Here is a 49,675-nt window from a genome sequence, read left to right as displayed (position 1 = left end):
AATGTCTGACATCCCGCACTAAACGTATTGTTGTGACCTCCTGCATGAAACAACATACTTTGTTGTTCACCTGCTCTAGGCTCATGGGGCTCGAAGATGCCATCGTGATCTGTATCGCGTTCAGCCATGATTTCTGCCGTTACCCGCAGAGCCCTGGGAAATAGGCTCGAACTCCATTTCCTATATTCATAATATCCAGAGGGTATTCTACCGAGATCTCTCCAGCCATCACTATTCGCATCGACGCCCTGGGGGTGCCTTCTATGTGGCAGTTTGCTTCGATGTTCATACTGACCTGATGGTTCTGTGCAGAATGAGTATTCACGGAGCTGATACTGCCCTACACCACTCTTCCAAACCATAAACAGTAGATCATCATACTCACCCCTACCACTGTTAGCGCGAGTGCTTGTCTCCTTGCGAAAGCCAATTAAGTTACGCTGGTTAGCGCTTTCTCTAAACTTGCCGCCAACCGCCAGAACAAGTTGGCGGTACTGTTCATACTTTTGCGCTTCTGACATAGACGCCGGTGCGGGACTAGCACTGATGCCGCGACTAGATGAGATTACCAGCTTACGAGAAATCCAGCCGTCTACCGGGCCAGCTAGCTGCAGCCAACCCTCTTTTTCATCAATTACTCGTATGGACGTGCCATTATCTAGCTTGTGAACCACATCGAAGTGTTGACCAGGTCCTGACCGAACGTTTGTCGGCGGATTGTCATCACTGGTCAGTCTCATCAAAAACTTGGACGTATTCTTTTCAAAGATCCATCCGTTTACCGGATGGGTAATCTGGAGCCAACCCGCATCCTCTCCGGTGACTGTGACTCGGGAGTCATTGGCTAGGGTATCGACCTTCTCAAATCTTGTCCCCGGCCCTGACCGTACGTTCAAAGGAGGGTTGGGATCGCTGACATAGCAATGTTTCAACAGCTGCGACGGCTGATGATCTTTCTCAACTAAGGCGGTGCCTTTATTGCTTAGCGCTGGCTGGCAAAACAGATCGGCTTCGGCCTGCCGCCTAGTTACCAACCCTGGCATTACCTTGCCATTGGATTTGTTATATAGTACGAAAATCTGTTTTACCTTTGCGGCATCTTCCCACCAATCAGGATGATCACATAAGTCAGTGATTGAATCGAAGTTGTGGCCTTGATAAAACCCTTTTCCTAAGTTGTAGGCAAAACTATAGAGGGCTCCCTGCTGGTTACTGTTCATGCGAGGCCAGGTAGGTATCTTTTCTAACGCCGGTTTGAAGTCATGCTCGAGTTGGTATTTCAAGCATTTTTCGGCCTTTTCGACACTGATAGTGTCACCTCTTTTTACAGGGCTACCATCTGGGGGATACTTCGTCGTGCCATACCCAATGGTTGTCAAGCTCCAACCATGCCCGGGATCGGCGTAGGCTTTTGATCTAAATCCTTCGCTGGTTTTAATGAGGCTGATAGCGCTATCCGAAATACCGGCAACGTCATAGGAAGAGATAACAGGTTGATGAGGGGTCGATTCCTCTGAAGCCTGCAAAGCAGTCACTAGCGATTGGGCACTGCCTGTCCCAATCATATCTGGAGAGTTTTGGTTAATACTCTCTTTGAAGATCTTCCAACCATCCGCTACTTTTTCAAGGGTGTCTGAGGGGTCTAAGAAACCTAGCTTAATCAGAGCAAAGTAAATCGCTTGGGTGAGTTCAAGAGACCATTTTGAAGTGTGAATACCCCCATCTACTTCGGCTTCTAAAATCTGTTCAATGGTGGTAATGTCGTAATCTACTGGTGGCTTCCTAGGGGCGATCGCCGAAGGAGCTTCCGTCGAGGTTTGGATGGTAATCTTCTCATCTTCCGCCTGAGCTAGCTGTTGCTTAAGCTGAGCATCTCCTTGTTCTAGGGTTACTGTCTTTTCAACGACGGAACTCTTTTCAATTTCAAGCTTATCAATCTTATTCAGAAATTTCTTGAGCGCCATATTCATGATGGCTCGGCCACCATAGCCGCCGATGATGCCCCGAGCAGCAACTAGCTTGAGCTGAGTCGCCGGAAGTACATCTATCGCTTGAGCAGTACTACCGGTGCTAGTAATGACTAATGTGGTAGTGAGGTACTCAAAGACGAGGGCACCAGCGACGCCAATTAGAAGGTCGCCAAAAAGGCCGGCTTTGAAGGTGTCGCCCGATCGAGAAGTGAACTTGGGCAGTTCGACAAGGCCATCAACAACAATGGTGTACAGCAAACCGCCTAAAATACCAGAGAAAATGAGAACGAATATGGACTGGTCTAAAACCCGAAACGATATTCCGAACCTTTCAATTCCATCAGGGAATATTTGTCCGCTATTCGGGCTCAACAAAAAAACAAAAAATAGGCCGATCAAGATACCTTGAAGAAAAGATCGATATACCCAAGTCATCCGTTTCATTATTTAGCGCTCCTAAATTATCTTCTAAAGACATGTTTGCGAATTTGATAATCGGAACTAAGACCTTTGATGCCTTAGTCAAATCAGTAGTTATCAGTCAAGTGAAATGTTTATGGCTTGTTTGCCGTTCCGGTCTCGTAAATCTACTTCATCGAGGTATTATGATCTTCCATTAGGGAAAGACTCTGTTCAGCCAATTTCAACCAAGATATAGTCTATGTTTTCTTGCTTTTAGTTCGTACTGTGGTTTGTGGAAAGAGATAAAATCACTACTTTCTCTCTTATCCGCCTCGACTATGTAGTTTGAGCAAAATCGTTCGCTGTCAGAATGACTTCTAAGAGCCTTTAACGTTTTCTTGCGCAGAAAGGAGATAGTCAAAGGTTTACTACCGCGCGGGCACAGAAACAAAGAGATTTTAGTCGCTAGGGTCATCTTTTTAGCCCTATCAACGAGTTCTTAGTCATTAGTCGTACTGCTAAGTGCAGATCGAAGTTTCGAAGGAACAATGATACCCATAGCTAAACACTATGGTTCTCAAGGCACTTCAGCCTTCGATCAGACTTTCTCTGATTTCATGTAGCCCCTATTTACATAGGTCATCGACTCAAACATCGGGCTAGCTTAAACATGATTCAGTTAATCAGGCACCTCTCGATAAACACCATAAATCGCTTTTCTCCTCAACCTATCAGCGCTCTCACTACCTTCTCTGCAATATTCTCTGCAATATTTAGAGCGAACGATTTAAAAACGATGAGAGACTAGGACTGGCGACCTATCAGAGCATTGTTCGCAGCACGGAGGGGATATCTAGGTAACAGCTCAGCAAGGATCGAGTTTTAGTGAAGGTGGAGCATATGCAGGAGTAGTACCAGAGATGATTGTAGGGTAAATCTTTGGCGGCGGGAAAGTAAAGTGGGTAAGCTGCTACTACCCCCTGAGAGACGGTATTATCTTCTGACTTTCTTGTAATTGTTGTAGTTAGGCTAGGCATAAGTATAGATCTCAAATAAGGTTGTACTCTGTGAACTAAGGTGCGATCGCAGCTTCATTCTTTCAGATATAACTTCGGTCACTTAGCTGGCGAGATTTGTAGCCGCTAGAACCGCTATACATAGTAGGCTAGGTGACACGCAAGCGTCGTAGGCGTAGACTTCTCGTAGAGAATTCAATCCAACGCTGGCTATACATCCATCTAAGCCAGCTAATGACTGACTTAAAGACTGAGAACGCCTGACTTATGACCGACTTTTTACCTAGGAACTTTATTAAGATCAGAACTGTACTGAGAGAGGAGTAATTTTACTTGCGGCGATCTGTTGACTAGCATAGGGTAGAGACTGAAATCCTGAGGCAGCGTTAATACAACACAGCAGCTGTGTACAGATTCTTTCGTAAGCTACCCCTATGATTGCTTTGTCTCCAAAGACATCATTACCGACAAGGTCAAAAGCTATGGGGCGGCTAAGCAGAAGACATCGAAGGGCATCGAACAGAGGTAATCAAAGGGCCTGAATAGAGAATTCACACCGGTCAGCTCGAATCAGAGAAAAGTAATCTCTTTGAAGGGAACGAGGTGTATTTTGGCTACTCAATCTCGACAAACGCGCCTACATAGCCGTTAAAGTCCTCATTGAAGCTCTTCTAGCACTTCTAGCGCAACCTCACTTTCTTTCTCTATTTGATTGTCGTCATTCCAGCCTAGGCGACGGTGGCGCAAAGCTACTTCAATTTGCTCTGATAGGTCAGAAGGCAGCTCAACGGCTTCTATATTACTGTTCATGATGATATCTGTGACGGATACGACGCTCAGTAGCCGGCCATTTTCGATCACGGGCGCTCTTTGAATGCCTGCGTCCAAAAATCTGTTGGCAACGGTAGGTAGACTCAAATTTGGTTCCACGACTATGCAAGGCGACTTCATAATCTCGCACACCATTACTTCGGTAGGATCTGTGGACTTAGCCGTTAGCCCGTATACAATATCTCGCTCGGTGATGATGCCGTAGGCCCCTCCCTGAACCGCCTTTTCAACAATGAGCGATCGCACTTTCTTCTTTTGCATAAGTGCGATCGCTTATATAACCTTTGCAGAGCTGCGAATTGTAAACACTTCATTGGTCATGATGTCAGCAACTGTTAGCATAGTAGATCTCCTTTTTGCAGCTAAACAAGGCACCTAAGCAGTAAGAGCGAAGTTTGCTACATTTGTTTTATTCCTATTACTGTCATCGTAAAAGAAGTTGAGGGACTTGTGAGGAAACCCTATTGGGGATGATGGCTAAGATGCTGCTGAAGGTAGTAGACGACATACTCAATCCTTTCCAAATTAATTCATCAATGGACTGTTTTAGGCTAAGGCTGTAGGAAGTGAACCGAGAGCAACTACATAGTACAAACCAGGGAGATGCGGTCTTACTGTACAAATCAGTTATCTTTTCTTACCTTGTTTAGGCAACTAACAATGAGCAAACACAAAAAACTGACGCTGCTGTGGATTCTAGCTAGTTTGCTTGGCGTAGCGATGAGCGCGGTCGTTGCTTTTTTACTGTTTGGCATGTTAGACATCACTCGCTTTACAGCCTCACGACAGTTCTTACAACTCATCTGGCGGCTGGCTTTGTGCGCCGTTATTCAAGGCATGATCGTGGGAGGATGGCAGGCGGCTATATTGTCTCAAGCAAGTATAAAGTTGGCTATGAGATGGGTTAAGAACATCGTTGTTGGAATGATGCTGGGCTTAATAGCGCCTATTCTTATGAGCCTTTTGACTAGCACTGAGGGTTCTTTGGATAGCAGTCTCATATCAGGCTGGTTATTCTCTTGGGTCTTGGGGGGACTCCTGAGCGGCAGTGCGATTGCGCCTAAACGTAGTAGAGGTGCTTGGGGGTTCCTCAATTCAGGGGCTTTCTCCCTATATGCCCTCGCAGTACTCGCAACATTTGTCTTTTTCGGAGCAGCTCTTGATAGTGTACCGAATACAGCTGCATTCGGTTGGATAGTAGGGCTCTTCATTTTCACGCCGTTCGTTACAGTAGCTTCTCTCATTAACAGCATCATTATGCGTCGGCTCGTTCGGTCAGCTATGCAGCGCTGAGCGCAGGATCTGAGATACTCTGGAAATAGTGCAATCGCTTGGAATTCGCACAGCCCGGGAATTCTCGCTTTGAAACACTTTTGTTCGTACTGCTCACTGGCAAAGGTGCGCAAACTGCAATAATCACAGTCGATGATTATCGTTCTTGCGTCGCTCTGGGGCCATGAGGCGCTTGAATTCGGCCACTCGGTCAAATTCATGGATGATGCCTAAATTTGATGAGCCGAGCGGTAGCGTGATGTATTGCGTGCGAAAGGAACGGTCCCGCCGGCTGAAACTGTCATTACTATTTTGAATCAGCCCACCCAGCAGTACAAGATCCATTGTTCAATACTGCGAAGCTCGAAACCGCTCCCAGCCTACCAAGCTGCTGAAGTAGTCCTGAAAACTGCCGATGTTGGTACGGGGTTGACCCAACCAGAAGGCAGGTTAAAGAACCACACCTGCCTCGGTCCGCCGATTCCATATCATCATGATAGTTAGTTGATAATGATAATTATCCTAATTTTTGATTCATCATCAGTCAATGCTCTCGTCGATAGTTCTCAATAGTTCATTCGCTAGCGGATCTAGAGCAGCTGATGTTGACATATTTGCGCAAACATGCAAATATAAGCTTATGAACAAGAATGAGGCACAAGAATTGGCAGGTTTGCTGAAGGCGTTAGGAGAGTTTAATCGGCTTTCCCTCGTCTATAAGTTGTGTCAGTGCAAAGCGCCTCAAAATGCGATGTGCTTGTGTGAATGCTGTAGTGTGGATGCTTCTGGCGTATCGCGTCATCTTAAGGTTCTGGCTCAAGAGGGTATCGTTAGCTCTGAAAGGAAGGGGCGTGAGATTCAATACTCTCTGAACAGGGGCGAGGTGTCGAAGCGGCTTCGCAAGCTCGCCGATATTATTGAAGCAGAACCCTCACCTGAAATGTAGGAGAGCCGAGGGTGAGCAAGGCAAAAGGCAACCAGCGGGAGTGGGCGAGCGATCGCCACCCATAAGAAAAATCAATTCTCCTTCACAGCTGCGGGACAGCACCGGATTCTCACCGGACTTTCCCCGTTACCTCTAGTGGCTGCTCCCCGCTAGAACCGACGTCCAGAATTATATATCACTTCAAATCAAATTAGATACCTCGCCCTCTTCGTTTTTGAACTGTTCTGCGAAGTCAATTAGCAATGCTGCCCTCGATTGAAGCAGTTGTCATTAAGATGAGCAGCTATAGTGCGACACACCACCAACGTTAGAAAACGCTTTAGGTTGTAGACGATAGTATTTATCTTCTACTTCTTGTGATTGCTCATCATATGGATAGCTGAGTACTTCTTGCAACTCTTTAACGAACGTATAGTCACCCTGCATGGCTTGTTGATAGGCAGGGACAATCAACCACTCTCGCCATGCGTATTTTGGGTTAGTCTGTTTCATCTTTGCCGATATCTCAGCCAAGTTGCCGTCGTTAATGACGAGGTCGCGCCAGCTTTTCAGCCAAGATTGCCATTGTTCTTCGAGTTGTTGCAGGGGTTTACCATAGAAGCTCTTTTTCAATGCTGAGATATCGTCTGGAATATGAGACAACTCGCGAAAGAAAATGGTGTAATCTACCTCTGATTGAGTCATTAACTGCATTAGCTTCTTAAACAGCTCGGGGTTGAATTCAGTTAAGCCAAGTTTGGCCGCCCATATTTTCTGGAATTGTTGTTGCATCGCTTCTGCAAAGCCACGACGTACTTGGTCAAACTGTTCTAAAGCTTCAGCATCTTCGAGTAGCGGTCTCACAGATTGCCAAAACATATGATAATTCGCTTCTGCTGCGCTTGGCTGATTGAAGAATGAAAAGTGTTCGCCACCGCCAGTCCAAGGTTGAAACCAAGGGTCAAAAATTTCACAAAATCCAAAGGGGCCATAGTCGAGAGTAAAGCCACCAGCGGCGCAGTTGTCACTGTTAAAATTACCCTGGCAATAACCAACACGTAGCCAATTAGCCACCAGTGACGTAAGACGCTGGCGAAATAACTTAGCTAGCTCAACCAATTGATCGGTAAAACTAAGGTTTTGATCAATATCGCTTTTGTATTCTCTCTCAATTAAATGCGACACTATCATGCGCAATTCTTCTAAGGCTTTTGGATGAGCATTGCTGCGATTCTCCTTCGGAGAGGCTTTGCCAACGCGGCGGGCAAATAGCTCGAGCTGACCAACGCGCAAAAAGGAGGGTGCCACGCGAGTTGAAATAGCCACAGGATTGTCCACCAGCACATCGGGCTCAAGGGAGTGGGAGTCTTGAGAATACCAAGGCCGGGTAACGGTTTCAGATTTAGAAACATACAGTGTCAAAGAACGCGATGTGGGCACATCTAAAGCGTGCATATATTCTTGCGCTAAAAACTCACGCACACTGGAACGGAGGACTGCGCGCCCCTCCCCGCCCCGGCAATAAGGGGTTGGGCCACCCCCTTTCAATTGCATTTCCCAACGCTGGCCATTGATGATTCCTTCGAATACAGAGATCGCCCGACCATCGCCATAGCCATTACCCGTACCGAATGGACAATTTTGGATATATTCGGTGCCATAAATTGACAGTGCATAACCCGTCGCCCAGCCAACCTGACGCATCGGCTCATGCGCAGCAGAGAGATCGCCCGAAAATACATGGCGGAATTTTTCATCAAGCGCCAGCTCATCGCTCAACCCAAGTTCCTTAAAAAAAGTGCTGCTATGGGCTACATATTCTGGTTCTGCAAGTGGCGTGGGTGTCACAGGTACGAAATGACCCGAAAAAACCTGGCGGGCACGGTGATCGTCACCATCTTCGGTGGCATCCGGATCTGCATTTAAGGTATCCATCAGCGAATAATCCGCCAATTGTACGAACTCATCGAAGGTCGTTGTGCGGGGCTCAGCAGATGGTTTGGATGGAGGATATGACATTGTTGCTAGCGCCCGTATTGTCGGGGAAAACTCATTTTTAATAGAGGCCTTGTAAGGGCTAGCCTAATTATAATGTGGAGCCTTGTCGACTAATCAACTTGTTAGTAGGCGCTTTAATCCGTCCGTTCCTGGGCAGGGTTATGTCGGTAACTACATTTGTGATAGAAGTTTGTCGTATTCTGCATGAGAGCCAATCCAAAACTAAACTACGATGTGCCCATTTAGTTGACCAACTGCTCTATAACTTTTGCTGACGCGAGCCGAGTAAATTGGCAATGTGGAGTGCACTTGTTTGAAACACAGACTTGGATGAGCAGGATCCTGCTGAAACTGACGATATGCTCGACGCGCTTGCTTTTGAACAGAATTAGGTAAGGTTGAAAATGCTTTGCGAAATTTAGCCGTCGTTCTGGCTCTCACAATGTTTCGGGATTCAGCGCTTGAGTCTGACCCGCATTGACATCATTCGTCAACAACTTCGTCAGGGCCATCGTATTGGCTTGGAATTTGCCAATGCCAAGCGATTCAAGGCGGACTCCTGGCAAACTGCTCCTGCCATTACCAGCCCTTATGAGGCTCAGGTTCTAACCCAGGTAGAACAGTTTTTGAGCCATCACCCTGATGACTATGTGCGATTGTTGAGCATCGATCCTAAAGCGAAACAGCGTAGCTAGAGCAAATCATTCAGAAGCCAGTGTGAGCCTAAAAACAAATCCTCTTCCACCCGTTCGAAATCCGCATCGTTCCCAACGTCGGGAATCATACAGAGCACTTCGGCAAAGGATTTTCTGGCAGGTTGAAGTAAGACTTGTTCTAGGATTTTACGATGCTCGGCTTCTACACTGATACCGTGACGGCTAGCCCGTTGCTTGAGGGCTTTGACAATGGCGTCATCAATGTTGCGAACAATCAAATTTGCCATGTAATTTGTCTCCGGCAGGCGGACTATAGAAGGATTTTCCAAAGCGATATCAATGCTATCACTTGAATTTCCCCACAAGTCACCACCCTCATTTTTAGGTTTGATGTCGCATGTCTACATAGCCTCGCTAATACCGCTGTAATTCCGTCTGATGCATAAGACTTCAGTTTAGAGTGACGAGGTATTAGTAAGGAAGCTGCTAGAGCGAGAGGATATAGAGATGAGTGTTTGGATCACCCTTGTAACAATCGTCTACTAACTCAAATCCGTAACGCGATAGTAAGGTAATTGAAGCTGCGTTTTCAGGGTATACGGTCGCTCGGAGTTCATTTAGTCTCAGCGTGTCTCTCGACCAGCAAACCAGGCCAGCCAACAGTTCACTCCCTAAACCCAACCGCCAGTAGGGACTATCCAATCCGTAGATAACTTCTTCTAGCCCATTATCATCAGCAGGTCTGCCGATACCAGCCCAGCCAATCAAAGCGTTCTTTTCTTTCTCAATCACTGCTCCGGTCCCATAGCCAAACTGCGCGATATTGCTTCTGGATTTGTCTATCCATGTCTGCGTTTTCTCCCGGGTGAGCGGTCGCCCATTGCCGACGTAGCGAATGACGGCCACGTCAGCAGATATCCTGGCAAGTTCATCTAAATCGCATTGCTCAAAGCGGCGAAATAGCAACCGTTCTGTTTCAAAGAAAATCATGTCAAGCTATTAGGTGAGTAATTTTTTCGTGATACGGTGTCCAGCCTTCAAATATATATCTCGCCTACTCTTCTACAGACTGTTGATGCTGCTGAGCAGTCTTCGCCGTCAGCACATCGCCTACGTTGATAGCATTTAGTTCAGTTGGCGGTATTAGCCACCCATCGCTAATCATACGTGTTGCGATCGCCATCATTACCTTTGTTCTCTGGTTTCTTTTGCTCGGCAATCTCACTCTCGCCCTTTTGACCACTGTCAGCGTCCTCATCATTGCCTGTCCCTGCGCCTTAGGATTAGCAACCCCAACCTCCATCATGGTTGGCACTAGCAAAGGAGCCGAGAACGGCATTCTCATCAAAGATGCCGAAAGCCTGGAACGCGCCTACAAGCTGTAAGTAGTTGTGGTTGATAAAACAGGCACGCTGACAAAAGGTAAGCCAACGGTTAGTGACTATCTAACCGTGCGTGGATGGCTAGCAGCAACGAAATAAAGTTGTTGCAGATGACGGCAACTGTCGAGCGCAGTTCGGAGCATCCGCTGGCCAAGGCAGTTGTAAACTACGCCGAGTCTCAGGGGATTGGAAAGTGCTAGATAACCCGCACATTACCAGGGCTTAAATTCTAGAAACTCGTAACAATGAATTTCACCGCATTGAGCAACCCGTAGCCTTAAAGGTCAGCGTCGAAGAGCGGGAGCTGGACTGGTAAGGGGAATAACCAAAGCGAAGTTACTTTCGGCAGGCTTTCATAGTACATATAAACCATACGAAAACGACTATAGAATTTAAATTTGCAGTCGGCCTTTGAGTAGTAATCTGAAGCTTTTCAACAATCGACAACTTGTCTGTTTTCTTTTTTGTTAGCGTGCGGTATTGCCTAAGAATAATTGTACTTTGAGGAAAAGTTTACATTGACTAACTGTCTTTTTACAGCTGGAGATGGCGGTGATAGGGTGATTTTCTCTCCATCAAGCCTCTCTATCCAATCTCTAAGAAAATATGACACAGTCAACTGTTGCTACCATTGAACAAGACGCTGCTAATTTAGCAACTAGCTCGGCGGAAGTATACTACTTTTGGCTTGATGCTGAAACGAATACCTATGGTGTTACTATCGCTGGCAGCGAAAGCGATGGTTTTGAGGTTGTCAAAGAATTCACAATCGATCAACTTTCAACAATTACCGCGCCTGTAGCAGAAGGTGGAAACGGTGAGGGTGCAGCCTGGGGCGATGCGCTGACAAGTAGTGATGGCAGCCGGATATTTGTGAATGCTCGCAATGCGGATAAGGTTGTTGTTATTGATACAAACAGTCGGTCTGTAGAAACCATCTTGGATGTGGGCGATCGCCCTGTCCATAGTTTTATCTACGAAGATGAGCTGTGGGTACATGTCGATGGTGACGGTGGTTTTAGCGTTATTGATCAAGAAACGCTAGAAGTCTCCGAGGTGATTGAGGCTAATACTGGGGGCACCGGACACGGTAAACTGCTGCTATCGGGGAGCCTCGGCGCGAATACCTATGTCACGAATACGGCCGAGCCGGCTCTCTTCCCAATCAATCTAGAGACTAGAGAAGTCGGCGAGCCAATCGAGATTGGCGGTGGCGATCCTGATATAGGCACTCACGATAAGGGCTATGACCCGGCGACAGGATGGGCTTTTTTTGAGCTAACAGGCGATGCTGGATTCTCGTTTGTTGATACGGCTACGGATACAATTGTGCTCGATCAGGTGCCAATTTTGGGCGGGGTCGCGCACACGCCCGATGATAGCTTTATTCTCATCCTTAATGATGACGTTGAGGAAAATGATATTGGCATTTGGAATACGCTGCTCGATACGCACACACTACCTGACTTTGATTCACAGGTGACAGTTGGCGGCGGTGTCAGCGCTAATGGAACAGAATTTTACCAGGACGGTAGCGATTGGGAGGCTTGGATTCCTCAAACGGTTGGTGACAATATCGCTGTTTTGAATCTTGCTACTAACGAAGTTGACTATGTTGAGGTCGGCAATCTGACTGTGCCAGAAGGGGCAAGACATTTTTCTCGCCGGGGTGAGCGAGATGACGATTTTTTCTTCAGCCATTCTGACGAGGGCGGTGTTCGCGTTGATTTGGATAGTTATGAGGTGTCTGAGGCAGTTCCTTTGGGAGGTGCGATCGCCCGTATGGCAGTAGTCGAAACCGCACCTGATATACCTGAGATTGCTACCTTCGCCTTTGACTGGACGGGCCAAATTGCTGGTTTTAGCGTTCAGGGTACCTTTCAGTATGACAGCAGTTTGAGCTACACAGATGGCATCGTTGAAGAAGAAGATCTGCTTGATTTTGATATCTCCTTCTTCGATCCTGATGGCAACCTACTACGCACCTACGAAGACAACCATCTCACCTTTGACGAGTTCAACTTCTCGTTTGACACCAATACTCGAGAGCTTCTTCAAGACGGGTTTTTCATGGGGCCAGGCGGTGTGAACTTTGGTGAAAAAACGTCAGTGGGCGATGGCTTCAGCGGACTCAATTTCTGGTCGCGCCCCTCGCTCAATCCCTTTGGTGAAGTCCCACCGCCGCATATTCATATTGACGACTGGGCAGATGAGTTTGATTTTCCCCTTGGCTTTGGCTCTCACGAAGATGTGTCATTCTTCACCCTGAGCACCACTGAATTGTTAGACACTGGCAGAGTAGGTGAGACCTATGTCGACAACACTCAATCTGATCTAGATGAACTCGGGCCACGCATACAGGTATTTGCCAAAGGCACGCTCAGAATCGATCAAGTAGGCACCGATGAAGCTGAAACGCTAGTTGGTAGCGATCGTATGGAGGGCATTGACGGTCGAGGCGGCGATGATACGATTGCGGGGGGCTTTAGCGATGACGTTATCCTTGGGGGCGACGGCGATGACGTGCTGCGTGGTGATCGCAACAGTCGCCGTCCTCAAAGTGGGGAACCGGGCGGTGATGACGTTATCTTTGGCGGTGAAGGTAGCGATCATATCGGCGGTAAAGCTGGAAACGATACGCTCAGCGGCGATGCGGGCGATGATTTTATCTGGGGCGATGCGGGTGACGATATTCTTATAGGTGGAGGTGGTGCTGATATGCTCAGGGGCGGCAGCGGTGCTGATTTGTTTGTCTTTGGGATAGGCGATCGCACTGATATAATCACAGACTTTGACGCTGGCGTTGATCGTATTGGCCTAATTGTTGGAGAGCTTACTTTCTCTGATCTAACGCTAGCTCAGCAAGGAGATAACACCTCGATCAGTGTTGTAGGAAGTCTGGAGCCTCTAGCCATATTGAAAAATGTGCAGGCTAGCTTCCTATCTGAAATCAGCTTCACGGCGATAGATAGCCCTGCTAGTGCAGAAGACGTTTTGCAGTTGTTCTAATGCAATAGCAGACTATTCCCAAATTCAATTAGCCCAGCGAGCGCGAGCGTTGGATGCTATCGAAGTGTGCTCTTGGTACGGGCATCTAGACTAGCTAGCCGAGTTGCCTGAACGTTGTCTACCGCTTTAGTTTGATTGTCGAGGTGGTCCAAACGGCTTGCTTGGATGTTGCTGATAGCTTTGGTTTGGTTGTTCAAGAACTCAAGCCGGCTAGCCTGCACGTTCTCTACTGCCTTAGTTCGGTTCTCTAGGAACTCTATGCGAGTGGCTTGAACGTTCTCTACCGCTTTGGTCTGGTTATTGAGGTGCCCTAATCGAACTTTTTGTATATCGTCGACGGACTTAGTTTGTGTATCGAGAAATTCTAAGCGACGTTGCTGGATAGAGGAAGAAGGGAAGGTCTCAGCGGCGTTAGCAACAGGTGTCAGCGTCAGCGTAGTGGCAGCGAGAGCGAGAGCGGAAAAGAGAATGTTTTTCATGAGTTGGCTCCTTGGGAATCAATGTGTTTGCTTCATTGATTTAAGAATGCCACGGGTGCGAAGCCGTCAGCTGAGGACGCCTTAAGGGATAACTGAGCGTTGGTGAAAAGGATACGATGAGAGTACCCAGCGAATCCTCAGGGTCCTCTCATATGCATTTCGTGAGTATGAGTCATCGCATTCAGACGGTTAGCAACCAAGCACTATATCGAGCAATCCTACGCTGACTATCACAAGTGGCAAGTCTGACCCCCTCACTAGTAGTTGAAGATATTGATGTTTCAACTGGGCATCAGTTAGCAGAAGCTTTTGTCTTTAAAGGGAATCTCTATGTAAGAGATACGGCTATCTTCGAGTTACTCAAGCACGGTCTGCGGACTGAAGAAGTCAATTCAAACGCTACCAACTATGGCGATCGCGCTGTCTATAATTAAAGATGCTATGTGGGAGAGCGATGACAGAGTGCCACTAGTGTACCCGATGCTTATCGGGCGATAGAAGCTATGTCGGCTTGAACGATTAGAGTTCGGCGGCGGCTTGTATCGGCTCGAAGGCTGACAAAAGGACCTGGTAGGGCGTCCGCAGCAAATTATACCGTTTCGTTTGAGAGGCTCATAAAGAAAGCATTTGAGCCTAGTATGATGCAATTTCTAGTGAAGGTAGGGAATTCTGTAGTATATCTCTTTCAAACTAATATACCTGTGGTTACTGCTAACAACACGTCTAAATCAAGATCAGCAGAGGCAAGCTCTGTAGCTGATGAGAGAATAAGGATGCAGGCAGTCACCGAAGACAATATCGCCGACACCCAAAATGCTCTGATTAGAATCACGAATAAAGTAAGGTGCTCACTCGATTTTTCGGTAATTTGTGAGACAGTTACACAAGAGATGCTGAGCCTATTGAAGGCTGATAGAGTCGCTATCTATCAGTTCAATCCAGACTGGAGTGGGCAATTTGTTTTTGAGTCAGCTGGTCCAGAATGGATATCACTAATCGAAGCACAGCAAAGCAATGACCTGATTGCTAAAAATGTTAGTGATTGTAGCGTAAGGTCACTCGATATCAACCCAACAGCCGACACCCACTTACAACTGACCTATGGCGGCTCTTTTGTTCAAGGAGAAATCTTCCGAGTCTGTGAGGACATTGAGAATGCTGGCTTTAGCGACTGCTATGTAGACGTTCTGAAGAGCTACCAGGCCCGCTCCTATACCATTATTGCGGTTTATCTAGACAATCATCTTTGGGGCCTGCTAGCCGCATATCAAAACACAGGCCCTAGACGGTGGAGAAAAACAGAGGTACAGCTGCTGGTTCAAGTCGGTGAACAGCTCGGGATTGCACTAAAGCAAGCAGAATACGTTCAAACTATTCAGAAGCAGACCCACGAACTTAACAAGGCGCTACAACAGGTTAAAAAGTCTCAAGCTCAGCTAGTTCAAGCTGAAAGGATGGCGAGTTTGGGACAGCTAGTGGCAGGAATTGCTCATGAGGTCAATAATCCGATTAACTTTATACACGCCAATTTGCCTCACGTCGAAAGCTACATGAATGACTTATTGACGCTGGTTCAACGAAAGTCGAAGAGCGAGCTTGCAATAGATAACGTAGCTACGTCGCCGCAGGATAGTGAACTCGACCTTGAATTTATTCTTGAGGATCTGCCGAAAACGTTAGCCTCTATGAATTCAGGCTCTGCTCGGATTCGCGATATTGTCCGGTCGTTACGCAATTTTTCCCGTCTAGATGAGTCTGGACATAAGCAAATTGATCTGCACGAAGGTATTGAAAGTACACTAGTTGTGGTTAACCATCAATTAGCGGCTAGTAGCTATCATCCTAAGATAGAAGTTATTAAAAACTATGGTGATATCTCAACGGTTAAGTGTGATCCTGCTCAAATTAATCAAGTATTCTTGAACATTCTAACTAATGCTATCGAAAGCATCAAAGAGTGTCATCGAATAGCTCGCTCTAATTCAAGTTGTTCTAACCTACAGCCTCAGATTTGGATAAGCACCCAAATGAATGAACAAAATCAGGTAAGCGTCTGCATCCGAGACAGTGGCTTAGGCATAGAGGAAAGTCATCAGCCGAAAGTCTTTGACCACTTCTTTACAACTAAATCTGTTGGACAGGGCACAGGACTGGGTTTAGCGATCGCCTATCAAATTGTAGTTGAAGCTCATGGTGGCCAGCTCACGGTAGAATCAACGCTCGGTAAAGGGGCCACGTTCTGCATCTGCCTACCCACGTAAGCGCAGGATTAAAAGGTTCCTCCGCACAGAAAGCCATAGCCCCTATAGCTGTCGGTCAACGCTATTTTCCTGTGGAGAGTACTTTGCTTTCCTGTGGAGAGTGCTTAGCCGCTTTTTTGCCTATTTAATGTTTAAGTCAGCGCCATTATTCTTACATCGCTATATGACCTAGTGGGCAGAAATGCTCAGTCGCAATCTATCCTACGTCTTAACTCAGCATTGATCTGCACACCACTTGTTGTGCTACATCAGCATGTTCCTATTTCTCGTAGTTTTACAGACGCACTTCAAAGACCTTTAAAGTGCGTCAATTGCTGCTATCGAAGTTTTCTCTTACAGCAATTTATCAACACTTTTGGCTTTCACTAATTACTCTATTCTACAGATCTTCGACGAATTATTTACTGCAATTGCTACAGCGTTGATTCTTTCTTCGTGAACGGAGCCATTGTTGGCAATATTCTCAGAATTACAATAGGGACAGGCTTAGAACACAAAGCACTTTGAAAGTACTTTGGTAGTTTGATTACAACGATTTTGATTGCAACAATTTCAACATTGCACATCTACTGAAGCGATCGCATCCCTCGATCGAAAGAGTAATTCTTTCATGTTATGAGCTACCGCGACTTAAATAACCGGCCTCACTACTGCCCATCAGTATTTGTTGATGATTGCTCACTGAATTTGAATAGGTAGCAATCATTACAAAGAACATTTTTTTTCATAGACTTCTATCTTTGTGACGAGTCATCTGTACATCTCGTACGTTCAAGTTGCTGTACATGCTCATGTTCTTACGGATATACCACTTCTATACAGTTTTTATGTGAGTACTACCACGGTAGGTGAAGCTGCTTGGGTGAACTAAATTTGACCTGTACTGGCCCCTTCACGATTCCTCCACGCAGAATCTCTTCTAAAGCTTTTTTCTCTTAGTTTTTCATTTTGGTCTAGGGCATATCTTCTGATGCCCAAACACTAGTAACAATAGGAAATCTCATCGATATGGACACTCATAACACTAACCGTTACAACGATCTGCAAACGTCGGAGCCCACCTCACTGATGAGTTTGGTCCCAGAATCTGCAGTCACCCACAAAGCAGTCAACAATGGTTCCTGGTTTAATCCCAATACCTGGGCCTCAAAGCAAGTCCCTGGCGATAACGCGAACGTTCTGATTGCAGAAGGCGTCAAAGTCAACTACAACAGAGAAAGCGATGCTCGCCTCAATACCGTCCGTATAGACGGTACGCTCGAGTTCGCGCGCAACAGAGATACCAAACTGGTTGTTGATACGCTAGTCAACACCATGAAGGGAACGCTCAACATCGGCACAAAGAACAATCCGATTGCTGCTAACAGAACGGCTTCCATCATCATCACTGGCGAAGGGAAGATTGATACCGAGTGGGATCCGACTCAGCTTAGCCGCGGCGTCATCAGCCACGGTGAAGTGAATATCTATGGTGCAGACAAAACAGACTTCATCGCTTTGAAAGGAGATGCCGAAGCGGGCGATCGCGTCCTCGAACTCGACGGGGTTCCCTCCGGTTGGCGAGTTGGCGATAAGCTGGTTCTTGGGGGTACTCGATACAATCGGTTTGGCTCTAACAAAGACAATAGCCGCTTTGGTGATGAAGAGCTGACTATTACAAAGATAGAAGGCGATCGCATCAGCTTCACTAACGACGACGTAGAGTCTGGTAGCCGTCAGACCGCGCTCAGGTTTGACCATACCCGACCAGACATCCCAGAGAGAGAGCGGCTCAAGCTTTACGTTGCCAACGTCACGCGCAACGTCTCCTTCGAGACCGAAGGAGGGGAATATATACCGGATGATCAGCGTGGACACGTTATGTTCATGCACAACCCGGACGTCAGTGTCAACAACGCTGGGTTCTACAACCTGGGACGTTCATACAAGCCTAGGATGGTAGATGATCCTGAAGAAAACATCGATGGTACACCTGGCTATGGCAAGAACCCTAGAGGGCGCTATAGCTTGCACCTGCACCGAACCGGTGCGGATGACATCAACGGCCAGGCAGCAATCGTTAGCGGCAACGCGGTGGTCGGTAGTCCTGGTTGGGGTATCGTTCATCACGATAGTCATGCGCACCTATCGGACAACGTGGTGTTCGACGTCGCTGGCGCTGGCATCGTCGCCGAATCTGGCAACGAACTAGGGTCCTGGAAGAACAACATCACTATCAAGATGACTGGCCCAGGTCGATTTATGCCAACTAGCGAGGTCCAGAGACGCGAAGACAAGTTCGATATGGGCTTCAAAGGAGAAGGGTACTGGGTGCAGGGGGCTGCGCAAGTCGTCATGGAAGACAACGTTGCCATCAGTGCTCAGGATTCGGGCATCACCCTGTTCGGTGATGGTCAGGGTAACGAAGCGCGCGATGTTAGTACAATTCTGGTTAAGAACTTACCTCAGCGTATCCAGTACCTCTTCCCTGCTGGTACCGAAGAAGTCGATATCACCGATGTGCCGTTGAACAAGTTGAGCGGCTTTGAAAGCTACAACACGGATGTCGGTATCAACGTCTGGTCTCAGATAGCTAACTTCGACGGTCAGCTAGAGCTAAACAACAGAGCGCCTGATGCTATGCACAGCGGACGTTCTACTATCGACAACTTCAGCGTTTGGCAAACCCGTAAGCAAGGCATCAACACAGACTACAGTTCAAACATCGACTTCGTAGATGGCTTGATTGTTGGCGACATCGAAGATCCTGATGGTGATGGCATTGTTCACAACCATGCTTCTAACAGCCTTCGCTATATCGACTTGACGGTTCGCGGCTTTGGCGAAGGCTATAACCCTGAGTTCCCCGATGTAGAGAAGAACGGCATCGTTGAGACCTCAATTGAAGACAGTCTGTTTGGTAACAACACATACAACATCGCAGAAGTAGGTGATTTCAAACTGAACAGGGAAGTTCTAGACGACTTTCGTACTAGTTTAGTGATAGACAATACTGAGTTTGAGATTAGCCAACAGAACAACGAACTGCCTGTTCCCAAGTTCAGCGGAACTACCGTAGGTGGGCTATCGGCAAGCTTCGATGCGAGTGAATCTTACGATCCATTCAAATTTAAATTTCCTGTACCTAGTAAGGGCATTGCTAGCTATGGATGGGACTTTGATAGCGATGGAAAGATGGACGATTTTGGCCGTATGGTCACGCATCACTTCGAGAGAGCGGGTAAGCATAACGTAACTTTGCGCGTGCTAGATAGCCAAGGGGCAGCGCAAACGCTCACCCAGACCGTTGAGATCAGTCCCAAAGCCTATACCAATCCTTTCAAAGATGGAGAGATCAGCCAGAGCACAAGACTCAATCGAATCAGACGCAGACGTTTGAGTAGTTTGGCCGCAGGAGATGGATGGAAAGGCAGCGCCTCTACTCGCATAGACGACGGCAGTATACAGCTAGCTAACAGAAGACTACGGCGAGCTGGGATAGGCCAAGTTGTTCAGAACGATAATCTTCATAAAGGAGAACAGACACTCCGCTTTGGACTGAAGAACATTGAAGGAGGCAACAGCAAGGTAAGGAGGAACAAAGTAACTGTTGAACTATGGGGTGTCGATGGACAGTTCGACGGCCTCTTGGCCGAGGGTGATGGACCGACTCAGGCCGGTACCATTCCAATGACTCGAGAATTGTTGTTTGGGAAAACTTTCGGTGGAAACGACAAGGATGGATTCTTTGACTTCAAGGACTTCACCGAAACAGTTGACTTCGGCGATGGCTATCAGCATCTGGTGGCTAGAGTCAAGACCGATAGAACCAATGACCGAGGGGATTCTGTTGCGCTGTCTTATTTTGAGCTGGGTACTGAGGGTCAGCCCCAAGGAGTACTCTCTATCTCTCCATATGATCCGACCTCAGAAGGGCCAGCTCCAGAATTAGTAGCGCTTCGCCAGTCGTCTAGTATGGTTGCCTACTTTGACTTCAATGAAGGCGAAGGGTCCTCAGCAGTTGATTCTAGTCGTTCTGGCACAAAGCACCAAGGCTCGCTCCAAGATGACTCAACTTGGGCAAGCGGACTCGAAGGGGATGGCATTGCTTTGTCAGGAGAAGGTAGCGTTAGAATCGCTAGCTCACGCAGCATCAATATAGGTATTCACCAAGAGCGTACCGTGTCTGTTTGGTTTAAGGCAGATGAAATTTCGAACACGAGCGGAAAGCAGGTTATCTATGAAGAAGGAGGTAGGACACGCGGATTAAATATATACCTCGACCAAGATCGTCTGTTTGTAGGCGGCTGGAATACCCCTCCTAACGAGAGCGGCTGGTCTGGGACATGGCTGGATACCGATAACATTTCTGAGGATACCTGGCATCATGTGTCGCTAGTACTTGACGGAGATAATAGGCTCAGACCCAACTCACTAAAAGGCTATCTAGATGGCGAACAGTTTGGTGTTGGTGCGGCCTCTCAGTTGTGGAATCACGCAAATGGTATTGGTGTCGGTGGTGTAGCTGAAAATAGTCTCTTTCACGATGGCAAACGTACAGGCGGCGGACTAACAGGTCTAATTGATGAAGTCTCTATCTTTAATAAAGCGCTCAATTCGAGTCAGATTGAAACGCTTGCAGATCAGAGCCTCTTATAAAGTTCAAACGCTGTAGAACTACCCTTCATCCTCACTGAGGCTAAATCCTGCTATTTATTGCGGGAGTGCCTTTGAGGATGAAGGGTAGTTTTCTACTTGACAATACGGGTGATGACAACCTGTAGTCAGCGGCTGTATTCAGCATGAATTAACACGATACTTTGGAGAATCGTTTGTACTACTCAACGAGCTATCAACATTTCTTATACTTTTTTCTCTCCATGCTGTCTGATAAACTGACTCTCAGGTTAAGGTGTTTTTTAGCTTTACTAAAGTTTATCCCACCCTCCCTTTGTGGCTGCGCATAGTAACGAAGCCCTGCCATGGGCGATCGCACTGCCTAAAAGATATGACTAGTAGTAGCAATTTAAGAATGCGTTGCACTTGGGTGACCTCTATCTATCCCATCATCTGACCTCGGAGTAAGCACCATGTCTCATTTTGAAAGCTGATGCTTTATGACAGTAGGTGATCCACTCGATGATGTTCCCACTATAGAGTGCCTTGAAAAAGTGCCTTGAACGCAAACATGACAGTAGACCATGCTAATCTCAGCCTCATTTGGATCATCTTGCCCCTGTTTATAGGGTTCAGCATCTATCTATTACCCAAACTAGATCGCATCCTAGCTATCACAATTTCGCTGCTTTCGTTTGGCTTTGGACTATGGCATGTGCTAAACCCGGCACCTATCAGCTTCCAGCTATTAGATAGCTTTGGCGTTAGCTTGCTTATCGACGACCTAAGTGGGTTCTTTATTCTGACCAATGCTGTCGTCACCCTGGCGGTTATTCTCTACTGCTGGCAAGGCGATAAAGGCGCTTTCTTCTACACCCAAGTCGTTATTTTGCATGGTAGCGTTAATGCTGTCTTTGTCAGCGCCGATCTAGTCAGCGTCTACGTTGCGCTAGAAGTCATTAGCGTCGCCGCATTTCTGCTAGTTGCCTATCCCCGCAGTGACCGTTCCATTTGGGTAGGGTTGCGTTACTTATTTGTTAGTAATACAGCTATGCTATTTTATCTGCTTGGGGCAGCGCTGGTGTATCAATCAAGCAACTCATTTGCCTTTGCAGGGTTAGCCAACGCGCCAACTGAGGCGATCGCTTTTATTTTTATTGGCCTTTTAACCAAAGGTGGCATTTTTGTATCAGGGCTATGGCTGCCACTTACCCACTCTGAATCGGAATCACCCATATCTGCTTTACTGTCAGGCGTTGTGGTCAAAACAGGCGTTTATCCCATGATTCGGTTTGCCCTCATGGTGCCTGCGATTGATCCAATCGTGCGTTTCTTCGGGGTGTCAACAGCTATATTAGGCGTTGGCTACGCCGTGTTTTCCAAAGACAGCAAACGCATTCTTGCCTTTCATACGGTTTCCCAGATCGGGTTTATCTTGGCAGCACCAGCTGTAGGCGGCTTTTACGCGCTTACGCACGGCCTGGTGAAGTCAGCCTTGTTTCTCATTACCGGTAACTTGCCGAGCCGTAACATTAAAGTGCTAAAAGAAAATCCTATCCCTACACCCGTTTGGATTACGCTCGCGATCGCCAGTTTTTCCATCTCCGGCTTTCCATTGCTAGCGGGATTTGGTGCTAAAATCCTCACCTCAAAGAATCTAGTCCCTTGGCAAGTCATCGGCATGAATATTGCTGCGCTAGGCACTGCTATATCATTTGCTAAGTTTATTTTTCTGCCCCATACCTCGGAGCAGTCTGAAAACAAGGTAACGCCAGGTTTCTGGCCAGCTCTAGGACTATTGCTAGGCGGATTGGTTTTGGCCAATAGCCTTTACTACGAGGCCTATAGCTTGAGCAATATCGTCAAACCCCTCATTACTATTGCTGTCGGCTGGCTAGCCTATATTCTGATTTTTCAAAAGTTATCGATTAAATTACCCCGTGTGGTTGAGCGCTTCGAGCATTTAATTGGGGCTATGAGCCTGATGTTGGTTTTCCTGTTTTGGATAGTGGGGCGCAGTTGGCTTTAAGCTCAAAGGCATCACTAAACTGATGCAGCCATAAACCGTATCTCTGGGAAAACGCAGACGGGTTGGCTTCTCTCGAGTTCAAAAAGAGATCAACTAGTCTTCCCTTGATCCTCTCGATTGAAAAATAGAGTAGGGCTATAGACAGCTTAAGCAGTCAGCTAGCTGCTATGACACAACTCATTTTCAGGAGAAAACTCATGCAACTGACTTACCGAGGTGTTTGCTACGGCGTTCGTCACCAGCCCACAAAAGTCACCGAAACGGCCCAAGAAGGACAGTTCCTCGGCGCCCGGTTTCGGATCAGATCGGCAGCAAGTATCGAACCTAAAAGATCTCATCATCAGCTAAGTTATCGCTTAGCTAAGTATACGACTTAGCCAAAAGTGCACTACCTAGACAGTGCCCTACTTAGACAGTGTCAAAGTCCCGACTGCACAAATAGTCTAGTCGGGATTTTGACGTTCGATAACGACGGTCAGATGAGCTACCATCGCCCCGATCACGCCCACAGCAGCAACTACGGGAAATAGAGCGGCGCCAATAGTGCCCCCAATGACCCCGATGGTCAGCGGAATCTCAATTAGTGTATGCCCCTCTTCATTCTGGATAATGATGCGGCGGATATTGCCTTGCTGAATCAGCGTCTTGATGCGCGAAACTAACGCATCACCCGAAATCTTAAACTCTTCTGTTGTGACTTCGTCAGAAGCCGTCTGTGCCTCTGCTGAGGCTGTCAATTCCGCACTTTCCAGTTCATCTGAGGTTAGAACAGAATCTTCTAAATTTGTCGCCATGACAACGTCCTTCATATCTTTGCCTATAGGTCAACTCTACAAATGACTTATGTGAAAAATATGAAGATAGTCGCTTTCTATACCCTCAAGCCTATAACCCCAAGCAGCGTTCCACACAGGATTTCCACAATTCAAGGATAGACTAGGAAGCTAATTAAAAGATGACTATATAAATCAAAGTTTAATCAGCGTCCCTAAGTCCAATGAAGACAGGTTCTCCTACACCACCATCTGATATACCACTATCTGACTCCACTCCAGCTTCACTAATCAGTCAGGTTGTTATCCCAGTATCGCTAACGCTAGCGCCTGAAACGCTAATCGAAGAAGCGATCGCCTATATGCATAAAGCCGATCACAGCTGTGTACTAATCACTCACCAGCAGCGTCTCGTAGGCATGTTTACAGAACGCGAGCTGATTCGGCTGATAAATACAGGACAACACGCAGCAAGCCAGCCTATCTCAGAGGTGATGGTTCGAGAGGTAGAGACCATTCGAGCCGCTGATATCAAGGATGTTCTGAGCATTCTTCAGAAAATGGAGCATGGCCAGCTACGCTACCTACCTGTTGTTGGAGAAATAGGAGAACTCGCCGGTATGATTACGCAAGATAGTCTTCTCAATGTGATTAATCCGAATGAAGTAGAGCAGATGAGCGGACTAAATGAACCGCTACAAATAGAAGCTAGGCGGACGCGAGTTCAGGCCGAACGCTGCTGGTGCACACTTTTAGATAACGTTCAACTGATGGTAATTGGCTTGGATAGCCGCGGAAAGGTGACTTATGCCAATCCCTTTTTCTTACAGCGAACTGGCTACACCACCAGTGAGGTTGTTGATGCTGACTGGTTGAGTTGCTGCTTCTCTTCTACCGAAAGTCCCGAGATTATTGGGTACTTTCATCAGCTGCAAAATCACGAAAATCATGAACAGTATCGAGAGTTACCTCTACAATACGAAAACACTATTCTGACCAAAGCGGGCGAAGAGCGCACCGTCGTTTGGAACAATACGCTTCTACATGACTATGAAGATAAGGTTGTAGGCACCATAAGCATTGGTGAAGACATCACCGATCGCTCTGCCATTGAACGGATGAAGGGTGAATTTATTGCCACGGTGAGTCATGAACTGCGTACACCTTTAACAGCAATTCATGGTGGGATAAAGCTACTTAGCCGTGGAACCATCTCAAGCCAGTCTGACCAAGGTAGAAACCTTATACAGCTTGTTGAAAGAAACTCACAGCGACTGATTAAAGTCGTCAACGACATTCTAGAACTTGAGAATTGACTTAAAGCAGTTTTTCATGCAGGCAGTTGCTAAGACAAAGAAAATAATCTATCAATTTTCAGCTTCGAAGCTATGCAGTGTTGTAAATGGATGGAATCTTGGCTCACTTCAATCTAGTGAAATAGTCCGCTTGCTAGAGATAATTTCCCAGGGAAAATGTCTACTTTGTATTAGAAAGCAACTCCTGGAAAGAAAAGTTATCTTATGAGATGTATTGTACGGCTTGCTACGGTTGGTTTATTGACCACGCTCTCAATTTCGCTGTGTGATGTGCTTGACCTAAGAGCAAAAGCTCAAACAAATCCTACGCCCATACTGACGGCTGACTTGCCGTATCTACCAGAAAATGCCTACGACGAATACATGCGGCTAGGGTTCGACGCTGAGCAAGCAGGCGATTACGCCGCCGCTGCAACCTACTTTCGCTATGCACTGTTTGCTAATCCTCAAGATAGGGAAGCAACCACTGCCTATTGGAATATGCGATCGCAATTACGAAGTGAAGATCTCAGTGCCAGGGCTATTACTTACAACACGAATATGGAAGCAGGCTACGATGCCACCGAAGCCGAAGATTACGAATTAGCGCTCCAGTATTTCAATGCAGCTTTAGCCCAAAGACCTAGCGACTACTACGCCACTCAAGCCATTCGAAACGTGCAAACATACCTCACCAGAGGCGTTCAAGCGAGTTCACCTAGCGACGTAGCTCAGACCTATACAGCGTATGTAAACGAGCCACTGTATGACCGCTACATGCGGCTTGGGTATGCCGCCGTACAAAGAGAAGACTTTCGTACAGCCCAAGAATATTTTAGAAGTGCGCTGTATGATCGCCCTAACGACCGGCAGGCCACTATTGCCTATTGGAATGTGGTTGATGCCCTAAAAGGCGGTGAACTCAGCTCAAACGAAAGTGTTGAATCTGCTTATGATCGCTACATGCGACGTGGCTATGACGCGACTGAAAGAGGTAACTACCCACAGGCTATCCAAGCATTTGAAAATGCATTGGTCGAGAGACCAGGCGATGGGTATGCTATCCAAGCTATTCGTAACTTGCGAACTTATATAGACTAATCCCTCCTAGTTTCCAATACCGCGACATAAGCAACAACCAATATGAATAAATGCGGCTAAAGACATCGTAGCTGTACCTATCTTCAACTGCACCTATCTTCTTAGATCCATTCTCAAAACTAGCTCAAGATATAAAGGCTTAGGGTATAGGCAGGACTAAATAAGGATTAAGGTAGCTAGTGTTAAGGCTGAATAAAAATCATGGTAGCCGGTGGTCAAGGGGTAAGGCATGCAAGCTAAACTGTGAAAACTTGAGTATCTGTATTGAGATAGCTCTGAATAAAGCTTGGATAAAACAGTTTAGAAGTTTTTTACAGTTTAGTTTTTTCGCGGATTAATTATGATTGGAAGTAGTCCTAGACAAGTAGAACATCAGCTCCAGCAGCAGCTAGAGCGCGAAGGGCTAATTACTAAGATTACAGATGCCATTCATCAAACCCTTGATCTAGACCAAATTCTACATACCGCAGTCGATCAAGTACGCAACTTTCTACAAACCGATCGAGTAATTGTTTTTCGATTCAACTCTAACTGGAAAGGAGTGGTCGAGGCTGAATCAGTGAGTCCAGAATGGCCGGCGATTCTGGGTATGAATATTCGAGATTCTTGTTTTAATTCTGAGTATGTAGGGACCTATCGTAAGGGTCGAATTAGTACAATCTCAGACATTCATACAGCAACGGTTGACTCCTGTTATGTGGAGCTTTTAAGAAATGTTCAGGTGCGTTCAAATCTGGTCGTACCGATTGTACAAGAAGAGTATCTATGGGGGTTGCTAATTGCCCATCACTGCGCTGGCCCTCGGCAGTGGCAGCCGGAGAGTACCCAGCTATTAAAGCAAGTTGCTACCCAGATGGGAATTGCTATTCAACAGGCGGAGCTGTATCAGACCACTCGCCGCGAACTGATAGAACGTCGTAGAATTCAAGCGGCTCTACAAGCAAGCGAAGTCCGTTTTCGCTCTTTAAGCGCCTTTGCACCCGTAGGAATCTTTCAAACCGACCTTGACGGCCGCTGCATCTACACCAATGCGAAGTGGCAGGAAATTGCTGGGATGAGCTTGGAAGAAAGCCTTGGTGATAGCTGGGCACAGGCCATTCATCCTGATGATAGAGAAAACGTGTTCGCCGCCTGGAATCGATCTATTGCAGAAGAAAGCGACTTTTCGATGGAGTTTCGCTTTCTTAAGAAGTCGACTAAAGAGGTTCGCTGGGTCTTTAGTCGAGCCACGGCAATGCGATCGCAAGGAGTTTTCGATAAAGACTCGCTAATCGGAAAGATCATTGGCTATGTCGGAGTCAATGAAGACATCACCGAGCGCAAACGCGCCGAACAGAAAATCCGTGAGCAGGCCGCTCTGATCGATATTGCCACCGATGCAATTTTCGTTCGCGATTTAGCTGGCCGGATTACGTTCTGGAGCAAGGGAGCTACAAAATTGTATGGCTGGCAACCAGAAGAAGCGCTCGGGAAGAACGCCAGTCAGCTTCTAAAAAAAAGAGACAAAGTCACAGTTGAAGAGGCTCTAGTAACAACATTGAAACAGGGGTTTTGGCAGGGTGAGTTTACCCAGTCAACGAAGGCAAATAAAAACATATTAGTAGCAAGTCGATGGACGCTGGAACGGGACGATGCAAACAATCCAAAGTTTATCTTGGAAGTGAATACTGACATCACCGAAAAAAAGCAGCTTGAAGCCCATTACTACCAGACTCAAAAGCTTGAAAGCTTAGGTCAGCTCGCTAGGGGGGTTGCCCACGATTTGAGCAACATCTTAACGCCTATCTTGGGGATTGCGCAGCTTCTACGGCTGACTCTAAATGACGTAGATACTTCAACCCAAGAACAGCTCGATATTCTAGAACAAAGCGCCAAAAGAGGCGCCAAAATGGTCCGACAAATTCTGACTTTTGCTAAAGGCGACCTTGATCCTCAAACGACGGCTGATGTCATCGTGCTACTACAAGAAGTGATTAATGTTGCTCAGCAAGGATTTCCAGATTCAATTGAAATCCGCTTCGACATTCCTACTGAAGAAGATATCGATAGGCTACATCGAGAGGTTGCTATCGATTCGACACGTCTACATCAGGTGTTTATGAATCTATGCGTTAACGCTCGTGATGCCATGGTTGAAGGGGGCGTACTTACGGTTTCAATAGATACGATAGATGTGAACGAAGCTAGCATAAACAAAGATGAGGTCATTACCGGGAAGGATATAGAGATGTTGGCTGGTCACTATATCGTAGTCACTGTTGCAGATACAGGAGTAGGGATTGCGCCTGAAGTGCGTGATCGCATATTTGATCCCTTCTTCACCACAAAGTCTCCAGATAAAGGGACTGGGTTGGGCTTAGCAACTGTTCTAGGTATTGTAAGAAAAGCGGGTGGCTTCTTGAAAGTCTCAAGCGAATTAGGCCAAGGCACTGAAATAAAGGTGTACCTTCCTACCGTTGAAAAGTGAGTCTATAGCAAGTCGTTTGCCATATCTCTTGGCTCTCTTCTTTGAGCTCTCTTTAAGTTATTCTTTTTGATAAGCTTTGGGTGTTGTTCCTGTCATTTGGCGGAAGGCTTTGGTGAGATGAGTCTGGTTAGCAAAGCCACAGTCTAGAGCGATGTCACTAATTGAAATTGACTGTTGTTTCAATAATTGCTTGGCACGCTCCACACGTTGTTGTATCACATACTGGTAGGGCGAAATGCCCACTGACTGTTTGAAAGAGCGGCTAAAGTAGGACTTGCTCATGTTGGTCAAGCTCGCTAAATCAAAAATAGATAGATCTTGCGCCAAATTCGCCTCTATGTAGTCGATGACTCGCTTCAACTGCGATCGCGATAAACCACTGGCTTTGAACGCGAGGGGAGGTTTGCTGACTGCATAGTTCTGTACTAGACGAGCAGCGATCGCGCCTCCTAATGACTCGCCATACAACCTACCAGACAGACAACCTGTTTGGATTTCTACCTTAAGTGCGAGGGCTAATTGCTCGATGACCGGATCCTGGATCGAAACCTGTGGAATTAGCTCTATATCATGCTGCATCAACTCCTGAGTGGCTTGACTTAGCAGTGTTGGACAAATCGCAATCACCGAAAATTCGACTTGCTGATTCCAGTTGGTCCGATGATTGAGAAAGGCTGGGATAACGTCTACACGGCCATTGCCTTGAGCGTAGTGCTTGCTATCCAAACGACGCTCTGCCTTGGAGCAACTTTTAGGGTCTGTGATGACTAGTGAATGTTGTAGGAGGCAGTGTTCTACCGTTTCGTGAGGAGGATGGCAGTAGTGGGTGAAGGTTAATCCTTTCCATCCCGTATGATAGCTAGCGACTAGGGGCGAGTGTGGAAGCAGCCGCGCTACCTGCTGCTGGTTGGTTAGGTCAAGCGCGGCGGTTGCATAAGTCATGATGGGCTTCAACCCGGTCAAGGTTTTAATTCCTAGGCGGATCTAAAGCAGGATTAGGATAATTTTAGCAGAATTGGATGAGATGGCAGGTTGAGGCTAAGACTACTGTGAGGGTGTCAACTTTCCTCTTCTCCCCGTATAGCTTCTATGTCTGATCAGTTTTTGACAAATCAACTTGCAACAGAAATTGAGTTGCTACGCGCGGCGTACGCTGCTTTTAACGCGCACAACATCGACGCTGCCCTCAGCTTTATGACCCCTGATGTGCATTGGCCGCGAGCATTCAAAGGCGGTTTTGTCCGCGGCCAAGATGAAGTCCGCGCTTACTGGATGGAGCAGGGGGGTGAGATCAATGCGCAAGTGGAGCCGGTTGCTTTTCACCCAGAGAAGGACGGACAGATTTTGGTCGATGTCCATCAGGTTGTACGCGATCTGGCTGGAACCGTGCTTGCCGATGAACATGTCGGTCATCGTTTTACTATCAAGAATGGCTTAATTCAAGCTATGGAAGTCTGCCTACCTCCATCGGGCGACCACGTCACCTAACCTTCAAACACCTAACCTTCAAACGTTGCAGTGAACGATAAGAATATACCTGTTACTAGATATTGAGAATATTCTAAGCCGAGTGAAGGGAGTCTCTATACTACACAAGTCGAAAATTTTAGGCATGCGCGGAGCCAAAACTGTGCTGAGCGTGCTTAGAAAATTCTAAGCTAGAAGGAACTGAGCGGTGGCTTCGTCTGTGATTAGCCCGTTGATTAGTTTGCCCTTGAGTGCTGCTAGCAGTGCGTTTGCTTTATTTTGCCCACCTGCGATCGCAATCGTTAATCGATTCACTGGCTGTTCAAGCGGCACGCCCGCTACTCGGGTATTGGTTCCCTTCTTCAAGAGTATTCCCTGCTGATCGTAGGCCCAGCCAGCAATTTCCCCCACCGCTCCAAGCTTTATCAAATTAGTCATTTCAGCATCATTAACAAACCCACCCTCTTGAAGCGGACAGTTTAGGCCTACATTACCCACACCTACAAGGGTTACCTTGGCCTGTTCCACTAAGGACTTTACAGTTAAAAAGGACTGCTGCGTTTGTAATAGCTTCCGCTCTTTGACACTAGTCGCAACCACAGGAGTCGGCACAGGATAAGCCGCCGCGCCCGTTCGTTCACTCAGATGCATAACAACTTCATGACGACCGGCTCGCCCATAGTGAGTCATATTACCAATAATAGAAACAACCTTGTGCTGAGGCTGATCCATCGCTGGCATTTGCTCAACTACTGTGCGCAACGTTTGACCAGAAGAGAATGCAACAATGATGGGTACTTTTGCACTCAGATAATTCTCCAAACGAGCTGCCCCACACACACCCAATCCGTTACGTGAGCCATCTGGCCCACTAGGAACTACTTCGCATGTCAACAGTTCAAATTTGTCACGTAGCTCTTCTGCCTTGACAATACAGCTACTCAACGGGTGGTCTAGCCGAAACTTGATCAGCTTCTCACTGACAGCTAGAGCTACCAATCGCTGAGCCGACTGGCGAGATACGTCTAGCTTTGCCGCTATCTCTTCTTGAGTATTATCTGCAATGTAATAAAGCCAGGCAGCATGAGCCGCTAAATCAAGCTTGCGATTGCGCGAGTACCGACCTGCTGTATCACGTGAATGGCGACTCGAAGGATTGCGTTGCGTCGAATCCGGTTCTCCCATACTGACTTTTGACGAATACTTACGCTAAGACATTTTCCACTGCTAGGATAGCTATTTTCTACTCCCGCTGCTTGCTACTGAATTTTTAAGACCTGCTGAGCTAGCACAAGTGCTCCTAAAATTCCTGCCTTACCGCCTAACTTAGCAGGCACAATATAGTCTGCAATATTGTCAGTAATTTGGGGCACAGACAGATAGGCGTTGAGCTTTTCACGGACCTGAGTGTGTACTGTCGCAAGCAGTCGTTTTTGTTCCATAACGCCACCACCCAATACAATTTTCTGGGGCGAAAGCATCAAGATGAAGTTGACTAGGCCAGTTGCCAGATAGCTAGCTTCCAAGGCCCAGGCAGGATGGTCTTCAGGCAAAGATATTCCTTTCTGGCCCCATCTTTTTTCCATTGCAAATCCTGAGGCTAGACCTTCTAAACAGTCTCTATGGAAGGGACAACAGCCTGGGAAAGGATCGGCAGAAAAGTCGTGGGGAATCAAAATATGGCCCATTTCAGGATGTAGTAGGCCGTGAATAGGCTTTCCTCCCACCAGACCACCACCACCAATTCCCGTACCTACGGTCAGATAGATAAAGTTCTCTAGCCCTTGAGCATTTCCCCACTGGTGTTCGCCCAAAGCCGCTGCGTTGACATCGGTATCAAAGCCCACAGGAACGCTCAGCGCTTGCTTGATGACACCCACGAAATCTACCTGCTGCCATCCTGGTTTTGGTGTATCTAGAAACCAGCCAAAGGTAGGGGAATGTTCTCGAACATCTACTGGCCCAAAAGCGCCTATACCAATCGCATCTAAGGCACCTTCTGTTACTATCTGCCGGCGGAAAAAATCAACAACTCGAGGAAGCGTTTCCTCTGGAGTGGTTGTTGGGATGCGGACAATGGCCCGCAGATCTTCTGGGCCAGTACCCACCGCGCAGACGAACTTGGTGCCGCCTGCTTCTATTCCGCCTAAAAGTGTCATTTCATCACTCATCTATAGATTACGTTTTCTAAACTGCACCAAACGACCGTGCTGAAGAGGGGGGTGACTATCCAGCTTAAAAAGAGGCGGTTGTCCTTGCCGACGTCACACGCTCATAGCATCAAGAAATGTTTCAAACTATACAGATTTTCTCATAATGCATGAAAGACATCTGTATGATTTCAACCATAGGAGCTTTTGCTCAACGTTTGGTCACAAGCTCAAAGATAGTTCATCTACATCTGACTACAGAAAAAAGCAAGAAAAACCAGACTAGAAAACTGTTCGAGACAAAAGTCGAGACAAAATTACAAGTTATTAGAACTAAGGAGCCGAGCGATGCGTTCATTCCGCTTCGCCAAAATACTAGCGGCGTTTCTAGCAGGCGTTCTGGCTGTACAGATGCTACATGCTTGTAGTGCCGGGCCGCAGGCTAACGACAAAACTCAGCTCACTATTGCCACCGTAAACAACGGTGACATGCTGATTATGCAAGATCTTTCGCGAAAATTTGAGGCGGAAAATCCTGACATTGAACTGCGCTGGGTGGTGCTAGAAGAGAACATTTTGCGCCAGAGAACAACTACTGACGTGGCAAGTCGGGGCGGTCAGTTTGATGTAATGACAATTGGCGCGTATGAGGTACCGATTTGGGCAAAGCGCGGTTGGCTTAGACAGTTGGAAGATCTTCCGGCTGACTATGATGTGGATGATTTGATTACGCCGATTCGCCAGGGCCTTTCTGTTGACGACAAGCTTTATGCGTTGCCGTTTTACGGTGAGAGTTCGATGCTCTACTACCGACGCGATTTGTTTGAAAAGGCAGGAATTACGGTTTCTGATAATCCGACTTATTCGCAGGTAGAAGCGTGGGCGAGCGAAGTGAACGACCCGGATAACGGCGTTTATGGAATGTGCCTGCGCGGTAAGCCAGGGTGGGGAGAGAACATGGGTTTTCTCACAACGCTGGTGAATACCTACGGCGGACAATGGTTCGATATGAATTGGCAACCTCAAATCGATACGCCTGAGTGGAAAGAGGCAATAAGCTTTTACGTTGATCTTCTCAATCAGTACGGGCCGCCGGGCGCTAGCTCAAATGGGTTTAATGAAAATCTAGCGTTATTTTCTACGGGCAAGTGCGGTATGTGGGTTGATGCAACGGTGGCTGCGGGATTGTTGTCTAATCCGGAACTATCGGAAGTCGCTGAGCAGGTAGGGTTTGCACCTGCTCCTGTAGCAGAGTATCCCAACGGCTCTAATTGGCTGTGGACTTGGGCGCTGGGAATTCCAGAGACATCGCGATCGCCTGAAGCCGCTGAGCGCTTTATCACTTGGGCTACCTCTAAAGACTATATTCAGCTCGTAGCTGAGCAGTCCGGCTGGGTTTCAGCGCCGCCTGGAACGCGCACGTCTACTTACGAAAATCCCAACTATCAAGAAGTTGCACCCTTCGCGAAGACGGTGTTGAACTCTATCGAAGCGGTCGATATTGAAAATCCTGCGGCTGAGCCGACACCTTATAAAGGCGTTCAGTATGTCGATATCCCGGAGTTTCAAGCGATTGGGACGCAGGTAGGACAGCAGATGGCAGCTGCGTTGGCAGGTCAGGTCTCAGTTGATCAGGCTTTGGAGCGATCGCAAGGTGTAGCCGAACGGTTCATGCGCCATACCGGATACATCGAGTAAATGTCTCGATGCTGAACAGCTTTATCCCAGTTTCTTTAATTGAGCCTTTAGGCAAGCCCCTTTTAGTCGAGATCTAGCGAGTAAACAAGATAAACAATGACTTTAGCTGCTACTCCGCCTCAAAATTCGCCACCGTCTGCCAGCCGGAGCAAATCGTCTCAGAAAGTGCCGACGCTTGCCCTGGTTGCCCCCTCTGTGATCGCTCTGCTGCTGTGGATGATTGTGCCGCTAGCGATGGCGATTTGGTTCGCATTTCAAAGGTACAACCTGCTTGCGCCAGACAATCGTGAATTCGTTGGCATAGGAAATTTCACCTTTATTCTTACCGACCCAACGCTGTGGGTTTCTATCGGTATAACGCTGGTGCTAGTCGCCTCTGTATTAGCGATCACGATTGGGCTAGGCACGGTGTTAGCGGTGTTGTTCAATCAAGAATTTCTGGGGCAAGGCATTGCTCGGGTGCTGGCGATTTCGCCCTTCTTTGTGATGCCGACAGTGAGCGCGCTGATCTGGAAGAACATGCTGATGCATCCGGTTAACGGGCTGTTTGCTCAAATTACGCGAGGTCTTGGCTTAGGCGCAGTTGACTGGTTTGCAGACTTGCCGCTGCTATCTATCATCATTATCGTCTCGTGGGAGTGGCTGCCGTTTGCGCTGCTGATTTTGCTCACAGCGATTCAGTCACTCGATACCGATCAGCTAGAAGCGGCACGGATGGATGGGGCGAAGCCGTTCGCGCTATTTCGGTTTGTGGTGCTACCTCATCTGAGTCGGGCGATCGCTGTGGTCGCTATGATTGAAACCATTTTCTTCCTCACCATCTTTGCTGAAATCTTTGTTACCACAGGCGGTGGCCCTGGTCTTGCGACCACTAATTTGGCGTACTACATCTACCTCAAGGCGCTATTGGAGTTTGACGTAGGCGGCGCTTCAGCAGGTGGTCTGATTGCAGTGGTGCTAGCCAATATTGTTGCCATCTTCTTAGTGCGCAGCGTTGCTCGCAATGTAGATGCCTGAAGATACCTGGTTGTCTTTTCAACGCTATCCCGATTCCTAGACTCTGAGGTGAATATCCAACATGGCCGTCAATAACAACAAATCTAACCAATGGCTGGTCGGCCCGCTGGCTTGGCTAGTTGCCCTCATTCTGTTTTTTCCAATTCTCTGGATGTTTATCACCAGCTTTAAAACAGAGGTCGCCGCTGTCGCTACGCCGCCTCAGCTATTCTTCGCGCCAACGTTAGAAAACTACGTTGAAGTTCAATCTCGTGCTGCCTACTTCAACTACGCCTGGAATAGCGTCATCGTTTCTGTGGGAGCCACTGTTCTAGCGCTACTGCTTGCGGTTCCAGCGGCCTACGCAATGTCCTTTTTCCCCACTAAACGGACGAAAGGAACGCTGCTGTGGATGCTCTCTACTAAGATGTTGCCGCCTGTCGGTGTGCTAGTGCCAATCTACATCTTGGGCCGTGATTCAGGGCTGTTAGATACTCGGATTGGACTGATCATTATCTATACCCTGATTAATCTGCCCATAGTCGTCTGGATGATCTACAGCTTCTTTAAGGAAGTTCCCAAAGAGATTCTAGAAGCTGACCGGATGGATGGAGCAACCACTTATCAGGAGGTAGCCTATGTACTTCTGCCCTTAGCTCTTCCAGGCATCGCTTCTACCGCGCTACTCTCGGTGATTTTGTCTTGGAATGAAGCCTTTTGGAGCTTGAACCTCACCACCTTTGATGCGGCTCCGCTGACGGCCTTTATTGCTTCCTTCTCTAGTCCGCAAGGGTTGTTTTGGGCCAAGCTGTCGGCGGCTTCAACAATGGCGATCGCCCCCATTCTTCTCTTCGGGTGGTTCAGTCAAAAGCAGCTGGTTCGCGGTCTCACCTTTGGTGCTGTCAAGTAGGCATCAAGTAGCTTCAGATCAGCTTGCCGTAATCAAAATCTCATAAAACACGCAGTCAAAACTTCTTCAATAAGTAGAGCAATTTTATGTCCACAGTCACCCTCAAAAACATTCGCAAAACCTATACCGATACCGAAGTCATCAAAGGCATCGATCTCAATATCGAAGACCGCGAGTTTGTTGTCTTTGTAGGACCTTCCGGTTGCGGTAAATCTACGCTGCTGCGCATGATTGCCGGACTAGAAGAGATTACTTCCGGTGAACTCCTCATTGATGGACAGCGGATGAATAACGTCCCACCTGATCAACGTGGCTTGGCGATGGTCTTTCAAACCTATGCGCTCTATCCCCATATGACAGTTGCTGAGAATATGGCATTCAGCCTACGGCTAGCAGGCGTTTCTAAAGCAAAACGATATGAAAGAGCTAAAGAAGTAGGCCGAGTCTTGCAGCTAGAGCCGCTATTAAATCGTAAGCCTGGCGCACTTTCAGGCGGACAGCGGCAGCGTGTTGCTATTGGCCGGGCGCTAGTACGTAGTCCAAAAGTGTTTTTGTTTGATGAGCCGCTTTCTAACCTAGACGCTGCTTTGCGAGGTCAGATGCGGTTAGAGCTAGCAAGCCTTCACGACAGCTTGCAGGCCACTATGATCTATGTAACACACGATCAGACTGAGGCGATGACATTAGCCAGTAAAATTGTTGTTTTACAAGGGGGAATCGTCGAACAAGTTGGTTCACCAATGGAGCTATATCATCACCCTCGCAATAAGTTTGTTGCTGGGTTTATCGGCTCGCCTAAGATGAATTTTTTGCCTGTGATGACGACCAGCGTTCAAGACTCTGGCACGACGCTTCGACTGCCTGGGGACGCGACAGTCACTGTACCTGTAAAGCCCAAAACGCTTACAGTGGGCGATCACGCTACTCTCGGCATCCGCCCAGAACATCTGCGCATTGATGCCAACAACCCCACTATCATGGGTGAAGTGCTGGTGGTTGAACGATTAGGCGATGCTACTTCTCTATACGTCAAAGTCTCTGGCGGCGATACGCTAATTATTCAAACAGATGGTAATAGGCAAGTCGCTGTCCGCGACCAAGTGCCCATTCATATTGATGGCGCACTCTGTCATCTATTTGATGGCAACGATAACGCTATTCCAAAAGCTCGAAAACACCATCTCGCGCAACAGCCCGCCGTCCAACAACCCGCCGTCCAATCTCCTAGTGCAGCAGCGCAACCTCATGACAGATCGCTTCGCTCTATCTAGCCCAGTTCATCCTTCGACCCCCTCTGGTCAGCCAACGCAAGAGCCCATCCCGCTGAATTCGGCTGCGCTTGCGCGATATCCTCAGCAGGTTCGCATCCCTCGCTATGATCGCGCCAGTATTACTGCTAGCGTTGTTCATATCGGGGTAGGCGGCTTCCACCGTTCTCATCAGGCGCTCTACATAGATAACTACATAGAGAAAGCCACAGAGAATACCGAAGAGAAGGCCACAGAGAATACCGGAGAGGAAGCCGAACGTTGGGGAATTTGTGGTGTAGGTCTGCTGAAGTACGATGAGAAGATGCGAAATGTTTTGCAGTCTCAAGACTGTTTATATACCTTAGTAGAACGCTCTTCTAAGCAGGATACAGCTCGCATTATTGGCTCAATCACCGAATACCTGTTTGCGCCCGAAGAACCACAGGCAGTGATCGACAAGCTGGCGGATGAAACCTGCCGAATCGTCACCCTTACGATTACAGAAGGTGGTTATTACGTGATTGAAGGAACGGGTGAATTCGATAGCCAGCATCCTAATATTCAGCACGACCTACAGTTCCCAGATCAGCCCGCAAGCGTTTATGGCTTCCTTACAGCGGCGCTGAAAAAGCGCTGGCAGCAAGGCTTACCCCCTTTTACTGTGCTCTCCTGTGACAATGTGCAAGGCAACGGCAACATCGCTAGCAAGATGCTCAGCGCGTTCGCCAAACTGCAAGATCCAGACTTGGAACAGTGGATTGCTGAAAATGTGACTTTCCCAAACAGCATGGTTGATCGCATTACACCTGCGACAACGCCCGCTGATATACAGATGGTGGCCGAACAGTTTGGCATTGAAGATAGATGGCCCGTGGTTGCAGAACCCTTCATTCAATGGGTGATTGAAGATAATTTTTGTGCGGGACGGCCTCGGTGGGAATCGGTGGGCGTGCAAATGACCGACGATGTCCATCCCTACGAAATGATGAAGCTACGTTTGCTGAATGCTAGCCACTCACTGCTAGGTTATTTGGGTTCACTGCTCGGCTATACCTACACGTCTGAGGCGATGGAAGATAACCTGATTCGGCGGGCGATCGCACAGCTCATGGATGAAGTGACACCGACGCTTCTACCGCTGCCAAACGTTGACATCGAAGACTACAAGACAACGCTGATTGAGAGATTCTCCAATCCTAAAGTTCGTGATCAGCTCTCTCGCCTTTGTCTTAACGGATCGGACAAGCTTCCTAAGTTCGTATTCGGCAGTCTGCAAGATAAACTTGCCCAAGGCGGTTCTATTAAACATCTCAGCTTTGTAGTTGCGCTTTGGTTTCGCTATCTAAATGGCAAAGATGAACAGGATCAGCCTATAGCTATTAACGATCCATTGTCAGATCTTCTCACCAATAGGGCTAAGGCTGGTGGCCCTGATCCAACCCAGCTCTTTGCAATAACAACCCTATTTGGCAGCTTGTCTAAGCATCCAAGCGTTATAGATACAGTCACTTATCACCTTCAGCAACTGTATGCATTAGGCGTTGAGAAAGCATTGGTAGAACTCCTAACAGAATGAACGAGAGGCGATCGCCTCTTCTAGTGCTCCCACGGCGGCATGGGCCAGAACCGTTTAAGCAGGAAATCAATCATTGCGCGAACTTTCGGAGCGATCATGCGGCGACTTGGATAAAGCAGCCAAATAGAGGCTTCTGTAACTAGTGGAAAGTCAGGCAGCACTTCAACAAGCAGACCGGACTCTAAGCTTTCGCTAGCATTCCAAACGGACTTCATACCGATACCCATTCCATACTCGATCATATTTCGCATTGCCTCACCGTCATTGACAGTAGCTGAAGACGAAACGCTAACAGTCTGACCATCTTCAAACTCCCATTTTGTCTCGCCGAGGGTGACGCAACGATGCCTCGCAAGATCGGCTGGTGTAAGCGGAACGCCATGCTGTTTGAGATAGGTAGGAGAAGCCACAAGCAGACGTCGATCAAAGGCGAGCTTTCGGACAATTAGGCTGCTGTCAGACAGCGGTGCATTTCGAATAATGAGATCGTAAGCACCTTCAACAACATCAAGCACTTCATCAGATAATCTTAAGTCAAGACGAACTCGTGGATAGCACGTCTGAAATTCAGCTAAAAGCGGAATGATATACATGCGGCCAAAGGAGCCAGGCATGGCTATTCGCAATAGGCCCTGGGCTGATTTTTCTTGTCCTTGTACCGTGTTCAGTCCAGTTTCTAGCGTCTCTAGCGTTTGTTGAGCGTAGGGCAAAAACAACTCTCCATCTGTTGTTAGCGATACCGCTCTAGTCGTTCTGTTGAATAGGCGAAATCCGACGATCTCTTCAAGTTTTACTAGACGAGCACTTGCACTTGCTGGTGAAAGCGATAGATCGTGAGCCGCTGCTGTGACGCCGCCTAGTTCTGCAATTCTGATAAAAAGTCGCAGTGATAGAACATCCATCTATCAAAAATATCCGAATTATCATTTAGCTTCAAGCCTATTTATCTTTCTAATCCAAATGGTTAACATGCTCTTATCGCTTCCACAAACTGAGAGATAGCAGCATGAAAGCAATTGGTTATCAAAATGCAGGGCCCATTTCAGCCGAAAACGCCCTAGTTGAATTTGATGCGGATACGCCGGAAATTGGACCGAACGACTTATTAGTAGAAGTCCGTGGTGTTTCAGTAAATCCAGTTGATATCAAAGTCCGTGCGACTGCGCAGCCAGAAGGGCAGCCCCGTATTCTTGGGTTTGATGCAGCAGGCGTTGTGAAAGAAATTGGTGAAAACGTTACGCGGTTTCGCCCTGGTGATGAAGTATTCTATGCAGGTGATATTACTCGTCCTGGCACTAATGCTGCGCTTCATGCAGTCGATGAACGGATCGTAGGTCGTAAGCCAGTCTCTCTCAGCTTTGTGGAGGCTGCAGGTATGCCGCTCACGAGCATTACGGCATGGGAGATTCTATTTGATAGCTTTAGCCTAAACGAAGAAAAGGGTGAAGGTGAAGCGCTATTGGTTGTTGGCGGCGCCGGTGGCGTAGGCTCTATCTTAATTCAATTGGCGAAGAAGCTAACAGCCCTGACGGTAATTGCTACGGCATCGCGCAATGATACACGCGCATGGGTAGAAAAGATGGGGGCAGATCACATTATCAATCATCGCAATCCGCTAGATGAAGAGATGAAGGCGCTGAATATCTCGCCGAAGTATGTGGCGTCACTCACGCATACAGCTCAGCATTTTGCATCTATTAACGCGTTAATCAAACCGCGTGGACACATCGCGTTGATTGACGATCCAAAGTCGCTAGATGTCGCTTCGATTAAGCCAAAAGCCCTCTCTTTAAGTTGGGAATTTATGTTTGCTCGCTCGATGTTTCACACGGACGATATGGACGAGCAGCATAAGCTATTGAACAAAGTCTCAGAGCTTCTAGATAGTGGCACACTACTTTCAACAGTCAACAAACAGGGTGGTACTCTAAGCGTCGAAAACTTACGTGCCGCGCATGAATTTCAGGAAAGTGGAAGCGCGATCGGCAAAACCGTTTTAGAGGGCCTAAGTCAATAAGATCGGATACTAACCATCCACCAAACAAATAGGCAGCCAATGGCACATATTCGAGCAGCAACCAGTCTTGATATCGCAGATATTCGCAAGGTTCATTTGTGCGCTTTCTCTGAAGGGGAAAAGCAAAAGGTTTCAGCGCTTGCAGTGAATCTTTTGAGTGAAGAAACGAACCCAAGCACGCTCTCGCTAGTTGCCGAAGCTGATGGTGTAGTAGTTGGCCATGTGGCGTTTAGTCCTGTAACCATTAACAACAAAAGCTGGCTCGGCTACATCCTTGCACCGCTCGGCGTCAAGCCGGAATATCAAAAACGCCAGATTGGTTCGAACCTAGTCAAAAGCGGCATAGAGCGATTATCACAAGTAGGCGTAGACGCTGTATTCGTTTACGGCGATCCGCACTATTATGGCAAGTTCGGATTCAATTCTGATATTGCTTCAAAATATTCTTCGCCTTACGAACTTCAGTATCCTTTTGGGTGGCAGGCAATTGCCCTTAGTGAGAATATTCTTACATCTAAGCCTATAAAACTCTCTTGTGTAGCGCCGCTGAGCGATCCAGAGCTGTGGTAGGCGTACTGCCTCAAAGTCATTTCTGTCAGAAGCAGCACAAAGCAAATTGTTCAATCGCACTCACTGGTGACAGCTACATTGCCATAGTTTGGCGTGGCTACGCGCGGCCACCTCTTTCGATACACTCCATGCAGGTATGGAATAAACCAGCTATCAAAGCCACCTCAATAACAACTTGAAGCTGGACAGGAGAGGAGACTAGGCCGACTAGGACCAGCCCTGAACCAACAAAGAGCGTCACGATGAGCAGCACTTCATCGTCAAACAGCTTTAGCCCTGCCCATAGCGCGCCGAAACCAAGAAGCAAGAAAATCAGGTAGTTCATTATTACAGCGTACGGAAGAAGGGTCTATGCTCTTCAGGAAAATACTTGTTCTCTGCGAGTTTGAGAAACAATTTTCCCAGATTTTATGTTAGTGCGATTACAGGGGGGATCACCAATGATTTGTGAAGGTGAATGCGCATTAAGAACAACTAGATCAGCTCTATTGCCAGCCGCGATGCGATGGTTAGCGATACCGATAGCCTTAGCTGCGTGGGTTGTGGCCATAGCGAGGCAAAGGGCGTGACGCTCACGGGTGCCTAGCTGTAGTACCTGCGCTAGCAGAGTACAGATTTTCAGCGGATCGCCGTCACCAAAAGGGGTAAAGAGGTTCTGAATGTTGTTGGTAGCGATCGCACAGTTCACACCCCAGTCAGACAAAGTTTGAACCGGGGCAACCCCGCGACGAACATTATGGGTATCTTGGCGAGCCATCATGTAGAGATCAGAAGCAGGCAGGGCTAAAACAGAAATCCCCGCTTCTTGTAAAAGAGCGGCGGCGTCTTTGAGCGCGGCTGGCTCTAGGCCCGCTAGCCGAGTCATATGACCAAGGCAGACGCGATTTTGCCAGCCGCGCTTGATGGTTTCGCGGGCGACAATAGGAAAGAGCAGCGGCTCATCGTCATCTAGAAAATCGAGGTGAAAATCAACATCGCAGTTGAAAGTTTGTGCCAGGTCAAACACAATGTTGATGTTGCGTTCAGGATCTGGGTCGGTGTAGGGGGCTGAGCCAATAACGTCGCCGCCTAGGGTGAGGGCTTCATGCAGGAGTTGTTCGGTGCCGGGCTGATTAGTGATGCCCTCTTGGGCAAAAATAGCTAGCTGAAGCGTGAGGCGTTGAGCGTATTCTTGCTGAAGTGGCAGTAGGGCCTTGATGGAGGTGAGCTTGAGAACAGGATCGACTTCTACATGGCTGCGGATAGCGGTGATACCAAAGGCGATCGCGTTGTTAATGACGCGACGGGCTCGCGCCTGAATATCCTCAATCGTAAACTCTTTCTTGAGCCGTAGCGTTTCTTCTAGCGCTTCTTGAAAAGTACCTTGCTTAGCAGGAGACTGCTCAAGTAAGAAAGCCTTATCCAAATGCAGGTGGGGATCTATCAGACCAGGAATCACCAGATTGCCTTTAGCATCGAAAGTTCGAGCCGCAGGCGCTGAAATGATGGGTGAAATGTCTTTGATCAAGCCGTCGTGGATAGCAATCGTCTGTTGCTCACTGTGATTTGCCAAGGCCGCATTTTCAATTTTTAGATCAATCTTCAAGTCAATGTTTTGATCAACAACCTGGCTCTGTTTTGTCATAGGGACTACGCATTAGAAAGAGGATGAAATGAAAGCTTGATTGACCATAATGATTATCCCTAGTTTAGTTGTATAGCAGCTCTACTAAAACTTTATTCAACTGGAGCGGCTCTATTTTGAGATAGAACGATTTGAGACAGGACTATTTAGATAGAGCTACTTAGATAGAGCTACGAAGTGGAACCACTCAGGTACACCTTCGCCAGGTCCGGATCATTCCGCCAGTCTTCAGCAGCACCCGAACGCACGATTCTTCCCGTTTCTAATAAGTAGGCCCGATCAGCGATCTCTAGCGCTAGACTCGCCATTTGATCTACGAGCAGAATAGTTATGCCTTCATCTCGCAAGCTTGCCAATGTCGCATACAGACTAGTTACGAGCTGAGGCGCAAGTCCCAAAGACGGTTCGTCTAGCAGCAGCAGCAGTGGTCGAGCCATCAGGCCACGGGCAATCGCTAGCATTTGCTGTTCTCCTCCAGAGAGCAAGCCCGCCTTTTGCTGCTGTCGCTCTCGCAGTCTTGGAAACCGCGTCAGCATTCGCTCAATATCGGCCTCAATCTCCTTATCCCGACGATGGAATCCGCCCAGCCTGAGGTTGCTGACCACATCCAATTCCTTGAGCACCTGACGACCTTCAGGCACCAGTACCAGCCCCTGCGCTGCCATTTTGTGTGCTGGAACGGTCGCCAGCGAATGGCCTAAAAAGTCAATATCGCCTGACCAGGCAGGCAATAAATTAACTAGACTTTTTAATAGAGTGCTCTTTCCGGCCCCGTTAGCGCCAATTACGGTTACCAGCTCACCTTGGCTGATGGTCAAAGACAGCCCGGCAATCACCTGTAGCGCGTCGTAGCCCGTGACTAGATTCTTCACTACCAGCACAGGTTCTGGCGCAGCTAGCGTTTCGCGGCTCAGTTCAGCATCTGTTGCGCTAACTCCTAAGTAAGCCGCTAATACTTCGGGATCTTGCTGAACTTGAGCCGGTGGGCCATAGGCGATCGCCCTGCCACTATCCATCACCAGAACCTGATCAGAAATCTCCATCACCAGTTCCATATCGTGCTCAATCAAGATCACCTTGAGCCCGCTGCTGGCAATTCGACGAATCAGCTGAGCTAGCGTTTTCTTGTCTTCTTTGCTTAACCCGGCAGCAGGCTCATCGAGCAGCAAAACTTGGGGACAAGTCACCAAAGCACGAGCAATTTCGACTAGACGACGATCGACAAACGGCAGCGCGGCGGCTGTGCGGTGAATATTCCCTCGGTAGCCGACAAATGAGAGCACTTCCAATAGCTGCGGTTCAGGCTGACGACGAATGCCTATGCCCAGCAGCGCTTTCAAAATAAACCCTAGACGCTTGCCGACAGCGGCTACCCGCAGATTATCTAAGACAGAGAGAGAATTGAACAAACGGGTCGATTGAAACGTTCGACTGACGCCTAGGTCGGTAATTCGGCGGCTACTCATACGATTGAGCTGAGCTGAACCAAGTTGAATAGAGCCTGATTGAGGACGATAGAAGCCGCTGATCAGGTTAAGTAGTGTGGTTTTACCCGCCCCGTTGGGGCCAATTACGGCTGTGATGGTGCCCGGCTGGGCAGTAAAGCTGACGTTGTCTACAGCCTTAATGCCACCAAACTGAATGGTGAGAGCATCAATCTTCAGCGAGGTTTGTTGTTTATTTTGGGCGATAAAACTAGGCAGGTCGGGCGGGTCTGACAGGGGATGAATAGCCGCTTTTGGCTTTGCCCAGCGATGGAATAGGCTCATAATGCCGTCCGGGGCTAGGCGTAGGGTGAGCAGCAGTAGCGAGCCAAACACCAATAGCTGATAGTCAACAAAGTCGTGCAAAAATTCTGGCAGAATGACCAGGATCAAAGCACCGATAAAGGCGCCTTCAGCCGTACCGAGTCCGCCTAGGATAATCGCTAGCAGAAACAGAATAGAACGGTGAAAGGTGAAGCTATCAGGGCTAACAAAGCCGACAATGATCGCAAAAAAGACCCCTGCTAGTCCAGTGAGCGCGGCTGATACTGCAAAGCCCATAACCTTCACATACAAAGGATTTAGGCCAACCGCCGCCGCGGCGATCGCGTCATCACGCACCGCCTGGAATGCCTTTCCCCAGGGATGACGCTTCAGCAGTGCAAAGGAGACAACCGATAAAAACGCCAGCACAATCACAAGCAGAACACTTTCGCGTAAGGCTGGCTGAAGTCCCAGAAGAGTGGGCTTAGGGATGCCAGAGAGCCCCCCAAAGCCGCCAGTTAGGCTCACCCATTCGATCAGTACTCGCTCGATGATGATGCCGAAAGCAATGGTGACCATCGCCAGGTAAGGACCGCTGACCTGCAAGGCTGGACCGGAGAGGGCAACGCCCGTTCCAGCAGCCGTGATTGCACCCAATAGTAGCGCCGCGCCAAGATGCCAATCAGCCCTCAACATCAACAAACTGCCCGCGTAAGCGCCAATAGCAAAAAAGCCTGCATGGCCAATCGAAATTTGCCCTGACAGGCCCGCCAAAACATTAAGCCCTACTGAGACAATCGTCGTTACCGCGATCATGCCTAACACAAACAAGTAGTAGGTATTTGGCGCACCTAGCGCAGCGGCAATCGCCAGCGCAAAGATAGTCAGCCCAACCATCAAACGAGTATTCATGGCGATCACACCTTTTTCACTTGCGATCGCCCAAACAGTCCATTGGGCCTGACGCTCAGTACCGCAATCACCACCAAAAAACCAACAATTTCTCGATAGCTACCGCCTAGCGTTCCGGCCGCCACCGATTCGACAATGCCATACATCACCCCCGCTAGCATCACCCCCCAGGGATTACTCAGACCCCCGATCATTGCCGTGGCAAAGGCTTTTACGCCTAGCAGGGTTCCCATCGTGGCCGAGACATTGGCAATGGGTGCAATCAGCATACCGGCGAGTCCGGCAAGCATGGTGGATAGGCTAAACGATAGTGCAATCAGCCAGGTCACTGGCACGCCTAGCAATCGGGCGGTATCGGGATTTTCACTAGCGGCGCGAAAGGCTTTGCCCCACAGCGTTCTGGTGAACAAAAGCCGTAGCGCGATCGCACTAGCTAGCCCTACTACTGGAATCACTAGCTCCAGCGGATATACCCCAAAGTTGAGAATTGAAACTGGTGTTTCAGCTAGCACAGAAGGATAGCCACGAACCTCTTTGCCAAAGGTCAGCATAGCGATGTTCTCAGTAATAATACCCAGTGCAATCGTGCTCAGCAGCCACGACTGAGAGCCATTACGCGCAAAGGGCCGAACCACCCAGCGTTCGATCAGTAAGCCGAAGATGGCGCAGAGAATCAGCGTGAGCGGCACCGCGATCACCGCATTCACACCCCAAGTGATATTTAGGCAATAGCAGACCACTGCCCCTACCATCACCACCGCCCCTTGGGAGAAATTCATAGTGTTAGAAACGGCGTAGGTTATTTGAAAACCTAAAGCAACCAGGCCATACATGCTCCCAATTGCCATACCAGACAGAATCAGCTGTGGCCACATAAGGATTCGTAGAACTTCGTAGAAGAAAGCGTTAAGCGTCTAGCGGCACAATCTGATCCCCATCCCACTGCACCAAGATGTAGTCATCTTCATCTAGGGCATCGTGATTGTCAGGGGTAAAGGGCTGCTCGTAAGTTTTAATTAGCCCCTCGTAGGTCGGTAAATTGTAGAATGCTTCGCGCAAAGTTGGCCCTTCTAACGATTCGGCAGTATCTAAGGCTAGGGCCATCAGGTTCATCGCATCGTAGGCGTTAGCTGTTCCAACCGGCGCGAGAATCTCTTCTGGGCCAGACAGGCCATACTTTTCTTGTAGGGCAGCCAGTACTTTCTCACCAACCGGGCTTTGCTCACCAAAGAAGCTGTAGGTCTGTACAAACGTGACTTTCTTCGCAGTCTCTTCCCCCGCTAATTCGGGAAAGCGCCCACCCGAAATTCCCCAGTGAGAGATAACAGGCACATCCCAACTGAGCCGATCCAAAGATTTCATCATCTGAGCACCTGGTGCGGCATTGGCCACTAGCAGCAGTGCTTCTGCCCCCCCGGATTGGAGTCGACTTAACTGCGATGAGATGTCAGTATCGCCATCGTTGAATTTCTCGATTCCTACAATCTCTAGACCGTATTTGGGTGCCCATTCCTCAAACCCCTTCTGATTTGACTCGCCCCACGGGTTGTTAATCAGCACCAGCCCAACTTTAGAAGCGCCTTTTTCCTGTTGAGCATAGCGAGTCAAAAAGCTATCGACAATGTTGTCGTTGGCAGAGACGCGAAACGCATAGTTCGGCTCAAAATCATTGCGGGTGATACCTGTCGCTGCGGCCCAAACCCCCATATAAGGTGTCTCTAGCTCATGAATGACGGGGAGCATAGCCAACGAAACGGGCGAATCTAGTCCGCCAAAGATAGCCGCAACCTGCTCTCGTTCAATCAGTTCACGAGCTGCTGCTACGCCTTTTGCCGGGGTGGACTCGTCATCTCTAATCACCAGCTCTATCGGGCGATCGCCCATCACGCCACCGTTAGCATTTATTTCGTCAATCGCGACTTCTAACCCACGCTTAATCGATTCGCCTGACAGCGCAGAAGCGCCTGTAATCGCAGCAATTAGCCCCAACTTGACTGGTTCGCCACTGGCGTTGCCTGTACCATCGCCAGCCGTTTCGCCTGTGGCTGCAGGCTGACAGCCGGTTAGTTTTGCAAGTGCGATCGCCGAAGCAAATCCCACCCCTCCTCGTAAAAAGGTTCGACGACGAAGCCCTCTGCTCTGAGCATGCTTAAAAACCATAAGAAAAGAATCCTATCTTCTGCAAAACGTTAGGACAAGAACGCTGTTCAAGAAGAATACTGTATTTCCTATTCGATGCCGATAGAATTCCTACCGATTTTCCGCTTGCGGAAGTCACCTTCTCGTAACTTCTGCTGATACCTCGTTACAAAAGCTACAAACACTAGCGAGAATCACTTATCCGCTTCCACTCCAAGCTTATCGACAAGTCCGGGGAATGATAAGACAGCAATCGTCATATCCTTGCTGACCTGACAAGATTTTCAACGGGCCCATGAACGCTTCAACAGCCGTCACTGCTTCGAACTTTGAGCGTGATCTTCGGTATTTAGTGACTCAAACCATCGAAATCATGGCCTGTCACGGGTGTGATCGCCAATACAGCGCCGTCAGCCCAGCACTTACCAAGCTACTTGACTGTTCTGCGGAAACCGTCATCGGTCAAACCGATTTAGATCTTGCTTCGTATCCGCAACAATCAGCGGCGAGGCAAGCCTATTGGAGACAGGTCGCTGACGCAGTTACCATCGTGCTGAACACAGGACGCGCCGAGCGGCGAATTCAGAGCGTTCCTACCGCAGCTGGTATCGCACACTATGAAACAAGCTATACGCCTTTGAGAGATAGTCAAGATCGGCTGTGTCAAATTCTGAGTGTCAGCCGCCCAATCATATCGTCTCATTCGCTGGTAGGAGCTGAAATGCCAGGCCTAGAGACCGCTTCTTTGGCAGATGTCCCAATCGCTCAGTCAAGCGCGATTGATCGCAGGAATAGTCCATCAGCTAATTATCCAGCAGATAGCCTAGCCGATAGGCCGAGCAGACAATTAGAGCCTACAAAACTAATAGAGCCCATAAAACTGAAGCCCAAAGAATGTACCAAGACAGGTAGAGATGCCCAAAAGTTGGAGTCAACAGAAACAGGAGTAACGCAGCATCTAGCCGACTTTACACAGATTGTTCTTGATAGCATTCCTCAGTACATCTTTTGGAAAAATCGAGAAGGCGTTTATCTTGGCAGTAATCGCCGTTGGGCTGAAATGGCCGGGCTAGGTGACTCTAACAATGTTCCAGGCATGACCGACGATGACCTGCCTTGGACTCCAGAACAAAAAGACTGGTATCGCAAGTGCGATCGCCAAGTGATAGACACCAACACACCGATGCTCCGGATTAAACAATCTCAGCGTCAGGGCAATGGACAACTTAGCTGGCGTGAAACCAGCAAATTCCCCCTACATGACACAGAAGGAAACGTCGTTGGGCTGCTGGGGACTATTGAAGATATTACCGAACGTAAGATTGCTGAAGATTTGCTCAAACAGTCTGTAGCCACCTTTCGTAAACTTGCAAAACAGAGTGAACTGCTCAACCGGCTTTCAACTCAGATCAGGCAGTCGCTCAAGCTAGAGTCTATTCAGCAAACCACAGTCGATGAAGTGCGCCAGCTGCTCACTGTTGAGCGAGCGCTCATCTACCGTTTTAGCGAGAATTGGAATGGTCAGGTTGCGGTGGAATCTGTTGCTGAAGGTTGTTCCTCTATTTTGGGTGATACTGGCGTGAATAACCAGTTTCACCAACAGCTTGTGCCCCAATATCAGCAAGGACAGGTGCATGCGATCGCCAACACCGCCACGACAGAGCTTGACAAGCATCATCAGAACTACCTGATAAGGCTGGGCGTAGTCGCCAACTTAATTGTGCCTATTTTGGTTCAAGATACACTCTGGGGGTTATTGATCGTCCATCAGTGCTCGGAGTGTAGAAACTGGAAAGCGCACGAAATAGATCTGTTAAAGACCCTGGCGGCTCAAGTAGGCGTAGCGATTCATCAGTCAAGTCTATTAGCTCAGGCAAACAACAGCGCCACCGTTGCTGAAGAAAAAGCTCAACAGCTAGAATCAACGCTCGAAACCCTAAAACAGGCCCAGGCCCAGCTCGTTCAAACTGAAAAAATGTCAGGTCTTGGCCAAATGGTGGCCGGCATTGCCCACGAGATCAACAATCCTGTCAGCTTCATTTATGGCAATCTCGAATACATAGACAGCTACACCCAAGATCTGCTTCGTATTGTACAGCTCTATGAGACGCACTATCCTGAGCCTTGCAAGGTGATTCAAGAAGCTATCGAAGAAC

The 49,675-nt window shown here is 48.0% G+C and carries 38 protein-coding genes, 1 pseudogene and 1 riboswitch (1 of these 40 running past the window's edge); of the genes and pseudogenes, 22 read left to right on the top strand and 17 right to left on the bottom strand.

The genetic code is table 11. The annotated features are described in order from the left end of the window. Together S7335_RS26370 and S7335_RS21400 are read right to left on the bottom strand one after the other, a co-directional pair. Positions 1 to 2,414, bottom strand: a 2,414-nt coding sequence (locus S7335_RS26370; protein WP_157620615.1) for an SH3 domain-containing protein, incomplete at its 3' end; no start/stop codon positions are given. A gap of 1,631 nt (positions 2,415 to 4,045) precedes the next feature. Continuing rightward, positions 4,046 to 4,480, bottom strand: coding sequence for a CBS domain-containing protein (locus S7335_RS21400; protein ID WP_006458434.1), 435 nt, complete (start codon positions 4,478 to 4,480; stop codon positions 4,046 to 4,048). A gap of 399 nt (positions 4,481 to 4,879) precedes the next feature. On the opposite strand from S7335_RS21400, the gene S7335_RS21395 reads away from it, so the two are divergent. Continuing rightward, positions 4,880 to 5,512: a hypothetical protein gene (locus S7335_RS21395; protein WP_038019396.1), complete on the top strand. Its 633-nt coding sequence runs from the start codon at positions 4,880 to 4,882 to the stop codon at positions 5,510 to 5,512. A 123-nt stretch (positions 5,513 to 5,635) separates the two neighbouring features. Here S7335_RS21395 and S7335_RS28560 read toward each other — a convergent pair whose 3' ends face one another. Continuing rightward, the gene (locus S7335_RS28560; RefSeq protein WP_006457898.1) at positions 5,636 to 5,836 is read right to left on the bottom strand and encodes a hypothetical protein; all 201 of its coding nucleotides are present in this window, start codon (positions 5,834 to 5,836) and stop codon (positions 5,636 to 5,638) included. Positions 5,837 to 6,131: 295 nt separating this feature from the next. On the opposite strand from S7335_RS28560, the gene S7335_RS21385 reads away from it, so the two are divergent. After that, a complete protein-coding gene (locus S7335_RS21385; protein ID WP_198011475.1) occupies positions 6,132 to 6,437 on the top strand; it encodes a helix-turn-helix transcriptional regulator in 306 nt (101 codons plus the stop codon). Between the two features lie 15 nt (positions 6,438 to 6,452). Further along, a riboswitch (cobalamin riboswitch) is annotated at positions 6,453 to 6,612 on the bottom strand. Between the two features lie 95 nt (positions 6,613 to 6,707). Here the strand turns inward: S7335_RS21385 and S7335_RS21380 are convergent. Beyond that, positions 6,708 to 8,435: a YdiU family protein gene (locus S7335_RS21380; RefSeq protein WP_038019389.1), complete on the bottom strand. Its 1,728-nt coding sequence runs from the start codon at positions 8,433 to 8,435 to the stop codon at positions 6,708 to 6,710. A 440-nt stretch (positions 8,436 to 8,875) separates the two neighbouring features. Between S7335_RS21380 and S7335_RS21375 the strand changes: the two genes are divergently transcribed. Further along, complete coding sequence (locus tag S7335_RS21375; protein WP_038019386.1) at positions 8,876 to 9,109, top strand: ribulose bisphosphate carboxylase small subunit; 234 nt, start codon at positions 8,876 to 8,878, stop codon at positions 9,107 to 9,109. Here the strand turns inward: S7335_RS21375 and S7335_RS21370 are convergent. After that, a complete protein-coding gene (locus S7335_RS21370) occupies positions 9,106 to 9,357 on the bottom strand; it encodes a hypothetical protein (protein WP_006457912.1) in 252 nt (83 codons plus the stop codon). The two genes, S7335_RS21375 and S7335_RS21370, sit on opposite strands and share 4 nt — an antisense overlap. Before the next feature lie 199 nt (positions 9,358 to 9,556). Then, the gene (locus S7335_RS26365) at positions 9,557 to 10,060 is read right to left on the bottom strand and encodes a GNAT family N-acetyltransferase (protein ID WP_006458321.1); all 504 of its coding nucleotides are present in this window, start codon (positions 10,058 to 10,060) and stop codon (positions 9,557 to 9,559) included. Between the two features lie 179 nt (positions 10,061 to 10,239). On the opposite strand from S7335_RS26365, the pseudogene S7335_RS27475 reads away from it, so the two are divergent. Beyond that, positions 10,240 to 10,640 (top strand): annotated as a pseudogene (locus tag S7335_RS27475) (HAD-IC family P-type ATPase); the annotation flags it as partial. A 418-nt stretch (positions 10,641 to 11,058) separates the two neighbouring features. Further along, positions 11,059 to 13,461 carry a type I secretion target GGXGXDXXX repeat protein domain protein gene (locus S7335_RS26360; protein ID WP_006458233.1) on the top strand — a complete coding sequence of 801 codons (2,403 nt, stop codon included), beginning with the start codon at positions 11,059 to 11,061 and terminating at the stop codon, positions 13,459 to 13,461. A gap of 56 nt (positions 13,462 to 13,517) precedes the next feature. Here S7335_RS26360 and S7335_RS21350 read toward each other — a convergent pair whose 3' ends face one another. Further along, positions 13,518 to 13,940 (bottom strand): hypothetical protein, encoded by a 423-nt coding sequence (locus S7335_RS21350; RefSeq protein WP_006458230.1) that lies wholly within the window; start codon positions 13,938 to 13,940, stop codon positions 13,518 to 13,520. A 236-nt stretch (positions 13,941 to 14,176) separates the two neighbouring features. On the opposite strand from S7335_RS21350, the gene S7335_RS21345 reads away from it, so the two are divergent. The 5 genes from S7335_RS21345 to S7335_RS21325 all read left to right on the top strand — a co-directional run bounded on the left by S7335_RS21345 (position 14,177) and on the right by S7335_RS21325 (position 23,203). Continuing rightward, positions 14,177 to 14,374: a hypothetical protein gene (locus S7335_RS21345; protein ID WP_006457872.1), complete on the top strand. Its 198-nt coding sequence runs from the start codon at positions 14,177 to 14,179 to the stop codon at positions 14,372 to 14,374. Positions 14,375 to 14,713: 339 nt separating this feature from the next. Beyond that, complete coding sequence (locus S7335_RS21340) at positions 14,714 to 16,201, top strand: GAF domain-containing sensor histidine kinase (protein ID WP_006458076.1); 1,488 nt, start codon at positions 14,714 to 14,716, stop codon at positions 16,199 to 16,201. 1,008 nt (positions 16,202 to 17,209) lie between these two features. Then, positions 17,210 to 20,839, top strand: a complete 3,630-nt coding sequence (locus S7335_RS21335) for a G8 domain-containing protein (protein WP_038019380.1) — start codon at positions 17,210 to 17,212, stop codon at positions 20,837 to 20,839. A gap of 529 nt (positions 20,840 to 21,368) precedes the next feature. After that, entirely contained in the window at positions 21,369 to 22,826 is a 1,458-nt protein-coding gene (locus S7335_RS21330; protein ID WP_006458429.1) for a cation:proton antiporter, read from the top strand. Between the two features lie 197 nt (positions 22,827 to 23,023). Continuing rightward, positions 23,024 to 23,203 (top strand): DUF4278 domain-containing protein, encoded by a 180-nt coding sequence (locus S7335_RS21325; RefSeq protein ID WP_006458366.1) that lies wholly within the window; start codon positions 23,024 to 23,026, stop codon positions 23,201 to 23,203. Between the two features lie 66 nt (positions 23,204 to 23,269). On the opposite strand, the gene S7335_RS21320 is transcribed toward S7335_RS21325, so the two are convergent. Then, complete coding sequence (locus S7335_RS21320) at positions 23,270 to 23,620, bottom strand: DUF4342 domain-containing protein (protein ID WP_157620611.1); 351 nt, start codon at positions 23,618 to 23,620, stop codon at positions 23,270 to 23,272. A 203-nt stretch (positions 23,621 to 23,823) separates the two neighbouring features. Here S7335_RS21320 and S7335_RS26355 point away from each other — a divergent pair, with 203 nt between their 5' ends. The 3 genes from S7335_RS26355 to S7335_RS21300 all read left to right on the top strand — a co-directional run bounded on the left by S7335_RS26355 (position 23,824) and on the right by S7335_RS21300 (position 28,462). Then, positions 23,824 to 24,915 carry a histidine kinase dimerization/phospho-acceptor domain-containing protein gene (locus tag S7335_RS26355; protein ID WP_006458094.1) on the top strand — a complete coding sequence of 364 codons (1,092 nt, stop codon included), beginning with the start codon at positions 23,824 to 23,826 and terminating at the stop codon, positions 24,913 to 24,915. A 204-nt stretch (positions 24,916 to 25,119) separates the two neighbouring features. Beyond that, entirely contained in the window at positions 25,120 to 25,995 is an 876-nt protein-coding gene (locus tag S7335_RS21305) for a tetratricopeptide repeat protein (RefSeq protein WP_006458278.1), read from the top strand. Between the two features lie 340 nt (positions 25,996 to 26,335). Further along, positions 26,336 to 28,462, top strand: coding sequence for a PAS domain S-box protein (locus tag S7335_RS21300; RefSeq protein WP_006458117.1), 2,127 nt, complete (start codon positions 26,336 to 26,338; stop codon positions 28,460 to 28,462). 57 nt (positions 28,463 to 28,519) lie between these two features. Here the strand turns inward: S7335_RS21300 and S7335_RS21295 are convergent, their stop codons facing one another. Then, positions 28,520 to 29,404 carry a helix-turn-helix domain-containing protein gene (locus S7335_RS21295; RefSeq protein WP_006458180.1) on the bottom strand — a complete coding sequence of 295 codons (885 nt, stop codon included), beginning with the start codon at positions 29,402 to 29,404 and terminating at the stop codon, positions 28,520 to 28,522. Positions 29,405 to 29,596: 192 nt separating this feature from the next. Between S7335_RS21295 and S7335_RS21290 the strand changes: the two genes are divergently transcribed. Beyond that, positions 29,597 to 29,950, top strand: coding sequence for a nuclear transport factor 2 family protein (locus tag S7335_RS21290; RefSeq protein WP_255346492.1), 354 nt, complete (start codon positions 29,597 to 29,599; stop codon positions 29,948 to 29,950). A 165-nt stretch (positions 29,951 to 30,115) separates the two neighbouring features. On the opposite strand, the gene S7335_RS21285 is transcribed toward S7335_RS21290, so the two are convergent. Then, complete coding sequence (locus S7335_RS21285) at positions 30,116 to 31,114, bottom strand: sugar-binding transcriptional regulator (protein WP_006458187.1); 999 nt, start codon at positions 31,112 to 31,114, stop codon at positions 30,116 to 30,118. 74 nt (positions 31,115 to 31,188) lie between these two features. After that, positions 31,189 to 32,088 (bottom strand): ROK family protein, encoded by a 900-nt coding sequence (locus S7335_RS21280; protein WP_006458249.1) that lies wholly within the window; start codon positions 32,086 to 32,088, stop codon positions 31,189 to 31,191. 339 nt (positions 32,089 to 32,427) lie between these two features. Here S7335_RS21280 and S7335_RS21275 point away from each other — a divergent pair, with 339 nt between their 5' ends. The 5 genes from S7335_RS21275 (at position 32,428) to S7335_RS21255 (ending at position 38,509) form a co-directional block, all read left to right on the top strand. Further along, a complete protein-coding gene (locus S7335_RS21275; protein WP_006458354.1) occupies positions 32,428 to 33,777 on the top strand; it encodes a sugar ABC transporter substrate-binding protein in 1,350 nt (449 codons plus the stop codon). A 96-nt stretch (positions 33,778 to 33,873) separates the two neighbouring features. Next, entirely contained in the window at positions 33,874 to 34,794 is a 921-nt protein-coding gene (locus S7335_RS21270; protein ID WP_006457865.1) for a carbohydrate ABC transporter permease, read from the top strand. 61 nt (positions 34,795 to 34,855) lie between these two features. Beyond that, the gene (locus S7335_RS21265) at positions 34,856 to 35,683 is read left to right on the top strand and encodes a carbohydrate ABC transporter permease (protein ID WP_006457893.1); all 828 of its coding nucleotides are present in this window, start codon (positions 34,856 to 34,858) and stop codon (positions 35,681 to 35,683) included. A gap of 86 nt (positions 35,684 to 35,769) precedes the next feature. Next, the gene (locus S7335_RS21260; RefSeq protein WP_006458376.1) at positions 35,770 to 36,954 is read left to right on the top strand and encodes an ABC transporter ATP-binding protein; all 1,185 of its coding nucleotides are present in this window, start codon (positions 35,770 to 35,772) and stop codon (positions 36,952 to 36,954) included. After that, a complete protein-coding gene (locus S7335_RS21255; protein WP_006457994.1) occupies positions 36,929 to 38,509 on the top strand; it encodes a mannitol dehydrogenase family protein in 1,581 nt (526 codons plus the stop codon). The genes S7335_RS21260 and S7335_RS21255 overlap by 26 nt, the downstream gene beginning before the upstream one ends. A gap of 20 nt (positions 38,510 to 38,529) precedes the next feature. Here S7335_RS21255 and S7335_RS21250 read toward each other — a convergent pair whose 3' ends face one another. Next, the gene (locus S7335_RS21250; RefSeq protein WP_006458424.1) at positions 38,530 to 39,411 is read right to left on the bottom strand and encodes a LysR family transcriptional regulator; all 882 of its coding nucleotides are present in this window, start codon (positions 39,409 to 39,411) and stop codon (positions 38,530 to 38,532) included. 104 nt (positions 39,412 to 39,515) lie between these two features. Here S7335_RS21250 and S7335_RS21245 point away from each other — a divergent pair, with 104 nt between their 5' ends. Both S7335_RS21245 and S7335_RS21240 read left to right on the top strand, forming a co-directional pair. Next, complete coding sequence (locus S7335_RS21245; RefSeq protein WP_006458247.1) at positions 39,516 to 40,526, top strand: zinc-binding alcohol dehydrogenase family protein; 1,011 nt, start codon at positions 39,516 to 39,518, stop codon at positions 40,524 to 40,526. A 39-nt stretch (positions 40,527 to 40,565) separates the two neighbouring features. Next, a complete protein-coding gene (locus S7335_RS21240) occupies positions 40,566 to 41,096 on the top strand; it encodes a GNAT family N-acetyltransferase (protein ID WP_006457873.1) in 531 nt (176 codons plus the stop codon). Between the two features lie 97 nt (positions 41,097 to 41,193). Here the strand turns inward: S7335_RS21240 and S7335_RS21235 are convergent, their stop codons facing one another. The 5 genes from S7335_RS21235 to S7335_RS21215 form a co-directional block, all read right to left on the bottom strand. Further along, on the bottom strand, positions 41,194 to 41,421 hold the full coding sequence (locus S7335_RS21235) for a hypothetical protein (protein ID WP_006458157.1): 228 nt from the start codon (positions 41,419 to 41,421) through the stop codon (positions 41,194 to 41,196). Between the two features lie 33 nt (positions 41,422 to 41,454). Continuing rightward, positions 41,455 to 42,720: an amidohydrolase family protein gene (locus tag S7335_RS21230; RefSeq protein WP_006457844.1), complete on the bottom strand. Its 1,266-nt coding sequence runs from the start codon at positions 42,718 to 42,720 to the stop codon at positions 41,455 to 41,457. Positions 42,721 to 42,890: 170 nt separating this feature from the next. Next, complete coding sequence (locus S7335_RS21225) at positions 42,891 to 45,380, bottom strand: branched-chain amino acid ABC transporter ATP-binding protein/permease (protein WP_050766031.1); 2,490 nt, start codon at positions 45,378 to 45,380, stop codon at positions 42,891 to 42,893. A 5-nt stretch (positions 45,381 to 45,385) separates the two neighbouring features. Beyond that, the gene (locus S7335_RS21220) at positions 45,386 to 46,255 is read right to left on the bottom strand and encodes a branched-chain amino acid ABC transporter permease (RefSeq protein ID WP_038019374.1); all 870 of its coding nucleotides are present in this window, start codon (positions 46,253 to 46,255) and stop codon (positions 45,386 to 45,388) included. 31 nt (positions 46,256 to 46,286) lie between these two features. After that, positions 46,287 to 47,540 (bottom strand): ABC transporter substrate-binding protein, encoded by a 1,254-nt coding sequence (locus tag S7335_RS21215; protein WP_006458409.1) that lies wholly within the window; start codon positions 47,538 to 47,540, stop codon positions 46,287 to 46,289. Positions 47,541 to 47,814: 274 nt separating this feature from the next. On the opposite strand from S7335_RS21215, the gene S7335_RS26350 reads away from it, so the two are divergent. Beyond that, a protein-coding gene (locus S7335_RS26350; RefSeq protein ID WP_006457982.1) for an ATP-binding protein crosses the window boundary here: on the top strand, positions 47,815 to 49,675 show its 5' portion. It continues 635 nt past the right edge of the window; only the first 1,861 of its 2,496 coding nucleotides appear in the window; its start codon is at positions 47,815 to 47,817; its stop codon lies beyond the right edge, outside the window.

Origin of the sequence: Synechococcus sp. PCC 7335, assembly GCF_000155595.1 — a bacterium.
Lineage (GTDB): Bacteria > Cyanobacteriota > Cyanobacteriia > Phormidesmidales > Phormidesmidaceae > Phormidesmis.
This window is presented reverse-complemented; position numbering and strand designations above follow the sequence as displayed.

Coding starts and splice junctions, on each gene's coding strand:
- S7335_RS21400 (WP_006458434.1), bottom strand. CDS start 4,480: ATGCAAAAGAAGAAAGTGCGATCGCTCATTGTTGAAAAGGCGGTTCAG.
- S7335_RS21395 (WP_038019396.1), top strand. CDS start 4,880: ATGAGCAAACACAAAAAACTGACGCTGCTGTGGATTCTAGCTAGTTTG.
- S7335_RS28560 (WP_006457898.1), bottom strand. CDS start 5,836: ATGGATCTTGTACTGCTGGGTGGGCTGATTCAAAATAGTAATGACAGT.
- S7335_RS21385 (WP_198011475.1), top strand. CDS start 6,132: ATGAACAAGAATGAGGCACAAGAATTGGCAGGTTTGCTGAAGGCGTTA.
- S7335_RS21380 (WP_038019389.1), bottom strand. CDS start 8,435: ATGTCATATCCTCCATCCAAACCATCTGCTGAGCCCCGCACAACGACC.
- S7335_RS21370 (WP_006457912.1), bottom strand. CDS start 9,357: ATGGCAAATTTGATTGTTCGCAACATTGATGACGCCATTGTCAAAGCC.
- S7335_RS26365 (WP_006458321.1), bottom strand. CDS start 10,060: ATGATTTTCTTTGAAACAGAACGGTTGCTATTTCGCCGCTTTGAGCAA.
- S7335_RS26360 (WP_006458233.1), top strand. CDS start 11,059: ATGACACAGTCAACTGTTGCTACCATTGAACAAGACGCTGCTAATTTA.
- S7335_RS21350 (WP_006458230.1), bottom strand. CDS start 13,940: ATGAAAAACATTCTCTTTTCCGCTCTCGCTCTCGCTGCCACTACGCTG.
- S7335_RS21340 (WP_006458076.1), top strand. CDS start 14,714: ATGCAGGCAGTCACCGAAGACAATATCGCCGACACCCAAAATGCTCTG.
- S7335_RS21335 (WP_038019380.1), top strand. CDS start 17,210: ATGGACACTCATAACACTAACCGTTACAACGATCTGCAAACGTCGGAG.
- S7335_RS21330 (WP_006458429.1), top strand. CDS start 21,369: ATGACAGTAGACCATGCTAATCTCAGCCTCATTTGGATCATCTTGCCC.
- S7335_RS21325 (WP_006458366.1), top strand. CDS start 23,024: ATGCAACTGACTTACCGAGGTGTTTGCTACGGCGTTCGTCACCAGCCC.
- S7335_RS21320 (WP_157620611.1), bottom strand. CDS start 23,620: ATGGCGACAAATTTAGAAGATTCTGTTCTAACCTCAGATGAACTGGAA.
- S7335_RS26355 (WP_006458094.1), top strand. CDS start 23,824: ATGAAGACAGGTTCTCCTACACCACCATCTGATATACCACTATCTGAC.
- S7335_RS21305 (WP_006458278.1), top strand. CDS start 25,120: ATGAGATGTATTGTACGGCTTGCTACGGTTGGTTTATTGACCACGCTC.
- S7335_RS21300 (WP_006458117.1), top strand. CDS start 26,336: ATGATTGGAAGTAGTCCTAGACAAGTAGAACATCAGCTCCAGCAGCAG.
- S7335_RS21295 (WP_006458180.1), bottom strand. CDS start 29,404: ATGACTTATGCAACCGCCGCGCTTGACCTAACCAACCAGCAGCAGGTA.
- S7335_RS21285 (WP_006458187.1), bottom strand. CDS start 31,114: ATGGGAGAACCGGATTCGACGCAACGCAATCCTTCGAGTCGCCATTCA.
- S7335_RS21280 (WP_006458249.1), bottom strand. CDS start 32,088: ATGACACTTTTAGGCGGAATAGAAGCAGGCGGCACCAAGTTCGTCTGC.
- S7335_RS21275 (WP_006458354.1), top strand. CDS start 32,428: ATGCGTTCATTCCGCTTCGCCAAAATACTAGCGGCGTTTCTAGCAGGC.
- S7335_RS21270 (WP_006457865.1), top strand. CDS start 33,874: ATGACTTTAGCTGCTACTCCGCCTCAAAATTCGCCACCGTCTGCCAGC.
- S7335_RS21265 (WP_006457893.1), top strand. CDS start 34,856: ATGGCCGTCAATAACAACAAATCTAACCAATGGCTGGTCGGCCCGCTG.
- S7335_RS21260 (WP_006458376.1), top strand. CDS start 35,770: ATGTCCACAGTCACCCTCAAAAACATTCGCAAAACCTATACCGATACC.
- S7335_RS21255 (WP_006457994.1), top strand. CDS start 36,929: ATGACAGATCGCTTCGCTCTATCTAGCCCAGTTCATCCTTCGACCCCC.
- S7335_RS21250 (WP_006458424.1), bottom strand. CDS start 39,411: ATGGATGTTCTATCACTGCGACTTTTTATCAGAATTGCAGAACTAGGC.
- S7335_RS21245 (WP_006458247.1), top strand. CDS start 39,516: ATGAAAGCAATTGGTTATCAAAATGCAGGGCCCATTTCAGCCGAAAAC.
- S7335_RS21240 (WP_006457873.1), top strand. CDS start 40,566: ATGGCACATATTCGAGCAGCAACCAGTCTTGATATCGCAGATATTCGC.
- S7335_RS21235 (WP_006458157.1), bottom strand. CDS start 41,421: ATGAACTACCTGATTTTCTTGCTTCTTGGTTTCGGCGCGCTATGGGCA.
- S7335_RS21230 (WP_006457844.1), bottom strand. CDS start 42,720: ATGACAAAACAGAGCCAGGTTGTTGATCAAAACATTGACTTGAAGATT.
- S7335_RS21225 (WP_050766031.1), bottom strand. CDS start 45,380: ATGAATACTCGTTTGATGGTTGGGCTGACTATCTTTGCGCTGGCGATT.
- S7335_RS21220 (WP_038019374.1), bottom strand. CDS start 46,255: ATGTGGCCACAGCTGATTCTGTCTGGTATGGCAATTGGGAGCATGTAT.
- S7335_RS21215 (WP_006458409.1), bottom strand. CDS start 47,540: ATGGTTTTTAAGCATGCTCAGAGCAGAGGGCTTCGTCGTCGAACCTTT.